Genomic DNA, 56,177 nt, shown 5'->3' with positions numbered 1-56,177 from the left:
TCGTCGACCGGAACGCGCTCGTGGCCGGGCATCGAGTCGATCTCGACCCGTTCGTCGGTCGTCGCGTCGACGAAGATCGGGGTGACAAGATCCGTCGGCGACAGCGTGGTTTCGCTGAGAAGCGGCCGAACGCCGTCCGTCCGGAGCCGCCGGGGACGATCGCGTGGTTCCATACCCGCGATTATATCCCGACTCTGATATGGGTTGTCGTCGCCGGGCGAACTGTCCTGCATCTTCAAAACGTCCCCGCCCGAAGCAGGGGTATGAACGCACAGCCGGATGCAGGTATCTACGCCAGACGATCGCCGTATCTGGAGCGTTACGTCCAGATCGGCGGCGCGAGCGGGCGGGTGCTCTCGGTGTCGTTCCCGGAGACGCCCGAGGACGACGCCGGAGACGACCACCCGCTGTTGGATCGGATCGAGGCGTACCTCGAGGGCGAGCCCGAGGACTTCGACGACGTGGACGTTGCGATGACGATGGCGACCAACCACCGGGAGGTCTTGGAGTCGGTCCGGACGATCCCCTACGGCGAGAGCGTGACGGTACGCGCGCTCGCGGGGATGGTTCCCGGGCTCGACCCCGAATCGGAGGACGACGGCATCCTCGTTCGGACCGCGCTCGACGAGAACCCGACCCCGCTCATCGTCCCGGATCACCGGATCTCGGACGGACCGAGCGCCGCGCCGCCGCCGGTCGAACAGCGGCTCCGGTCACTCGAAGGGCTCTAGTCGGTAACGACGTCGACGCCGGTGATCTCGAAGCGCGCGCCGCCGTCGACGCTTTCACACACGTCCACGTCCCACCCGTGTGCCACCGTGATCTCTCGAACGATCGAGAGGCCGAAGCCCGTCCCGTCGTCGGCCGTCGTATAGCCCGATTTGAAGACGGATTCGCGTTCGTCTTCAGGGATGCCAGGACCGTCGTCGGCGACGTAGAAGCCGCCGGGGAGCACCCCAACAGCGATCGTCACTTCGGATCCGGCATGTTCTATCGAATTTCGGATCAGGTTGCTGAACAGCTGTCGAAGGCGGTTCTCGTCTGCCATGACGCTGCCAGTGGCTTCGATCCGTATTTCGGCGTCGGCCGTGGCGGTCGTCTCCCAACACTGTGAGACGCAGGTCGCGAGATCGACCGCCTCGAGCTCGTCTATCGCCCGCCCCTGTTTCGCCAGCGCGAGCACGTCATTTATCAGTTCGTCCATCCTCTCGTGCGCGTGCGAAACGGTCTCGAAGTGTGGGCTTTCGCAGTCTTCGGCCGCCAACTCGAGATGACCCGACGCCACGCTCAGCGGATTCCGAAGGTCGTGGCTGATGACGTCCGCGAACTCCGCCAGCTGTTCGTTCTTCCGGCGGAGGCGATCTTCGGCCCGTTTTTGTTCGGTGATGTCGATGTACGCTCCGAGCGCCTCGTCGCACTCCTCGCCGGCGAGCGGCGTGGCCTCGAGCAGAAACGTCCGAGTTTCGCCGGCGGCGGTCCGGCGGATCACCTCTCGGTGGACCGAGTCTCCTCGAAGGATTCGGTCGTTGACGTCGCGTGCCGTTTCGGAGTCGGCGTCATCGACGATGTATTCGTCTAGCGACGATCCGGCCAGTGTCTGTTCGGCGAAGCCGAACTTCGCATCGAAAGCCTCGTTGGTCCGTGCGACGATCGGCGTCTCCCCGTCGAAGGACGTGAGTACGAGCGGCACAGGGACGGCATCGAGCAAACTGGCGAACCGATCCCGCTCTCGCCCGAGCCGTTCGCGATACGTCTTCAGTTCGGTGATGTCCTCGTTGACAGCGACGAACCGAGTGATCTCGCCGGACTCGTCGGTGACGGGCGAGATCGTCTGGTTGGCCACGTATTGGTCGCCGTGTTTGCGCTCGTTGATTATTTCGCCCTCCCAGACGTCGCCCATGAGGATGGTATCCCAGAGTTCTTGATAGAAGCGGTCGTCGTGAGCACCCGACTGGAGGATGTTGGCGTTGTTCCCGACCGCTTCCTCAGCGGTGTACCCCGTCTGCGCCTCGAAGGCGGGATTGACGTACTCGATGGTCCCATTGATGTCCGTCCAATATATCGAGTGACCGGCGCTCTCGACCACCTCCCGAAACGTCCCAAGATCGGCGTCAGTCCCCGATGAGGCCTCCTCGAAACCCATCGTGGGAACCGTACTCGCTGGAGAGTGTAATAATTACGCATCCTCTTGGGAACTCCCGTGGACCCACACGGCTCGGTGTTGTTTGGCGGTGGTCGCCGCACGGGGGCTATGGGTCATCGACGGAGCGTATACGAGCGCGCAAACTCACAGCGAAACGCGATTTCGCCACGGATCGGACGGCGAGCGCGGAATCGGCGGCCGCCTCACCCCTGCTGTCGCTCCAGCGGCCACTCGAGCGCCGTCTCCAGGTCGTGCGGGATGTGGCCGCCGTACTCGGCGGCGCGCTCGCGGTAGGCGTCGAGGTCCGAGCGGAAGGAGGGGTCGGCGACCTCGACGATCGCGTCGGCACGCTCGCTCGCACCGAGCCCTCGGAGGTCGGCGACGCCGTGTTCGGTCACGACGATGTCGATGTCCTGTTCAGTGTGGTCGACGTGCGGGGCCATCGGGACGATCCGCGAGATATCGCCGCCCGCAGCGGTCGAGGGCAGCGCGACCACGGTCACGAGGCCGGCGCGGTTGAAGTCGCCGCTCCCGCCGACGCCGTTGAGCACCCGCGTGCCGTTGACGTGCGTCGAGTTGGCGTGCCCGTAGATGTCGACTTCGAGCGCGCTGTTGACCGCGACGACGCCGAAGCGCCCGATAAGTTCGGGGGCGTTCGAGACGCAGACGGGCCGAAGCACGACGCTGTCGGCGTATGAGTCCATTGAGGAGAACAGCTGATCCTGCCCGTCCCGCGTCAGCGCGAGCGTCGTCGCCGACGCGGTCCGAAGCGTTCCCTCGTCGATCAGATCGAGGAGGCCGTCCTGAATCACCTCGCCGAAGTAGACCAGCTCGCGGTCGACGTCGAGGTCGCCGAGCGCGCGCATCAGCGCGTTCCCCATCGCGCCGACGCCGAACTGCAGGCGGATCGACTCCGTCATCGTCGGGTTCGTCTCGGCCTCGGCTTCGAGCCACTCGCCAAAGTTCGCGCCGATCGCGAGATCCACCTCCGTCGGCTCCCGGAAGTCGTAGGTCGAGTCGCGGCGATCGGTCTCGACGACGGCGACGAGGTCGTCGGGGTCGAAGCGAACCTTCGGGTCGCCGATCCGGCCGCCGGGCTCCGAGAGCGGAATCGGCTCGCGGTCCGGCGGCGCACCGGGCAGGTAGATGTCGTGGAGCCGTTCGAGGTCGAGCGGCTGTTTGCGGTTCACCTCGACGATGAGTTCGTCGGCGGCCGCGACGTAGGAGACGGTCGCGCCGATCGACGGCGACGGAATGAACCAGTCCTCGCCGACCGCGACGGCCTCGACGATGGCGACGTCGACACCGTCGACCGCGCCGCCGAAGCGCACCTCATCGCCGAGCTGTGAGACGTGCCGATCGTGGAACGCGACGCGGCCGTCGTTGGCCGCCTCGCGGACGGCTGGCGTGCCGAGGTACGGGAACCGTCTGACCAGATCGCCCGATTCGACGAGTGCCGTGTCGATCTCCTCGCCGACGCTCCCGCCGGTCAGGATCGTCAGGCCGCGACGTTCGCCCGCCGCGGCGATTGCCTCGGGGACGGCTTTCGGGTAGCCGACGCTCCCAAAGCCGCTCGTCGCGACCACCGCGTCCTCGGGGACGAGTTCGGCCGCCTCCTCGGCGGTCCGGATCGGCACGTCGCCGTGGAACCGTTCCTCGGTCGTCACGCGTGTCTCCCCCTCACCGCTCGTCGTCCGGCCACCGCGAACGGCGTTGTCGGAGCTGTGTCGACGTTCATACGCGATCCGACGGCAGTGGAGAACAAAAATCCCTACGGCTGGCGACCGTTGGCGGTGGCGTCGAGTAAGCGTTCGTAGACGGCCCACGAGGCGTCGCCGTCCGGCTGTCCGGCGGGGCAGCCGTCGAGCTCGACGCCCGCGCCGGTATCGACCGTTCCGACGGCCGAAACCGTTGTTCCCCTGTTTCGGAGGGCGGCGAGAACCGACTTGGTGTCGGCCGGATCGACCGCGACGACGAGCGTGCCGGAAGTCGTCGCCCGCCACGGATCCATCCCGAGCGCCTCGCAGGCGGCGTCGATGCCGGCCAGCCGCGGCACCGCCTCGGCGTCGATCGAGAGCCGAACGCCGGCTCCGTCGGCGACCTCGTGAAACGCGCCGAGGAGGCCGCCCTCCGTCGCGTCGTGCATCGCCGTCACGTTTCCAGCAGCGGCGGCGGTGAGCGCATCCCGCACCGCGCCCACGTCGTCGAGGCGCGATTGGGCCGTTTCGAGGGCGACTGGTGGGAGATCGATCGCCTCGGGAAACAGCGTCGTCAACAGCCCGACCGCCTCGACCGCCGGCCCCTTCGTCACGAGGATATCGTCGCCGGGGCGCGCGCCGTCTGGTCGCACGATCTCGTCGGGATCGCCGACTGCCATCCCGGTCGCCGCGCCGACCCACGGGAACGAACAGCCGGCGTACCGGGCGGTGTGGCCGGTCACGATCGAGATACCGAGATCGCGACACTCCTCGTGGATGGCCCCCCACACCCGGTCGAACTCGTCGTCGGTCATCTCCGGCGGGAGCGAAAACGAGATCGTCAGGTGCGTCGGCGGCAGACCGGAAACCGCCACGTCGGAGAGGACGATCCCGATCGCGAACTCCCCCGCGCGTTCGAAGCCCAACTCGGGGAGGATCGAGATCGGGTCGGTCGCCGTCACGAGGGCGCGATCGCCGACGTCGACGATCCCGAAATCGACCCCGTGTTTCGGGCCGAGCGCCACGTCGTCGCGCGGCGCGCCGAGTCGGGAGGCGATCCGAGTCTCGAAGAACGCCCGCGAGATCTTGCCGGTCGTCATTGAGCGACGGTTCGGGCGCGTCCCCGTCAATCTGCCGACGATCGGCAGGGCAGACCGGAAGAGCCAAACGCAGACGCGGGCCGCTCGCCGCGTGACAAAACACTAATCGGCATCGAACCCCCCAGTTCGGGTATGAATCACCCGAGTGAGTGCCGGTCGGTCGAGCAGTTCGTTCGAGAGCGGGAGGGGACTCCATGGTAGGAGAGTTCGAGCGCCCGCCGCAGGGCGAGTTCGAGCGGGAGATCCGGTCGTTCCCGGAGTTCTTCGATCGACTCGAACTGCAGGGTGCGCTCGACATCTGGGACGCCGTCAACTCCGAGACGGAGATCGAAGGGCTCGTCTACCACCACCGCGGGATCCAGGTGCCGAGCTACGAGGGGCGGTTCGTCTACGAACCGACCGACGGCGAGTACGACACGCAGGCGTTCAGCATCGAGTTCGGCACCGTCGGGCCGCGAAGCGTCTGGGCGGTGTTCGACGGGAGTCTCTCGTGGGACATCTACCTCCTCCTCTACGAGGAGGGGGCGGTCGTGGCGTGGATGAGCGACGCCGAGTTCGAGGCCGAAGAGGCCGGTCGGTTCCGCTCGAAGGCGGCCGCGGTCGAGGCCGGCCAGTTCACCTTCGGGACGTTCTTCCGGTTCGGCCCCGACTGGGTCGAACGCGAGGAGTGGGGACTGCGCTCGACGGCCCCGGCGATGATACAGACCGGGGACGGACAACTCCTGACGCCGGAGACGGAATCTGAGTTCTACGAGAACGCCCACGCGATCCCCGACGAGTTTCGCCCCGCCGTCGAGACGGGCGCGCCGCCGTTTTACGGCCTGCTCGACGCCGGGCTGTCGGTCGGTCCGGAGTAGAGACGGTCACTCGACACCGGACGGGTCGTACCCGATACCCTCGAGGACGGTGAACTCGACCGCGTTGACGACGTAGTGAGCGACGGCCACGACGAGCAGACTCCCCGTGAGAACGAACACCGACGCGAGAGCGACGCCGAAGACGCCCGTGGCGACGACGCCGACGCGGCCCTGTGCGCCGTGGCCGAGGGCGAAGGCGATCGAGGAGGTGATCGCCAGCAGCCACGGCGAGAGCTCGAAGCCCGTCGAAAACGCGCCGATCAGTATCGCTCGAAACAGCAGTTCCTCGAAGCCGGCGATGATTGGGAGGACGACCCCGAGGAGCACGACCCAACCGCTCGACGAGTCGGGCGCGAGCAGTTCCCGAAGGGCCGCGCTCGGGTCGGTGTCGACCACCGCGCCGAGGGCGAGATTCACGGCGGCGAGCGCGAGCCCGACGCCGATTCCGATGGCGACGGCCGCGAGCCCGGAGGGTTCACCGCCGATTCCGAGCGATGAGGCCGGCACCGCCGCCAGCCAGATTCCGGCGAGCAACACGACTGCAAAGAGCGCGTGGGAGCCGGCGACGTTCGCGAGCAGCGCCGTCGGCGGGAGCGGTGGCGCGTCCGAAACCGCCGGCTCGTCGGCGGTGAGATCGGAGATGACGCGCTCGGAGGCGCGGGCGGAAAAGAGGACGGCCGCGAGGACGGTGAGGGTGAGCGCCGCGAAGGCGACCCACCGTGTCACGCGTTACTGGAGGCTCGGGCTGCCCGGACTGACGTCGGGCTGTTGCTTTTCGAGCGCGGAGCCGGTGATGCTCTTGAGGCGGTCGATGAGCGAGTCCTTCTCGGGTTCGCCCGCGAGCGCCACGTCGAGCACCTCGGAGATGTGCGAGACCGGGACGATCTCGATCTGCTCTTTGTACTCGTCCTCGATCATCACGTCCTGCTCGTTGGCCTTCGGGATGATGACGGTCTTGAGCCCCGCCTTTGCGGCGGCCTCGATCTTGTGCGTGACGCCGCCGACCGGCAGCACGTCGCCGCGGACCGACAGCGAGCCGGTCATGGCGAGATCCTGTCGGACGGGCACGTCCTCCAGCGCCGAGATGACGGCGGTCGCGACGGTGATGGACGCCGAGTCCCCGTCGACGCCGCCTTCGCCGACCTGGACGAACTGGATGTGAATGTCCTTGCCGGCCAGCGACGTGTCGGGATACGGCGTATCGCCGTAGCGGTCCTCGTACCAGTTCGGGACCTCCGTGGAGAAGTCCTCGTCGGAGAACTTCTTGATGATCGCCGAGACGTTCTGGACGGCCTCCTTGGCCATCTCTTTGAGCTGGCCCGTGGCGATGACCTGCCCCAGTCCCTGACTCGGCGTGACCTCGGCCATGACGGGGAGGACGATACCGGAGTCCTCGCCCATGACGGCGAGCCCGTTGACGCGGCCGACCACGTCGCCTTCGCTGACCGTGAGCTCATAGTCCTTGCGCCGTTCGATGTAGTCATCTGCGAGCTGCTGTTCGATCGAGCGCGAGCGCGCCTTCGCCCGCAACACGTCGTCGCGGGTGGTGAACTCGCGGTCCTCGGCACGGGCGATGTCGCCCGACACGCGGACGAGCCCGCCGAGGCTGCGGAACTCCAGCGTCAGGTGGCCCTTCCGGCCCGCACGGCGGCGGGCCTCGAGGATGATCTCCTCGATCGCCTCGTCGGTAAAGGGCGGCAATCGGCCGTCGTTTCGGACCTCCTGAGCGACGAAGCGGGCGTACTTGCGGCGCATCTCGGGGGAGTCCTCGATGGTGTCGTCCATGTACACTTCGTAGCCGTACCCCTTGATCCGCGAGCGGAGCGCGGGGTGCATGTTCTCCATCGCGTCGAGGTTCCCGGCCGCGACCATGATGAAGTCGGTCGGGACGGGCTCGGTCTGGACCATCGCGCCCGAGGAGCGCTCGCTCTGGCCAGTGATGGCGAACTCGCCCTCCTGAATCGCGGTCATCAGCTTCTGCTGGGAGCGGATGTCGAGCGTGTTGATCTCGTCGACGAACAGCACGCCCTTGTTGGCCTTGTGGATCGCGCCGGCCTCGACGCGGTCATGGGAAGGCGTCTCCATGCCACCGGACTGGAAGGGATCGTGCCGAACGTCGCCGAGCAGCGCGCCGGCGTGCGCGCCGGTCGCGTCCTCGAAGGGGGCGACCTGCTGGTCGGCGTTGTTGACGAGCAGGTTCGGCACCATCGCGTCCGACCCGCGGCTCATGTACTTGAACGCGAGGTAGATGATACCCGCGGCGATGATCCCGAGGAGGAGCGCCTGCGCGATGAGGATCGCGTAGCCGAAGACGACGGCAATGATGATCCACATCAGGAAGCTCCGCATCTGGTTTCGCTTTCTGGCCTCCTCCTTGTGGGCCTCGACGATCTGTTCGCCCTTGCCAGCCGGCACAGTTCGGACCTTCGGCTCGTTGCCGTCGTCCGGGTTGTGATACACCAAGACGTCCTGTAGCTCCTCCTTCGGGAGGAGCTGGCTCATCGCCTTTGCGAGCATCGACTTGCCGGTTCCGGGCGAGCCGATCATCATCACGTGGCGGCGCTGTTTGGCCGCCTTCAGGATGATATCGCGGGCGTGATCCTGTCCGATGACCTGATCGACGAGCCGATCGGGGACCTGAATGTCGGCGCTGGAGTCGATCTGCAGCCCGCCGAGGAGACCGTCCTCCTTGTCCTCGTCGATCTCGGTCTCGCTGTCGACGTGGACTTCGCTGCCGAGATCGGAACCATCGAGCAGATCCTCGTCTTCGTCGAGGCGGTCGCTGGCGTCGCGTTCCTCCGATTGCTCCGATTCGTCCGAGGACGAATCGTCGGAAGCGTCGGGGTCGATCTGGGTCGTCCAGTCGCCGTGGTCGGACCCGAATTCCCCGTCGTCGGATCCATCGGGGGCGTCCGCTGGCTCCTCCTGTGGCACCCGACGCTCGTCCGCCTCGGATGCCTCATCTACGTCCTTTTCGTTGCTCATAGAAACGTTTCTGCTGTCCGTACAGAAGGGTTATCGACTGATATACTTTCTCCCCGTGACAGGCGCTACCGGTCGGGGAAACCGCAACACGAGGCTACCGCGAAGGCGATTGCGACGGATCCGAAGGGACCCGTCGAATTTATCAAACGCCCCCTCGGATCCATCACCATGACGCGGGGGTTTTACATCGGACGGTTCCAGCCGTACCACGAGGGCCACCACGCGATGGTCGATCGGATCCGTGAGGACGTCGACGAACTGGTCGTCGGCATCGGCAGCGCGGACCAATCGCACACGGTTCGGAACCCCTTCACCGCTGGCGAGCGGATCATGATGATCACGAAGGCGCTCGCGGAGTTCGAGATGACGACTTACGCGGTCCCGATCGAGGACCTCAACCGGAACTCCGTGTGGGTCAGCCACGTTCAGTCGATGAGCCCCCGATTCGAAGTCGCCTACTCGAACAATCCACTCGTCGTCCGACTGTTCGAGGAAGCGGACATCGAGGTCAGGCAGTCACCGATGTTCCACCGCGACGAGTTCGAGGGGACGGAGGTTCGCGAACGGATGGCCGTCGGCGACGACTGGGAGTCGCTCGTTCCCCCGACGGTCGCGGAAGTGCTCGCCGAGATCGAGGGGGTCGAACGCATCCAGCGGATCACCGACACCGACGCGAACGACGCCGTCGGTGACGGCGAGAACCCGAGCGAGTGACGACCGATGATCACGCTCGCCTCCGACTTCGGATCGCCGTACCCCGCCGCCATGAAGGGCGCTATCCTCAAACGCTGTGACGCCCGGTTGGTCGATATCGGTCACGAGTTCCCCCGTCAGAACGTCCGAGCGGCGGCCTTCTGGCTGTCGCAAATCCTCCCGGAGTTCCCGCCCGCCGTCCACCTCGTCGTCGTCGATCCCGGCGTCGGCACCGACCGCGCCGCGCTCGTCGTCCGGGCCGGTGACCACGTCCTCGTCGGGCCAGACAACGGCGTCTTACTCCCGCCAGCCCGCGCGCTGGCGAGCGCCGATGGCGAGTACCGCGACGACATCGACGCCTACGAGTTCGAGGTCGACGCCACGCGGAGCGCGACGTTTCACGGCCGTGACGTGTTCGCCCCGGGAGCGGCCGAGGTCCACGAGACCGGGATCGATCGGCTCCCCGAACTCGAGGGGCTCTCGCCCGCCGACGAGATCGTCGAACTGGAACTCCCCGAACCGGAGCTCACGGAAAACGAGGTGACGGGCGAGGTCATCGCGGTCGACGACTTCGGCAACGTCATCACCAACATTCCGGGCGAGGTGCTCGGGAACCGCACTGTGGTTCGCGTGAACGACGAGCCGACGCCGATCGTTCGATCCTACGGCCACGTCGAACCGGACCGAGCGATCGTGACCATCGGTAGCCACGGTAACGTCGAGTGCGCGGTCAACCGGGGGCGGGGCGACGAGGCGTTCGGCCTCGACGCGGGCGAGCCGGTCCGACTCGAGTTCGCGTAGCTGGGGGGATTTTTACGCCGGTCGGGAGAGTGGTCGGCGTATGCGAGCCGACTACGAGTTCCTCAAGGAAGCCGAGAACGCATCGCTGGAGATCCCCCACGACGTGACCGAGTCCGTCCGCGACATCGTCGACACCGTGCGCGAGAGCGGCGACGACGGCGTCCGCGAACTGACGCGGACGTTCGACGAGGTCGACCGAGAGGCGCTCCGCGTCTCCGACAAAGAGATCGAGGCGGCGGCCGAGGCGCTCACCGAGGCCGAGCGCCGGACGATCGACAACACGATCGAGAACGTCCGCGAGTTCCACGAGGAGCAGTTCGCACACCTCGACGGCTTCGAAAAGGAGTTCGAACCGGGCGTCACGCTCGGTACCCGCCTGCTCCCGGTCGAGACGGCGGGCGTCTACGTCCCCGGCGGTCGCCACCCGCTCGTCGCCGCGCCCGCGATGACGATCGTGCCCGCGAAAGTCGTCGGCGTCGAGACGGTCGTCGCGTGCGCGCCGCCGCAGCCGGACGGGTCGGTGCAGCCGGCCCAACTCTACGCGATGGATCGCGCCGGCGCGGACGAGGTGTACGTCGCCGGCGGCGCACAGGCCGTCGCGGCGATGGCGTACGGCACCGAGACGATCCCGAGCGTCGACAAAATCACGGGGCCGGGGAATATCTTCGTCATCGAGGCCAAGCGGCAGGTGTACGGCCGGGTCGGCATCGACTTCCTCGCCGGGCCAACCGAGGTGCTCGTCATCGCCGACGGCACGTCGGACCCCGAGATGGTCGCGGCGGATCTCCTCGCACAAGCCGAGCACGACCCCCGGTCGCGGCCGATCCTCGTGGTGACCGACGAGGGCGTCGCCGAGTCGACCGAGGAGGCGCTGTACGCCCAGCTCCCTGCCCTGCGAACCGAGGAGACCGCGCGCGAGTGCTGGGAGGACAACGGCGAGATCGTCCTCGCCGCCGACCTCGCGGAAGCCGCCGAAATCGCGAACGACTACGCGATCGAGCACCTGCAGGTGATGGTCGACGAGCCCCGGCGGCTGATCGACGACCTCCACGAGTACGGTTCGCTGTTCCTCGGCCACGATGCGCCGGTCGTCTTCGGCGACAAGGCGGTCGGGACGAACCACACGCTCCCGACGCTCGAAGTCGCCAAGTACAGCGGCGGAGTCAACGTCACGACGTACCTGCGCGTCCTCACCCATCAGGAACTCACGCCCGAGGGGGCCGATTCGGTCGCGCCGTGGGCGGCGAGCATCTGCAAGCTGGAGGGCACGCACGCCCACCAGGTATCCGCGGAGAAGCGGATCATCAGCGACGAGTCGCGCGAACTCGCCGAGGAGTTGGGACTGGAAGTGGAGTAGCGGTGTCAAGGCGGCGCGTCGCGGCCTACTCGCAGTAGGCGTTCTCCTCGTCGACGAGGTTCTTCAACCGGTCGCGAGCCGTGGGCTCGAACTGTCGTTGGCTGTGCGCCGAGGGCGAATCAGTCGGCGTCTCGCCGGGGGCTGCCCACGGGTCGGTGCCGCGGCGGGCGGCGATCTCCGTCGTCGGCGTGGGCGTCTGCGTGGTCTGGTGCGGTTCGGTCGTCGTCTGCGGGTTCGTGCTCATTTTGGGTCGGGGTCGGGTTCGGGGTGATCGGCGTCGGTACGGACGAGAAGAGTTAGGCTACGTGTACCCCGAGAGCGAGCGACGAATCGCGGCGAGTGGTGTCTCGCATGTACTCAGACGTATTTCATGATTGTTCATAAAGGTATCGGGATGCTCCGGAGGTGAGAAGCGGTAGTGTGTCGCACGGTTCGGGGCTCACGGCTCCCAGACGACGATCGCCGCGTCGAGGCGGCCGTAGGGAATGTCGTATCGGACCGTCGGCTCGATCGGGATGAGGTTCGGCTTCGTGGTCAGAGCGACGAGACGGCCCACGTCGCCCTCGCGGAGGCGGTCGACGAACGCGCCGTAGAGCTCTCGGAGGTCCGTCCCCGTCCGGATGCCGAACGGGAGGTTCGAGACGACGCAGTCGGCGTCGATCGACGCCTCGCGCGCGTCCGCTTCGACGATCTCGAACCCGTCCTCGACGCCCGCCGCCTCACGGTTGACGCGCGCGCAGTGTCGCCACCGCTTCCGTTTTTCGCGCGCCTCGATATCCAGCGTCGGTGACTTTTCGGTGTGGTCGTCGCGAAGTCGCCGGAACCGCTCGCCGTCGTATCCGGGAAGCGCGTCGAACGCCGGGTCGAGATCCGGTCGCGGGACCGCCTCTGTCGCCGCCAACGCGGCCTCGGTCGGGATCGTCGCCGACCCGGCCATCGGGTCGACGAGCGACTCGTCGGATGTCCACCCGGCGATCTCCAGCATCGAGTACGCGAGCGTCGCCCGGACCGGCGCATCGTGCTCGCAGATCCGATAGGGCCGTTTGTGCAGCGACTCGCCGGTCAGATCGACCGCGAGCGTGAACCGGTCGTCGTACAGGTACGCCTCCAGCCGGACGGTCGGGTCGTCGAGGTCGACCGGTAGCCGCGTTCCGGTCGCGTCGCGGTAGGCGTCGATCGTCGCTTGCCCGACGCGCTCGGCCACGTCCACGCTCGTGAACTCGTGGGAGCCGTGGCGAGTGCCGACGACGCCGAACTCCTCGTTCGGGAGCCGATCGGGGATCGACGATCGCGCCGTCAACGCGTATACGTCCTCGAGTTCGGCGACGGTGCCGTCGGCGACCACCGCCATGAGCCGATGCAGGGTTCGGCTCCGGTAGTGGAGTTCGTACACGTCCTCGACGTCGGCGTCGAACTCGAGGACGCCGCGGTGGTGCACGGAGGCGTCGCCATCGACGAGGTCGCATATCTCGGCGGCCGCGATCGATTCCAGCCCGCCGTTCGTCGTCGCGAGGAGTTTCACGGCGGCGATACGGTGGCGGCGGACAAAAACCCGGCCAGACTGGGCCGTCGGCGCGCCCCTCGTCGCCGCGACGCTCAGATCGCGAGCAGGACGACGAGCGCGACCGAGATCCACGCCACCTTCAGCACCGTGTTCACGATCACGACCTTCGTCCCGAACTCCGCGCCCCAGATGCCGTACTGGAACGGGATCGAGCGTTTGAACGTCGAGACGGTGAAGGAGACGATACCGCCGATGAGCATCGTCGCGACGGCGGTTCGGGCGGTGAACGTGCCGTCCTCGATGAACGGGACGAGCGTCAGCGCGCCGCTCGTCGTATCCAGGGCGTAGACGACGATGACGGGGACGGCGGCGCTCGGTAGCCCCGTCAGCGCCGCGAGCGGATCGGCCGCCCCGCCCGTCAGCGCCTCGAGGTCGTAGTAGGTCGTCCCGAGGACGACGAGCGTGTAGACGACCGCGAGCCGCGGAAGGATCTCCCACGTCTTCTCGAGGCCGCCGCGGCCGGCGTCGAGCAGCTTTTCGCGGCTCGTCCGGTCGTCGCCACCGTCGGTTCGAGCCTCGGGATCGACCTCGCGCATCGCGTCGGGGTTCACGTTTCGAGCCGAGAGCAGGAACGCCCCGGCGACGACGCCCGTGATCGTGATCGCGAGCGAGACGCCCGCGCGCGTGCCGACGTACAGCAGGCCGACTCTGAGCCCGAGGATCGGGATCAACACAGGCGCGTAAAAGGTGAAGATGTGCTGGACGAAGCCGAAGAACGTGTTGATCGTGACGGCGACGAGCGTCGCGCGGTCGTCGAGTAGTCCCGAGTCGCGGTACTCGGCGAGCATCCCGTAGCCCGCAGTCGTCGACGCGGCGGTCGTCAGGATAGCTCCGCCGACCTCGTCGGGGAGGTTCGCAGGGCGGGTCAGCGGCTTCGACAGCGCCGCGATGTACCGGATCGCGCCAAAGGCGACGAGGGCGTTCGCGACGGCGACGCCGCCGGCGATGGCGACCGCGATGGTCGCCACCCGCGGCAGCACCTCCTCGAGGAGCACCGAGCCGATCGACGGGTCCATTCGGGCCGAGGTACGAGAGGGCGGACCGAAACGGTTGCGCTTCGGAGCTACTCGTCGCCGGTTTTCAGCTCCGCCGACAACCCCTGCGCCAGTTCGATGTCCGGCGAGTTGTTCAGCGTCCACGCAGTCCGTTCGGTGACGGCCTCGATTATTTCGCGCGCCGACGGGTACCCGTTGCCGGACGTTTTCACCTCGCCGAACGGTAACTGGACCTCCGCGCCGATGCACGGCAGGTTGCCGTAGGTGAGGCCCACCTCCGCGTTGTCGCGGTAGTAGTTGATCTGTCGGTAGTCCTCGGAGATGATCGAGCCGGCGAGGCCGTACGGCGTCGCGTTCTGGAGTTCGACGGCGCGTTCGATCCCGTCGGCGTTACACCCCAGCGCGTGCTCGATGGCGGTGTCGGCGTCCTCGCCGACGACGAAATCGCTCGCCATTGGCGGCAGCATCCGTGCTGTCTCTCCCCTGGTTCCCCCACGGTTGACCGGGCCACACGATTTGAAAAACGGCGCGGCGAAATAAAAACGCAGCGGCGGTCGGAACCGCGAACGGCGGCCTCCCCCGCGTCGGCACTCGAAAACCGTAGTTTGTATAGCTTTCGATCCACTCGGTACGGGTAAGATGACACGAGTGAGCGTAATCGGCTGCGGAAACATGGGCGGAGCCTTTTTAAAGGGGCTCGCTCGAAGCGGCTCACACCACCTGACGGCGATCGATCTCGATCCCGACGCGCTCGAACGAGTCGCCGATCACGCGACCGAAACGACTGACGACACGGCGGCGGCCAAAGCGTCCGACGTCGTGATTCTCGCGGTGAAGCCGGACATCGCGGGCGCGGTGCTCGGCGATCTCGACCTGTCGGCGGAGCAGACGCTGGTCACGCTGGCGGCGGGCGTGCCCCGGGACTTCGTCGCCGGACAGACGGAAGCGCAGGTCGTCCGGATCATGCCCAACCTCGCCGCCGAGACCGGGAACATGGCGGCGGCGGCGACGAACGAGGGGCTCACCGACGAGGTCCGCGCGCTGCTCGACGAGGTCGGCGAGTTCGTCGAGATCGACGAGGAGCTGATGGACATCTCGACGGCGGTCAACGGCAGCGGCCCGGCGTTCGCGTTCTACCTCATCGACGCGATGAAGCAGGGCGGGATCGACGGCGGACTCGACCCCGAACAGGCCGAGACGCTCGCGGCGCAGACGTTCAAGGGGGCCGCCGAGACCGTGCTCCGCGACGACCGAAGCGTCGACGACCTCATCGACGCGGTCTGCTCGCCGAACGGGACGACGATCGAGGGGATGGACGTGCTGTGGGACAGCGACGCCGACGAGGCGGTCGTCGACGCCGTCGCGGCGGCCGAGCGGCGGTCGAAGGAGCTGGCAGAGGCGTTCGAGGACGGGGATGAGTGAGACAGCCACCATCGAGGCGGTCGATCCTCGCACTGTCTCGCAGGCGCGGGAACTGGCGGCCGAGGCCGAGCTCGTCGTCGTCAAGGCGGGCACCAACTCGCTGACCGACGAGGACTCGCGGCTGGATCGGGTGAAGCTCGACAAGCTCGTCGCGGACATCATGGACCTCCGCAATCGGGGCAAGGACGTCATCCTGATCTCCTCGGGCGCGGTCGGGGCCGGGCGCGGGCGGCTCGACCAGGAGACCGAGGTGATCGAGGAGAGCCAGGCGCTGTCGACCGTCGGGCAGAGCCACCTGATGCGCCACTACACCCAGAGCTTCGAGCGGTACGACCAGACGGTCGCGCAGATCCTCCTGACGGGGAAGGATCTGGAGACCCCGGAGCGCTTTACGAACTTCGGGAACACGGTCGAGACGCTGCTGGAGTGGGGCGTCGTCCCGATCATCAACGAGAACGACGCGGTCGCGACCGAGGAGCTCCGGATCGGCGACAACGACATGCTCTCGGCGTCGGTGGCGATCGGTCTCGATGTCGATCTGCTCGTGACGCTGACGGACGTGGACGGCGTCTACACGGGCAATCCGAAGGAGAACGGCGACGCCGAACTGATCGACGCCGTGGGCGCGAACTACGACGCGGTCCAGCGGCTAGTACAGGAGAGCACGACCGCCGGTTTCGGCGGGATCCGCACGAAAGTCGAGGGCGCGCGCGACGTCAGCGAGTACGGCATCCCGGCGATCATCGCGGGATCGGCGGAGCCGGACGTATTGGAGCGCATCGCCACCGAACAGTCGGCCGGAACCATATTCGTCCCGATAAACGGTGAGGAAGATGAGTGAGCGCGAACACGACACCGATCGACACGTAAACCGATGAGCGACAACGAACACGACACGGACGGACAGGTGACGGAAGCACAGCGCGCCGCGTTGCGCCTCGCGAACGTCGACGAAGCGGATCGGAACGCGGCGCTGCGATCGATCGCCGACGCCATCCACGAGCACGAGGAAGAGGTCCTCGCGGCCAACGCCGAGGACGTGACGGAGGCCGAGGCGATGCTCGAACGCGGCGAGTACACCCAGGCGCTCGTCGATCGGCTGAAGCTCGACGCGTCGAAGCTCGACGACATCGCCGGGATGGTCGAGTCGGTGGCCGAGCAGGACGACCCCCTCGGGGCGACGCTCTCGGCGCGCGAACTCGACGAGGGGCTGGAACTCTATCGGGTCGCGGTTCCGATCGGCGTGATCGCGACGGTGTTCGAATCCCGACCCGACGCGCTGGTGCAGATCGCCGCCCTCGCGCTGAAGTCCGGGAACGCGGTGATCCTCAAGGGTGGCAGCGAGGCCAACGAATCGAATCGGACGCTGTACCGGATCATCCGCGAGGCGACTGACGGGAGCTTCGAGACCCTGCCGGCGGGCTGGGCGCAGCTGATCGAGGCCCACGAGGAGGTCGACCGTCTGCTCGAACTGGACGACAAGGTCGACCTCGTGATGCCCCGCGGATCCTCGGAGTTCGTCTCCTACATTCAGGACAACACACAGATTCCCGTCTTGGGTCACACCGAGGGCGTCTGCCACGTCTACGTCGACGAGGAGGCTGATCTCTCGATGGCCGAGGACGTCGCCTTCGACGCGAAGGTGCAGTACCCGGCGGTCTGCAACGCCGTCGAGACGCTTTTGGTGAACGAATCGGTTGCGAGCGAGTTCCTGCCGGGACTCGTCGAGCGATACGAGGCGGCTGGCGTCGAACTCCGCGGCGACGCGGCGACGCGCGAAATCGTGGATATCGGCGAGGCGACTGAGGCGGACTGGCGGACCGAGTACGGCGACCTCGAACTGTCGATCAAGCTCGTCTCCGACGTCTACGACGCGATCGAGCACGTCAACGCGAACGGCTCGAAGCACACGGAGTCGATCCTCACGGAGAACGCCGAGACGGCCGAGGCGTTCATGACCGGGATCGACGCCGCGAGCGTCTTCCACAACGCCTCGACGCGCTTTGCGGACGGCTATCGATACGGTCTCGGCGCGGAGGTCGGCATCTCCACCGGCAAGATCCACGCCCGCGGCCCCGTCGGGCTGGAGGGGCTGACGACGTACAAGTACTATCTGGAGGGCGACGGCCACCTCGTCGCGACGTACGCGGGCGAGGACGCGCTCCCGTTCACCCACCGCGATCTCGACACTGACTGGACGCCCGGGCGACGCGCCGGGGAGTGATCAGCGCCGATCGAGCGCCGCCGCACCGACCGAGATCGCGTCTTCGGCCGCGTCGACGCGTCCGATGAAGCTGACGAACCCGTGGATCATCGACTCGTAGTGGCGATGCTCGACCGCGACGCCGTCGGCTTCGAGCGCCTCGGCGTACGCGATCCCCTCGTCGCGAAGGGGGTCGAAGCCGGCCGTCACGATCGTCGCGTCGGGCAGTTCGGAGAGATCCTCGACGAGCAGCGGCGCGAGGTACTCGTTTCGCGCGTGCGTCGGTGACTGGACGTACTGCTCGTCGAACCACGATATCGTCGATCGCTCGAGGAAGTAGCCCTCGGCGTTCTCCTCGCGGCTCCCGTAGGATTCGAACGGCGACCCGCACGCCGGGTAGTACAGCAGCTGGTGGTCGATGTCGGGGGCGTCGTCGTCGAGCGCGGCGGCGTCGCGAGCCAAGAGCGTGACGCCCGTGGCGAGGTTTCCCCCGGCGCTGTCGCCGCCGACCGCGACCGTGCCGTCGCCACCGAACGGCTCCGGGTCGTCGGCGATCGATTCGACCGCGGCGTAGGCGTCCTCGAGCGGCGTCGGAAACGGGTGTTCTGGGGCCAGCCGGTAGTCGACGGAGACGACGGTCCAACCGCTTTCGGCCGCCAGCCGCTGACAGACGTTGTCGTGGGTGTCGAGCCCGCCGATGACGAAGCCGCCGCCGTGAAAGAACGCGAGAATCGGACGGTCGCCCTCGCCGGGGCGATACACCCGCGCGTCGAGGTCGCCGTCGGCCCCGGCGACCGTCGTGTCGTACTGCTCGTGTACCTCGAACGTGGGCGAGAACGACGCCATCGCCTCGAACGCCTCGCGCGCCTCCGCGACGCCCACGTCCTCGAAATTGGGGGCGTCGGCAGTCAGCTCCAGAATGCGTGTCAGCTGGGGGTGCGGTTCGTCGGCCATGCGTTCGTCTCGCCTCCGGAGCACTTCAGCGGTCGGGAACGGTCATTCGACCGATTCGGCGAACCCGAACCGCGGCTTCACGTCGGTCACCTCGACCTCGACGGTGTCGCCCGGTTCGGCGTCGGGGACGAACAGCGTGTAGCCCTCGATCTTCCCGATCCCGTCGCCCTCGCTACCGACGGCTTCGATCTCGACGTCGACGCGGTCGCCCTCGCGGACCGGCGCAGTTAGCCGCCCCTTCGCGACCATGTACAGCTCCGAGGACGAATCGCGCGAGGCCTTCGGGTGAATCGTCCGGACGTACTCGAACTCCCGGTCGATGTTGGCTCGGAGGTCGTTCGTGTCGGGGCCCTCGAACACCTTGGCGACGAAGTCACCGCCGGGCGCGAGCAGATCGAGCGACGTCTCGAACGCCGTCCGGGCGAGATACACCGAGCGGGCGTGGTCCAACGAGTACTCGCCGGTCATGTTGGGTGCCATATCGGAGATGACGACGTCGACGCCGCCGTCGCCCTCGGCGTCCGTCTCCCCGCCGCCGACGCGGGCGACGATCTTCTCTCGCGTCTCGGCGTCAGTCATGTCGCCGCGGATCGTGTCGACGCCGTCGATCGGCTTGATTCGCTGGAGGTCGACGCCGACGACGGTGCCGCCCTCGCCCGCGAGTTCTTTGGCGACCTGGAGCCACCCGCCCGGTGCGGCTCCGAGGTCGACGACCGTGTCGCCGTCGCCAATCAGGCCCGCATCCTCGTCGAGCTGTTTGAGCTTGTAGGCCGCCCGCGATCGGTAGCCCTGCTGTTTGGCCCGGTTGTAGTAGTCGTCCTTTCGCGTCATGGATATCTCACCAAATCATTTGATGTGTTCTGCCGTGGAACTGCCGGCGAATTCGCGTTCATGTGGAGAGAGACGCGGTCGAATCGGAAAGGGACATCGGATAGTTCCGAGCTGGGATCGAGAACCCGGACGGATTGTTTGTCGCAATATTGCGAACCTTTTTATGATCAAATCGTTTTATCGCAACACATGTACACCGAGGCCGAACTCCGCGTGCTGGCGACCGCTCAAGGCGGGCCCACGATCTCCGACCTCGCCGAGAAACTGGATCGGAGCGTGAACTACGTCTCCGAACTCGTCGACGGGATGCAGGAGAAGGGCCTCGTTCACGCCGCTCGGTCGGGAAAGACCAAGCACGTCCATCGGTCGAGTGCCAGAGCGATCGAGCTGTTCGATCAGTTCGTCCAACGATACCCCCACATCCCCTTCCCGGAACTCCTCGCGGGCGCGACCCTCCGGGTACTGTACCATCTCGAGGATCCGGCGTCGCCGACCGATCTCGCGGAGCGAGCCGGCGTCCACCGTAGCACAGTCTACCGGTCACTGTCGCCGCTCCAGCATCGCGGCATCGTCTACCGCGACGACGGAGAATTCACACTTAACGACGAGTTCGAGGAGCTGGCCACGCTGGCACGCGAGTTCGCCCACCACAAAAACCGGAATCGAGTGGAAGCGCACGTCGACACCTACACCATCCTCTGGGAGTCGCTCGACGAATTCCTCGTCCAGTCCGACGAACCGATCGAGGCAGACGCGTTCCACGTGACTGGCCCGGAGCGGTTCCAAGACTACGACCTTCCGTTGCTGGCCCGCCAGCGTCGCTACTACCTGTACTCCGAGTCCAAGGACGGGGTATCGCCCGCGGAGCTGTGCTGCCACATGTTGGTGATCGGCGACGACACGAGGTCGCGGTCGTACTGCCTCCTCCTGCTCAGTACGGTGGACATCGACAGAGACGAACTACTCGCCCTTGCGGCGACGTACGACGTGGAGGACGCCGTGGCCGGCTTGCTCGAGTACCTCGACACCCACGGAGCGGAACGGACGGCGTCGTTCCCGACGTGGGAGGAGTTCCGTGACCTCGCCGACGAATACGGGGTGACAGTATGAGAGCGCGGTTCGACAGCGAGTACATCCGGTCCGAACTGGAGCGTATCGGTGACCAACTCGAAACACCGCTGACGGTCTACCTGATAGGCGGTGGATCGATGGCGTTTCGCGATCTCAAGGAGACGACGAAGGACATCGATCTCGTCGTCACCCACGGGGACGCCCTCCGTCACCTCCAGACAGTACTGCTGAAGAACGGCTACGAGGTGGTCGAGGAACCGGGAGAGGAGTACGACGACCTCGGGGCACAGCGTATCCTCGAAAACGAGGACGGCTGTCGGATCGACGTGTTCAACCAGCAGATAGTCGACAAGCTCGTTCTCTCAGAGGGGATGCGCCAGCGGAGCGTGACACATCTCGTTGCCGGTGAACTAACTGTCGCGCTGGTCAGTGCCGAAGACGTCTTCCTTTTTAAAAGCGTCGCGGGGCGCACCGACGACATCGACGACATGTTCGCACTGGTGCAGACCGCCCTCGACTTCGACATCGTCGAGGCGGAGCTGGAACGGCAGATCGACTTGCTCGGGCAGGAGCTGTTCGTCACGTACGTCAACGAGGCCTTGCTGGCACTCGCCGACCGGCACAACATCAGGACACCGCTCTCCACGACCGTGGAAGCCATCACGGAACGCGTGTATGAGGAACTCGAAGTTCTACAGGCCGTCGGAGGCTCGGTTTCTCGTTCCGATTTAGACCAACGAGTTGGGTTACCGTCAGAGGGGATCGACGCAGCCATTCGGAGTCTCGAGAGCAAGGGTGTCGTGACCGTCGAGGACGACAAGATCGTCAAAGAATCAACCACTCTGTAGTGTCGCTGTGGACCGGCAGAGAGGTGTCTGGAGAGCGTGGTTCGCATCCAGAGGGATGCGACGACCACCCCGACCGGCCGAGGGGTTTTAATGGAGAACGGCGAACGTACAGTCATGACCCGAGACGAACTCCAGAACGCGGCCGAACTACTCGAACAGGCGGCGAAAGCGGCACAGGACGACGAGGCGAGAGAGCGACTCGAAGACCAGGCGGCCGCGTTCGAAACCCTGTCGAACGCCGATCGCGGGCCGGACCACGGGAAGATCGCGCGCCACGAACACATCCTCACGGAGATCGCGGCGGGCGAGGAGGCCGCCGCCGAGCACATCGAGGCGGCGCTCGAGTCGATCCGCGCGTATCGGTCGACCGTCGAGGGCGTCTGAATACGTCAATAAGGACGGTTCACGGAGACGCTGGAGACGGGCGATTTTATCAGTAATCGCGCCGAATCCGACCGTATGCCTTCTGAGAGGGGCCGCGAACAGTGGTCGACGCGGATCGGGTTCATCCTCGCCGCGGTCGGGAGCGCCGTCGGACTCGGGAACGTCTGGCGCTTTCCGTTCGTGGCGGGCGAAGCCGGCGGCGCCGGGTTCGTCCTCATCTACCTGCTGTTCGTCGCGTTCGTCGGGCTACCGGCGATTCTCGTCGAGTTCGTCGTCGGGCGTCGAACGCGACGGAATCCGGTCGGGGCCATGCACGAGATCGGACGGGGCATCTGGAAGCACCTCGGCTGGATATTCGTCGTGACGACGTTCGTCATCATGTCGTACTACAGCGTGGTCGCGGGGTGGACGATCCGCTACGCCATCCTCGGACTGCAGGACGGGTACTCCGACACCCCGGCGGCGGCCGGTGAGCAGTTCGCCGCCCTGGCGCAGGGCGTGGACGCGGTGGGCTTCCACGCGCTGTTCTTGCTCGCCATCGTCGCCATCGTCGGTCTGGGCATCCGCCGCGGGATCGAGCTGGCAGCGAAAGTCATGGTGCCGTCGATCGTCGCCATCGTCGCCGCCCTCGCCGTGTGGGCCGCGACGCTCGACGGCGCGGGCGCAGCGTACGGCTACTACCTCTCTCCGGATCTCGGGACAATCGCGGCCGAGTGGACCACGATCCTGCCTGCGGCGGCCGGGCAGGCGTTCTTCACGCTCTCGCTCGGGTTCGGGATCATGATCACCTACGCCTCCTACCTCGGCGAGGAACGGAATCTGGCGGCCGACGGCGTGGTCATCATCGCGTTCGACACGGCCATCGCGGTCGCCATGGGGTTGATCGTCTTCCCGATCCTCTTCACCGCGGGGATCGATCCCGGCGAACCTGGCGTCGGGGCGATATTCATCACGCTCGCGGCGGCGTTCGGCGAACTCGCGGCGGGCGGGCTCATCGGGGCCATCTTCTTCGGAACCGTCGTGATCGCGGCGTTGTCCAGCGCAATCAGCCTGACGGAGGTCGTCGTCTCCTACGCCATCGACGAGCGCGGGATGAAGAGAGCACGAGCGACGGCGTTGGTCTGCGGTGCGCTGTTCGTCCTCGGTCTCGGGCCGGCCTACGACACCGTGCTGTTGGAGCTGTACGACGAGCTTGCCGACGGAATACTGCTCGTTCTCAGCGCGCTGTTGCTCACGGCGTACGTCGCATGGCAGTGGTCCGAAGAGGCGATCGAGGAACTGCGCCGCGGCATCGGGCGACTGGGGCCGCTCGGCACCTACTGGATCTGGCTGGCTCGCGGTCCGGTGCTAGTCGTGTTGTTCGTCTCGCTCGCGCTCGGCGTCGTCGAGTTCGTCGGGTTCCTCGAGGGGTCGTTCCTGCCCTGGCTGCGCGGCTCATAGCCCCTCGAGCGCGTGGGAGACGCCCCCGAGGATCGCCCCGTACACGACGTGTCCGACGGCGCTCATCGGGTTGACGTCGGGGACGGGCGGGGCCATCGGCCCCATCGCGCCGACCCACGCCGGCATCACGAACGTCGCGAGGACGATCCACAGGACGAGCCCGTAGGCGATGCCGGCTCCGAGCTGTCGCTGTACGGACGCGCCGGCGAACCCGGCACCGCCGAGGAGAGCGGCGAAGACGACGCCGAGGATCGCCGCGTGGATCATGTGGATGACCCACCCGACGCCGCCGGCCGGCCCCTCGATGCCGTACATGACGGGGATCGCCGTCTCCAGGATGTTCGGCATCATCATCGTCATCAGCATTCCGAAGACGAGGCCGCCGCCCAAGCCGCCGGCGACGCCCGCCTTCCAGTTTCCGGGGATCGTTTCCGTCGCGGTCGCGGTCGCGGTTTCGGTTTGCGTCGACATACCGAGGGAGATGGATAGCGCGACCGAAGAAGCTACCTCGATCGTGCCACTGACCCGCACGAATTCGTCACGTTTTTATTGCATAGCAGAAAATGTTGCTGGTTCAAACGACGGCAAAGGGGTTCGGATCGGCCGCACGGATCTCAAGCCGACGTCGATTCGGAACGTCGAACCGCGCCCGTGATGAGGTAGACGAGCGGCGTGTCGAGGATCGCGATGAGCAGTTTCAGGAGGTACTGCCCGACCATCAGCGAGACGACGACTGCGCCTGGGAGCTGCGGGCCGATGCCGAAGAGCGTCGGGACGGCCCAGAAGGCGACGCCGACGAAGATGACGGTGTCGAGCAGCTGGCTCGTCCCCGTCGAGACGATGTTGCGCAGCCATAGGTGATCGCCGTCGGTCCACGTTCTGATCGCGTCGAAGATGACGACGTCGTAGTTCTGGCTGACGACGTACGCGAGCAGGCTGCCCGCGACGATGTTGGTCGAAGCGCCGAGCACCGTCTCGAACGCGCCGGGGTCAATGCTCGACGGCGCGGCGGGCGCGAGGATCGTACTCCAGACCAGCGCGAGCACGAGGAAGTTCATCGCGAAGGCGGCGTTGACGAGCACCTGCGCGGCCCGTCTCCCGTAGAGTTCGGTGTAGCAGTCCGACGCGAGAAACGTCAGCGCGTACGCGAGCGCCGCGCCCGGCAGGGCCAACTCGGCGCCGGCGAGCGGGACCGCAAAGGGGAGTTCGAACGCCAACACCTTCGCCGCCGTCAACTGGGCGGTCGCGAGCGAGGCGACAAAGATCGCCGCCAGCACGATCGCGCCGGCCTGTGGGGACGGATGGGTTCGGGTGGCGGTCGCGCTACTCATCGTCCTCTGTGAGCCGGTCGTGCCGAGCGTCGATCTCGTCGAGCAGGTCGAGCGTCTTGCGGATCGACGATCTGATCGCGTCGCTTCTGTTGACGAACTTCCCGTCGTCGCCGACGTGTTCGTCCAGGTCGTCGAGCAGTTCCTTCGGGATCTCCACGCTTATTTTGGGCATACCTGAAGCATATCTCAGGAATACTCATTAATATCTCGATGTGGCTTCGTTCGCGGGTCGAGGCTGGCGCTTTCCGGTTCGCTATCCTTTTGACCGACGGCGACGACGTGCGGCTGTGTCACTGGAGGAGCCAGCGCGAATCGCCCGCGAGCTCGCGAGCCACGGCTACGCGGCCGATCGGGAGGCGATCACGCTACTGGCCGGCGCGGAAGACGTCGCCGGAGCGCTGGCGCTCGCCGTCGAGGCGACGCCGGACGACACGTTGAAGCTCACCGCGGAAGACGTTCGCGAAGCGCTCGGAAACCGTCCGCGGGCGCGTCGGGATCCGATCAGCGGGAGCGATTCGAGCGCGAGACCTGCCGATCCCCCCGCGAGTGCCGACGGTTCGCGCGAGCAAGACCCCTCTGTTTCGGGTGGAACTGAGAGCGAACGAGTGCGGGATGGTAGCGCTTCGTCTCCAGTCGAAACGGAGGGGTCTCAAGCGGATCGAGCGGGCGTCGATACCGGCGGCTCGACCGCTGCCCGAACGGCCGCTCAAACGGCCGATCGAACCGTCGAGCGATCGCTCGAGATCGGCAACGACATGACCGGCTACTCGACCGGAACCGGCGAGTACGACGATTTCGTGGCGACGTTTCGGGACCGATACGACCGCCTCGCCGGGAAGCTCAAAGGCCGGGTGAACCACCGAAACGCGACGGCGCTGCAGGCCAGTCCCGGCGGCGGGGACGCGGGGATCGTCGGGATGGTCTCGGACATTCGCTCGACGGCGTCGGGCCACTGGCTGATCGAGTTGGAGGACACGACCGGCGTCTTCCCGTGTCTGGTGATGAAGGACAAGGCGATCGCCGGGCTGGTCGAGGAGCTGTTGTTCGACGAGGTGATCGCCGTCGACGGGACGCTGTCGGACGACGGCGGGATCCTGTTCGTCGATGACCTGTACTTCCCCGACGTCCCGCGGACCTACGAACCCTCGACGGCCGACAGACACGTCAAGGCGGCACTCATAAGCGACGTCCACGTCGGCAGCCAGGAGTTCATGGCTGACGCCTGGAACCGGTTCACCTCGTGGTTGCACACCGAGGAGGCAGAGCGCATCGAGTACCTGCTCATCGCGGGCGACATGGTCGAGGGCGTCGGCGTCTATCCCGATCAGGACGAGGAGCTCGACATCGTCGACATCTTCGATCAGTACCGGCAGTTCTCGGAGTATCTCAAGGAGGTGCCGGGCGATCTCGAGATCGTGATGATCCCCGGCAACCACGACGCCGTCCGTCTGGCCGAACCGCAGCCGGGGTTCGACGACGAGCTGCGATCGATCATGACCGCCCACGACGCCCGGATCGTCTCGAACCCGGCGATGGTCACGATCGAGGGCGTGTCGGTGTTGATGTACCACGGCGTCTCCCTCGACGAGGTGATCGCCGAGCTACCCGAGGAGAAGGCCAACTACGACGAACCGCACAAGGCGATGTACCAGCTCTTAAAAAAGCGCCACGTCGCCCCGCAGTTCGGCGGGCACACGCGACTCGCCCCGGAGGAGAAGGACTATCTCGTCATGGACGAGGTGCCGGACATCTTCCACACCGGCCACGTGCACAAACTCGGCTGGGGGAAATACCGCAACGTCGTCGCCGTCAACTCCGGCTGTTGGCAGGCCCAGACGGATTTCCAAAAGAGCGTCAACATCGATCCCGACGCTGGGTTCGCGCCGGTCGTGGACCTCGACACGCTCGACATGACGGTCCACAAGTTCTCGTGAGCCGGCGGTCGATCGAATCCGCTGTTGCCCTGCTTCTTCGATCCGACGACGGTTCTCCGGATTCGCCACGCTTCATCACTCGAAACCGACGGCGTATTTATTGGGTAAAAGAGCGATCGGTGCCGATTGCGAGCGTTCCGCCGGGTATGACACCATCTCACATCGTCACCGTTATATACTCACTGTCAACTATTACCATATATGTCGCAGAACCAAGCGGCTCCGGTGACGGTCTCCGACTGTGAGGTCATGGCATCGGTCGACGAGGACGATGCGGGCGAACAGCTCGTAATCGCCGAGATTTGCCGTGACGAGGCCTATCTCACGATGCCGACGGAGACGACCGTCGCAGTCGACGACTGGCGATAGGGGACGGAGTCGCGGGGCGGACAACTTTTTGCTTCCGCGGGGTGTTGGCCCGGTATGGATTATCAGCGCGTCGAAGGCGGCCGCGAGTACGTCGATCGACTCGAACACCGTGGGATCATCGATGCGGATCCGTGGACCCTGTAGATGCGCCCCGACGACGAGCGGTACTTCGGGAAGTTGGAAGCCGGACTGGAGGACGCCCTAACGGTCGCTCGCGAGGCACGCCAGCGCGGCGGTGATCCCACCGACGACGTCGAGATCCCGATCGCGAAGGACATGGCGGACCGCGTCGAGAACATCCTCGGCATCGACGGCGTCGCGAAGCGGGTCCGCGAGATGGAGGACGATCCCGACCTCTCGCGGGAGGAGGCCGCGCTCGAACTCGCGACGGACTTCGCGGAGGGATCCGTCGGCGATTACGATACCCGCGCCGGGAAGATCGAAGGCGCGGTCCGGACCGCCGTCGCGCTGCTCACCGAGGGGGTCGTCGCCGCGCCGATCGAGGGGATCGACCGCGTCGAACTGCTCGAGAACGACGACGGGACCGAGTTCGTCAACATCTACTACGCCGGCCCGATCCGATCGGCCGGGGGGACCGCGCAGGCGCTGTCGGTGCTCGTCGCCGACTACACCCGAACCCTCTTGGGCGTCGAGAAGTACAGGGCCCGGACTGACGAGATCGAGCGCTACGCCGAGGAGCTGTCGCTGTACGACAACGAGACGGGACTGCAGTACGCGCCGAAGGACAAGGAGGCGAAGTTCATCGCGAAGCACCTCCCCGTCATGCTCGACGGCGAGGCGACGGGCGACGAGGAGGTCTCAGGGTTTCGGGACCTAGAGCGTGTCGACACCAACAACGCCCGCGGCGGCATGTGTCTCGTCCTCGGGGAGGGGATCGCCCAGAAAGCGCCGAAGATCCAGCGGTACACCTCCCAGCTCGACGAGGTCGATTGGCCGTGGCTACAGGACCTCATCGACGGGACGTACGGCGAGGGGGAGGCCGACGCGCCGACGGACCGGGACGGCGACGCTGACGGCGACGAAACGGTAGCTGACGCGGTCGAGGACGACGAAGACGATGGGAGCGACGATACCGACGGCCCGATCCGACCCGAGCCGGCGACGAAGTTCCTCAGAGACCTCATCGCCGGGCGACCGGTGTTCGGCCACCCCTCCGAAGCGGGGGGCTTTCGGCTCCGATACGGCCGATCGCGCAACCACGGCTTCGCGACGGCCGGCGTCCATCCGGCGACGATGCACCTCGTCGACGACTTTCTCGCGACCGGCACACAGATCAAGACCGAACGCCCCGGAAAGGCGGGCGGCGTCATCCCGGTCGACTCCATCGAGGGGCCGACGGTTCGGCTCGCCAACGGCGACGTTCGCCGGATCGACGACCCCGCCGAGGCGCTGGAGATCAGAAACGGCGTCGAGGCGATCCTCGATCTGGGCGAGTACCTCGTGAACTTCGGCGAGTTCGTCGAGAACAACCACCCGCTGTCCCCGGCAGGGTACGCGCCGGAGTGGTGGAAGCGGGACATGGAGGCCGCCGGCGCGGACGTGCAGGCGCTGGAGGACGCCCCGCGCGTGAACCTCGAACACCCCGACGCGGAGCAGGCGCTTCGGTGGACCGAGGAGTTCGACGCGCCGCTGCACCCCGAATACACCTACCTGTGGCACGACATCGACGTCGATCGGTTCGAAGCGCTCGCGGTGGCCGTAAGCGACGGGAACTGGGCCGAGGCCGACGGGTCGGCGCTGGACGCGCCACGATCGGACGCCGATCGAACGCTCGTCGTGCCGAACACCGACCCGGTTCGGGAAGCGCTGGAGGTGCTCCTCGTCGAACACCGACAGGGCGACGAGACGCTGACAATCCCCGACGCGGTCCCGTTCGTGAGATCGCTCGGCCTGACGGACGGCCTCGAACGGGCGTGGACGGAGCTGTCGGCAGCGGCGCGGGCGTGGGACGACGGCAACAGCGCGATCAAGGCGGTCAACGAGGTCGCCCCGTTCGAGATCAGAGAACGCGCACCGACCCGGATCGGCTGTCGGATGGGGCGACCCGAGAAGTCCGAAAAGCGCGATCTCTCGCCGGCGGTTCACACGCTGTTTCCGATCGGCGAGACGGGCGGCCCACAGCGCAACGTCGCCGACGCGGCCAAACACGCCGACACGATGCAGGACACCCCCGGCGAGTTCGAAGCGCAGGTCGGCCGCCGCCGGTGTCCCGAGTGTTCGGGTTCGACGTTCCGCGCGCGCTGTCCGGAGTGCAACGCCGTCACCGAGCCACACTACCTCTGTCACAACTGCGACATCGACATCGAACCGGACGAGTCCGGACGTGCGGTCTGTCCGAACTGCGAGCGCGAGGCCGACGCCATCCAGCGGACGACGATCGACGTGAACGCGGAGTACCGATCCGCGCTCGCGAGTGTCGGCGAGCGCGAGAACGCCTTCGACGTGCTGAAAGGCGTCCAGGGGCTCGCCTCGAAGCACAAGGTTCCCGAGCCGATCGAGAAGGGGATCCTGCGGGCGAAAAACGGGGTCTCGTCGTTCAAGGACGGCACCGTCCGCTACGACATGACGGACCTGCCGGTCACGTCGGTCGGGGCCGCCGAGTTGGACGTGTCTGTCGGCCAGCTCAAGTCGCTGGGCTACGAGACGGATATTCACGGTCAGCCGCTGACCCACGAGGAGCAGCTGGTCGAGTTGCGGGTGCAGGACGTGGTGCTCTCCGATGGGGCCGCCGAACACATGCTCCGCACGGCGGACTTCGTCGACGATCTCTTAGAGCAGTACTACGGACTCGATCGGTACTACGACCTCGACGACCGCGACGACCTGGTCGGCGAGTTGGTCTTCGGGATGGCACCGCACACTTCCGCCGCAGTTGTCGGGAGAGTGATTGGTTTTACGTCGGCCGCCGTCGGATACGCTCATCCGTACTTTCACGCCGCGAAACGTCGGAATTGCTTCCATCCAGAGACGAAACTCTGGTACGAGGACGACGACGGCTGGCATCACCGGCGGATCGAGACGCTGGTCGAATCGCGACTCGAGGATCCCGAATCGGATGATTTCGGGACGCTGATACAGGAATTGGATGGCGAGGTATCGGTTCCCTCACTGACAGAAGATGGCGAGTTAGTTCAAAAATCGGTTGCTGCGGTGTCCAAACACGCGGCCCCGGAACATATGGTCCGAGTAGAGACGCGAAGCGGGCGTGAAATAACCATAACGCCGGATCACGAGATGCAGGTTTACGACACCAGTACGGGAACAGTGGTTGGGAAGCATGCCTCGGAGTTGTCCGAAGAAGATCATTTAGTGACGCCGAGACATCTCGATGTAATCGACTCCAAACCGGCCACCTTCGATTTGTTAGAGGAGTTTCTCCAGCTCGATTCAGTACCGACTGATCGGCTGATGATTGAACGGATGTCGAAGGCAGAGCTCTACGATATATTCGAAGAAGTGCTCAGTAACGACTGGGATGGTCGATTCTATCCGTTGAAAAGCACTGCTGAGTATCTTGGAATGACAAAAAAATCGCTCAGTAACTATCTGTACAGAGAGCGGATCCCGGTCACGTTGTTACTGGAGATCTTCGATGATGTGAGTGATCTTCTGGGAACGCTTCCCGAGACTGTCTCGCTCGGCCTTCGCGGTGATTCAACTTCGATCGATCGGACCGTCGAACTAGACGAAGGAGTTGCAACGCTCTTGGGGTACTATGCCGCCGAAGGGTTTACACGGGAACAAGAAACCGCTAAAGGGACGATTCAGCAGACGACGATATGCGGGACGGAAGCGCAAGCCCGAGAGTTTTATCTCGAATCGCTCGAATCGGCGTTCGGTGTCGAACCGTACGTCGAAAACGACGCGAAGATTACCGCATCCGGTCGACTGCTACGGACCTTCTTCGACGATGTACTTAACGCAGGGACCGGTGCAGCGAATAAGCGAATTCCGGAGTGCATACTTCAAGGAGATAGTGATCTCCTGAGCGCGTATCTCAGTGGATACTTCAGCGGGGACGGCAGCGTTGAAGACGGAAGACTCGTAATTAACGCGACGACAGTCAGTCAAGAATTAAAAGAAGACCTGCTCGGAGCGCTCACGCGGTTGGGGATTAAAGCACGGGTCGATGCGCGAACCCCGATCCAACTTAAAAACAACTTCCCCGAGTACTACGACGAGGATGACGAGAGTAGATCCGCAGTCCATTACGTGTTGACGATCTCTTCAGCGGATACGGTCAAATTTTACAACGACGTTGGATTCCACCTTACTCGGAAGCAGATCGCCCTATCGACACAAGTCGAGAACATCCCGGCTCGTAGCCGACGCGTTTTCGACGGTGGTTCAGACGATGTCCTCGTTGAGAGCATTGATACGGTCGAGTACGAACAGGCAGATCTAGATGCCGTGTACTGTCTTACCGTCACCGAGACCAACGCATTAATCGCGAATGACGTGGGGACAAAGCAGTGCGATGGAGACGAAGATTGCGTGATGCTGCTCATGGACGGGATACTTAACTTTTCCAAGACGTTTCTCCCGGACCAGCGGGGCGGGAAGATGGACGCTCCGCTCGTCATGTCCTCGCGCATCGATCCGGCCGAGATCGACGACGAGGCGCACAACATGGACATCGTCTCCGAGTACCCCCGCGAATTCTACGAGGCGACCCGGCGGATGGCCGACCCGGGCGAGGTCGAAGAGCTGATCAAGCTCGGCGAGGACACACTCGGCACGGACGAGCAGTACCGCGGTTTCGAACACACCCACGACACCACGAACATCGCCGCGGGGCCGGACCTGTCGGCGTACAAGACCCTGGGCGACATGATGGAGAAGATGAACGCCCAGCTGGAGCTGTCGAGAAAGCTGCGGTCCGTCGACGAGACGGACGTGGCCGAGCGGGTGATCGAGTATCACTTCCTACCGGACATCATCGGCAACCTCCGGGCCTTCTCGCGCCAGGAGACGCGCTGTCTCGACTGCGGCGAGAAGTTCCGCCGAGTGCCGTTGACGGGCGACTGCCGGGAGTGCGGCGGCCGGGTGAACCTCACGGTACACGAGGGGTCGGTGAAAAAGTACATCGACACCGCGATTCAGGTCGCCGAGGAGTACGGCTGTCGGGAGTACACGAAACAGCGGCTCCAGATCCTCGACCGCGCCGTCGAGTCGGTGTTCGAGGACGACACCAACAAACAGAGCGGGATCGCGGACTTCATGTAGGCGGTCGCGGCGTGGTGGCGTGGCGATCGCGTACCTCATGTAGGCGGTCGCGATATTTCGGGCGGGCATCTCCGATTCCGACGAGCGATGGGATTTTGCTGCGGGGCGACGCAGGGACCGATAGATGGAGATCGAGGAGCTGGAGTCGATCCCGGGCGTTGGGGCGAAGACAGCCGAGCGGCTGGCCGAACTCGACGATCCGGCGGGCGCGCTGGCCGACGGCGACGTGGCGCAACTCGCGCGGGCACCGGGGATCAGCGAGGGACGGGCGGCGCGGATCGCGCGGGCGGCGATCCGGCATCGGCACGGGGACAGCGATGGATTTCTCGCGACCGATCGCGCCGAGGAGCTGTACGAAGCCGTGCTCGGGTTGCTCAAAGATCGGGCGGTGACCGAGTACGGCCGCAAGCGGCTGGAGACACTGTATCCAAGCGCCTCGAAGGCACGGATCGACGAGGTCCGAGCGTTCGCGGAGGACGCGGTCGAACGGGAACCGACACCGGCGCTTTTGGAGGCGTTGACCGGCGTCAAGCCGCTCGAAGCGCCGCGGGAAGTGCGCGTCAGGGATCGGTGCCTGGCCACGAGCGACGCGGAGATGTACGCCGAGGCGCAGTCTGCGGTTCCGGAGCTGAGCGTCGAGCTGATCGAGGACGCGCGCGACGTCTCGGATCTCGCCCGGGGATACTCCACGGTCGTCGTCTTGGACGAGGCGTTCGCCGGGATCGACCTCGACGGCGACGTCGACGTTCGAGTGCGGCCGGACGCGATGGACGATCCGGGGTCGATCGTCCCCGAGCGGACGATCGCGTTTTTCGCGCACAACAGGGCGCGGCTTCGGGCGGCGGTGGCAGTCAACGACGCGGCAACCGATCTCGGAGCGGGGATGGAGTGCGAGCCGTCGGCCGCCGACATCGGCGGGTTCGACGAGGGGATGGAACGGCTCGAAGCGGGGCTGTCGCGGCTCGACGACGATGGGAACGTCGCTGACGACGACCGACTTCGCGAGCTCGAAACGGCGATCGACGACATCGACGCGACCGTCTCGATGGCCGAAAACGTCGCCAACGACAGGCTCCGGACGGCGATAGAAGAGCGGGACGTGACGATCGAGGGGGCCGACCTCCTGTCGCTCGTCGAACGGGGTGCTGGGGTCGATTCGTTGCTGGAACGGGAGCTCAAAAGCGAGTTCGCGGCCGCGATCGAGGCGGCGCGCGCGCATCTCGTGGACGCACTCGGGATCGACGACTACGAGCAACTGGCTCGACAGGCGTTCGAGGAGGAACCGACGTTTCCGGTCGAACACGACGACCGGGTGATAGACCGGTTGCGCGAGGAGTTGATCGCCGACCGGGATCGGCGGGCGACGCGGCTGAAGCGCGAGGTGGCCGATGTGCTGGGCACGCTGCGCGAGCCGGCCGAGGCGCTCGTCGAGGCCGCGCTGGAACTCGACGTCGAACTCGCAGTGTCGCGGTTCGCGCGGGATTTCGACTGTTCGTTTCCGACGTTCGAGGGCGACGGTATCGCGATCGATGGCGGGCGTTCGCCCCTCCTCGACGTCGAGTTCGGGGCGGTCGAGCCGGTCGACTACGCGGTCGACGGCGTCTCGCTGTTGTCGGGGGTCAACAGCGGCGGCAAGACGTCGACGCTCGATCTGCTCGGCACGGTCGTCATCGTCGCGCAGATGGGACTGCCAGTACCCGCCGAGTCGGTCCAACTGCGACGGTTCGAAGCGTTGCACTACCAGGCGAAGACGCAAGGGACGCTGGATGCGGGAGCGTTCGAGTCGACGCTGCGCGAGTTCGGCGATCTCGTCGACGGACAGGGGGAGCGGTTGGTGTTGGTCGACGAACTGGAGTCGATCACGGAACCCGGCGCGAGCGCCGTCATCATCGCCGGGATTCTCGAAGCGCTGGCCGAGGGAGACTCGACGGCGGTGTTCGTCTCCCATCTGGCCGGCGAGATCCTCGAAGCCACCGGGACGAACGCCGAGGTGACCGTCGACGGAATCGAGGCGGTCGGGCTGGTGGACGGAGAGTTGCGGGTGAACCGATCGCCGGTGAAGGATCACCTCGCTCGATCGACGCCGGAACTCATCGTCGAGAAGTTGGCCGAAGCGGAGGGCGGTGCGTTCTACGCGGATCTCTTGGAGAAGTTCGATTCCGATTCGAACTGAGGTGACGAGATCTCTCAAGTGATCAGGTTGTGTCAGTGATCAGGTTGTGTCAGTAATCAGGTTGTGTCAGTGGTGTGGTCGTCTCAAGCCATCAGCAATGCGTCGATCCCGCCCGAAGGCTTAACATGGCGGCCAGCGTGGTGAAAGTGAAATGGCGGACGACGATATGCTCTCGTGGGATGAATCCGTCTTCCGCGACGAGCACGTCCTCGAACTCGATTACCTGCCGGACACCTTTCTCCACCGCGATGACCAGATGGAGACGCTGAAGTACGCGCTCCGACCGGCGGTTCGGGGTTCACGGCCGCTCAACGTGATGGCCCGCGGCCCACCGGGTACGGGGAAGACGACGGCGGTCCAGAAGCTCTTCGACAAACTTCGAGGCGTCAGCGACGTCGACGTCGTCCGGGTGAACTGCCAGGTTGACTCGACGCGGTACGCGGTTTTTTCGCGACTATTCGAGGGGCTGTTCGAGTACGAACCACCAGCGTCTGGGATCTCCTTCAAGAAACTCTTCGGACAGATCACGGACCGATTGGTCGAGGAGGACGAGGTGTTGGTCGTCGCGCTTGACGACGTGAACTACCTGTTTTACGAGGGTGAGGCGTCGGATACGCTGTACTCGCTTCTGCGTGCCCACGAGGCCCATTCGGGGGCGAAGATCGGTGTCGTCGTCGTCTCGTCGGACCTCGGGCTCGACGTCATCGAGGAACTCGACACCCGGGTGCAGTCGGTGTTCCGCCCCGAGGACGTGTACTTCTCGGCCTACGGTGAGCGGGAAATCGTCGACATCCTCAGCGAGCGGGTCGAACGGGGGTTCCGCGACGGGGTCGTCAGTCCGCAGGTGCTCGATCGCGTCGCGGCGTACACGGCTGACAGCGGCGGTGATCTTCGCGTCGGCATCGACCTCCTCCGGCGAGCGGGGTTGAGCGCCGAAATGCGCGGCTCGACGGACGTCGCCGTCGAGGACGTCGAATCGGCCTACGAGAAGGCGAAATACGTCCACCTCTCCAGGCATCTCCGGGGGCTGTCGGAGTCGGAGGCGGCGTTGGTTCGCGTCCTCGCGGACCACGACGGTGAGCAGGCGGGTGACGTCTACGAAGCGTTCAGCGAGGCCACCGATCTCGGATACACGAGATACTCCGAGATCGTCAACAAACTCGAACAGTTGGGGCTCATCGAGACGGAGTACGCGGACGTCGGCGGGCGGGGGCGATCTCGCGCGTTGTCGCTGTCGTACGACGCGGACGCCGTGGTGGATCGTCTGGACGGCGAGGCAGGGTGAACCGCCTCGGGGTCAAGCCCCGAGGCACTCGCCTTGAACCGCCTGTGGATCCGGCGCGGTAGGACTGCTGTTGGAGTCGAAGGTTCGTGCAGGGCGCGGGTAGTTGGATGCGGTTGTCGGACGTGATTACCGATCGTCCGGATCCTCGCCGATCCACTGTTCGGGGACTTGGATGACGTATCGACCGTTCTCCTGAAGGGCGATGATGTACTCCTCGCGGTCGTACAGCTCCATGAGATTGAGTTCGTACTGGCCGGGTTCGAGAATCTTGATCGATTCGAACTGATCGTTTAGCTGTTCGCGAAGGTCGGTGAGGTCCGGTTGGTCACCGGTTGGTTCACTGACGACGGTTCCCTCGGACGGAGCCGTCGACGCGTCAGCGAGCGCGGAGTCAGACGCCTCGTTCGCCGTAGACTGAGGGGATGAGTCCGTTCCATCGTCAGTCGACTCGACGGCGCGTTCGTCGAGTTCTTCGGGGGAGACGATATCCGACCGCGCGTTCGCCTGGGCGAGATCTTCGCTCGTGACGGCATCGGCAGCCGAATGGTTCGCGTCGGCGTCGATGATGTCGTCGTCGGAAGGGGGATCGGTGGTGCCGCGCTTGGCGCGTGGCTTCGCGGTGTCGCCGGCGGTGCTCGTACTCGATTCGATCTCAGCATCCGATTCGTTCGATCTGTGACGACTGGAACTCTGCCGACGGGCTTTTTCAGGGTCGTTACTCCAGTCGTCGGGCCATTCGGCGGTCGGGTCTGGTTCGGCAGAACCGGTTGGCTCCGTCGATCGGGATGTGTCTGCTGAGGGTGATTGGGATGTGTCTGCTGGTGGGGCCTCGGGACCGGACGAAACGAAATCTCGAACGCGCGTCGTCGCCCGGCCGACGGTTTCGGCGACTGAGGAACCGTCGGTGTTCAGCGGCTTCGGTCCATCGTCCGAGGAGGTATTGGGCGACTGGCCGCCCGATGACATCTCGGAGGATTCACCCGCGGGTCGGAACTGGAATTTGTTGCCGCCACAGTCGGGACACCCCGAGAGCATCTCTTTCGACCCGTCTTCGAACGTGTGGCCGCAGCCGGTACACTGGTGTGGCATGATGTGGGAGTGAAAGCCTCTGGTCAGGTTCGAGTTATCAGCGTACTGATGAGCGATTCGTCCTTGTGGAGCGTCTCGATTCGGTTTGCCGGGCCGATAACCGTCAGTTTGTTCGGGCTGTCGCGTCCGATGAGACGGCCGAGGAAGCCGTTTTCACCGCTCCCTTCGCCGGGGTAGCTCTCGATCTCGATACCCGTGAACCCATCGGGGTTGATTTCGGACATCGTCACCTCGATGAGTTTCGACTCCTCTTCGGGTTTCAGCCCCTGTTCGAGGATGACGATGTTCCCGTCGTGGACACCATCGAGGATGAGCCGGATCTTCTCCATCGTCCGCATACCGTCCATCCGTTCGGCGCTTATCATGTCGATCTGGATCCCGTCATCGTGGCCGGTGTCGCCGGCCTCGGGATCGCCGCAGTCGTCGTCTGTGGTTATCTCTGCCATGATGTCACCCGAAGTACTCCGCGATCTTGTCGTACACTTCGTCCATGTTCTCGCCTTCGAGCGCGGACAACGGCACGGTTTCGTGCTGTGGGAACGCGTTCGCGATCCGCTGTACGTTCGAATCATCGAGGTCGATCTTGTTCGCGAAGATGAGCACCGGCAAGTTCTGACTCTCGATGATGCCGATGAGCATCGTGTTGACCTGCGTGAACGGGTCCTCCGCGGAGTCGAGGACGTAGATCACGCCGTCGACGTCCTCTCTCAGCCAGTGCATCGCTTCGGCGACGCCCTCGGTTGCCTCGCGGGACCTCCGGACGGCGTCCTCCTTCTCGATGTCGTGTTCGAGAAACTCGTTGTAATCGACCTTGGTCGTGACACCGGGCGTGTCGACGACGTCGATCGTCACCGACTTGCCGTTGCGCTTGATCTCCACGTTCTCCTTGCGGCGAGCCCGCCGCGTTTCGTGCGGAACGTGACTCTCGGGACCGACGGCGTCGCCGGTCCAATCGCGGGCGATACGGTTGGCTAGCGTCGTCTTGCCGGCGTTCGGCGGCCCGTAGATACCGATGCGCTTGGGCTCACTCCCCGTAAAGAGACTCGACGTAGCGCGGGAAATACTCGACTTGAGGCTTGTTAACAATCCCATATCATCCTCCCGCGGCCCCGATTTCGACTCGAAATCGGAGTCGCTCTGCACGTAGTACCATACCGCATTCACTTAACTGTGTGTCAGACGAGCGTCGCACGATACCACAGCAGTCAAACGAGCGGTTAGCGGCGGTGAAACGCGAGCGGCTGCCGATGGTCGATAATGAAACGAGTCAGTGAGTGGAATAGTTGCGACAAGCGTGACGGATCACGGTTAACTGGCAGGAAATTCCCGGTAACCGGAAACCGGCGATAACCGGGGGAAAGCAGAGCGTGAGAATAAACAAGGACGAAAAGCGAGTCTCGCGAGTCTCCTACCGACGGCCGAGACGGCCGAAGATGCGATCGGAAGCCCCCCACCCCTTCATTTCGTGTGGAACGGACAAGAGGGGTACGGCGGGTGTTTTCTCCCGAGAGTCGGGAGGTCGGGATTAATAATCGAAGCTAGAGTAGAATAGTTTCTAGTTATAATTATTAGCTTTGGTTATTCTTCTAGTTTTAATACTAGTTGCTAGATACATACTCAGCTCTAATTTCCCCCAGTACGGATGCTATTCTAAGGTATATATTATAAATGTTTCTCGTTAAATACGTAAGACGCACTCAACCCCCACCCCATCTCTCTGCCTCTCCACCCGAAACAAAGGGGTGTGGGGGTAATCACCCCCGTTTCCCCTGCATCACCTGGAACCCACGTAGAATCGACAATCCACCCCTCGACCACCCCTCGTCTATCCCTCGGCCGCCTCTCGACCACCCCTTGTCCATCCCTCGGCCGCCTCTCGTCCGCCCTTCGTCTGTCTCTGAACCGTCTCTCTCCTCTCGACAACCACTTCATCCGCTTTTTATCCCCACCGCCTCTCTATCGACTCCCTACCTGTTTCCCACCCGCTTCCCGCCGATCCCGGTACAGCTCTCGCTGCGCTTTCGGATGCCACACCGGCTTCGACTCGACGTCCCGAACGAGACTTCCCCGATGGATGCGACGCGCTCCCACGGAGCGATCCACGATGCCCTGAACCGCGTCCGTGACTACCCGACCCGCAAACGGCCGCCCGAACTATGGAAAACTTTAATTGGATGTTCGACTATCGATTCGACTGCATCAAGTGGACTAGATGGATTCGTCTACGCCGATCTAATCGGGACTGAGACGCCGTAATCCATCCGTTCGCACGTCGCGTGGGACCGGCTCCACCTGAAATGAAGGGGTGCGCGCACAAATAATGGACGACGATATGGGCAAACGAACGCCGGAAGATGGCACACGTGGGGACAGTTCGGACGAGGCGTCGGAGAGCGGTTCGGATGGCGATACTTCAGATGGTGATACTTCAGATGGCGATACTTCGGATATCGATAACAATATAGACGCACGAGCAGACGCAGCCGATTCTGACACCGCCGCCGCGCTCGATCCGTCGGTCGACGGTCCCGACTCCGCCACGCAGTCGGGTGGTTCTCCACCCGAAACGAAGGGGTCTGGCGAGCCGTCGTCGTCCGTCTCCGAGGGCACACAAACGGAGTCAGATGGGGGCGGCCCCAGTCCCGAGGCCCCCGCTTCCGGCGAAGTTGGCTCGATCGACGGCTTCTCCGGGGATGTCGACCTCGAGGATCTCGATCTCGACTCCGACGCCGACGATTCCGGCGAGGCCGACGAGGCGTCGAGGGGACTCTTCGACGATCTTCTCGAAGGTGAGCCGATCTTCGAGAACAAGGAGGTCCTCCGACCGTCGTACACGCCGCACAAACTCCCGCATCGCGAGGAGCAGATCAATAACATGGCAACGATCCTCGTCACTGCCTTGCGCGGGGAGACGCCATCGAACATCCTCATCTACGGGAAGACCGGTACCGGGAAGACCGCCAGCGCGAAGTTCGTCAGCGAGGAGCTCGAGACGACCTCACAAAAGTACGAGGTTCCGTGTGAGGTCGAGTACATAAACTGCGAGGTAACGGACACGCAGTATCGCGTCCTCGCACAGCTCGCGAACAAGTTCATCGACAAGAACGGGCGATACATCGAGAATCGTCTCGAAGAACTCGGCGATCTCCGGGATCGAGCTGCGGAGGACCCGGCTGAACTCGACGACACGGACTTCGACAGCGTCGCCGCGGTCGAAAACGAGATCACGAGCCTCGAATCCGATCTGGAGGAATTCGACCCCGTCCCAATGACCGGGTGGCCGACCGACCGGGTCTACTCGACCTTTTTCGACGCCGTCGACTACCACGAGCGCGTGGTCGTGATCATGCTCGACGAAATCGACAAGCTCGTCGAGAAGTCGGGCGACGACACGCTGTACAACCTCTCGCGGATGAACTCCGAACTCGACAACTCTCGGGTGTCGATCATGGGCATCTCGAACGATCTCAAGTTCACGGACTTTCTCGATCCCCGCGTCAAATCGAGCCTCGGCGAGGAAGAGATCGTCTTTCCACCCTACGACGCGACGCAGCTCCGCGACATCCTCCAACACCGCGCAGAGATCGCGTTCAAATCCGCGACCCTCTCCGACGACGTTATCCCGCTGTGTGCCGCCTTTGCCGCACAGGAACACGGAGACGCCCGTCGCGCGCTCGACCTGCTGCGGACCGCGGGCGAGCTCGCCGAACGCGGTCGGACGGAGACGGTTGAGGAGGCCCACGTCCGGAAGGCACAAGAGAAGATCGAACTCGACCGCGTCGTCGAGGTGGTCCGGACGCTCCCGACTCAATCGAAACTCGTCCTCTACGCGACGATCCTTCTCGAAAAGAACGGCGTCCACAACATCAACACGGGCGAGGTGTTCAACATCTACAAGCGGCTCTGTCAGGAGATCGAAGCCGACGTACTCACCCAGCGCCGGGTCACCGACCTGATAAGCGAACTCGACATGCTCGGCATCGTCAACGCGATCGTCGTCTCGAAGGGGCGCTACGGCCGAACGAAGGAGATCAACCTCTCGGTCCCGCTCGACGAAACGGAGGCCGTCCTCCTCTCCGATTCGCGCGTCGGAGAGGTCGAGGACGCACAGCCGTTCGTGCAGGCGCGCTTCGACAACTGAAGTTCGCCGGAGAATTCTTCGAGAACTCCCTCGTTTCACGTGACCCCTCCATTTCACGTGGAAATACGTCTCTCTCCACGCTCTCACCGCGACGAACTGAAGTCTTTAAATCACTCGCCGCGGAACCCCGGGGTATGAGTCAGGCCACAAAAGTCGTTCTCGGAACCATCGGCGTCGCCGTCGTCCTCGGATTGGTGCTACTCGCCGGCATCGCCGCCGTCTGATGTTCGACGAACGGACGCTCTCGGGCGAACTCGACGAGCTGCGGCGCTCGCACGCGCCGTCGGCGCTCGTGTTCGATGCCCGCGGCGACTTCGAAACGCTACCGCCGTCGGTCGTGGAGAACCTCCTCGCGGTCACGGATGGGGTCGAGCCGCTCTCGTACGACGAGTCGTGGCTCCCCGAAGACGCTCCGGAGACGCTCTATCGCATCGCTGGCAATGAGTTCACGATCGGTGCGCCCGGCGACGGCGGCGTCGTGTGGACCCGTCAGACGACGCCCCCGGTCGTCCTCGTCAAGCCGCGGCTCGAAGGATCCCCCGAGGGGTTCATCGACTTTTTGATCGCCGAAGCGCTCGTCGAAATCGGCCTCGGCGGCCCGGAACACTTCCTTGGCTTCTTCGAGGACGACTACCGCGAACTCGCCGAGGCGGTGCCGCTCTCGCCGGCCGACACGTATCAGCTCGCGGCCGCCCTCTTCACTGCCTCCGTCGGCCGGTCGACGCGGCCGATCTTCGCCGGCTGGGCCGACGAACTCCCCGCGCTGCACGCCGAGTGGGTCGACGCCGGCGAACGGCTCGAACCCGGGCTCTCGGGGCTCTCGGGGGATGTCGCGCTCGGTCGAACCAGCTTCTCCGACGCCGCCGAACTCGCCTGTAGCGCCGTCAAACACGATATCGAGATCCCGACGCCGTTCGTCGCGCTGGACAGTCCAGCCTACGATCGGCACGGTGCCGCCTTTGCGGTCCGGTGGGCAGAAAAGACGTTCGAGGCGCTCGAAACGGAATAGCTCCGCCGCGTTACTGGTACGCCTGCAGTCCGGTGAGGTCCTCGCCGAGAATCAGCGTGTGGATGTCGTGGGTTCCCTCGTAGGTGTAGACGGTCTCGAGGTTCGCCATGTGTCGCATCGGCGAGTAGTCGGCAGTGATGCCGTTGCCGCCGAGCATCTCGCGGGCGATCCGTGACTGATCGCGCGCCATCCGGACGTTGTTGCGCTTGGCCATCGAGACGTGCTGGGGGCGCATCTCGCCACGCTCTTTCAGTTCGGCCAGCCGGTCGGCGAGCAGTTGCGCCAGCGTGATCTGAGTGGCCATCTCCGCAAGCTTGTCCTGTTGGAGCTGGAACCGTCCGATCGGACCGCCGAACTGCTCGCGATCGATGGCGTACTGGCGGGCGGTCTCGAAGCAGTCGCGCGCCGCGCCGATCGCGCCCCAAGCGATGCCGTAGCGCGCCTGCGTGAGACACGACAGGGGACCTTTCATCCCCGCCACCTCGGGGAGTACGTCAGACTCGTTCACGCGGACGTCGTTGAGCCCGATCTCGCCGGTGATCGACGCCCGAAGCGAGAGCTTCTCGTCGATCTTGTTCGTGCTCACGCCGTCTACGTCCGTGTCGACGAGGAAGCCGCGGACGGTGTCGTCGTCGGAGCGGTCCTTCGCCCAGACGATCGCCACGTCGGCGATCGGGGAGTTGGTGATCCACGTCTTCGCGCCATTGAGAACGTACTCGTCGCCGTCCTTCTCGGCGTGGGTCTCCATTCCGGAGGGGTTCGAGCCGTGTTCGGGTTCGGTCAGGCCGAAACACCCGACCTTCTCACCGGTGCCGAGGTCCCAGAGGTACTCCTCCTTTTGTTCGTCGGACCCGAAGGCGTGGATCGGGTACATGACGAGCGCGCCCTGCACGGAGGCCATCGACCGGAGCCCCGAATCGCCGGCCTCCAACTCCTGCATCAGGATACCGTACGCCCGCTGGGAGAGATCCGGCAGGCCGTAGCCGTCGAGGTTCGGCGCGTAAAAGCCCAATCCGCCCATCTCGGTGATGAGCTCTTTCGGGAAGGTGCCCTCGATCCAGTGCTCACCGACGTCTGGTTTGACCTTCTCGTCGACGAACTGCCGGGCGGTATCGCGGACCATGCGTTCTTCTTCCGTCAGATCCGACCCGAGATCGAAGTAATCCAACATACACGCTCATTGGTTCGAAGCGACAAAAACACTCTGAACGGCGATTCGTGCCCCGGATCTCGCACGAAGAAACTGTCGGGTTCGATGTACTTTCAGTTCAACGTCGCCCTGAAAATATTGATTACTGGGGGACTCAAACGGCTTCAACGGACTGTCATTCCTCGATGAACGAAGCGACCGAATCAGCCGACGAAACTCGGACGGCAACGGTCACGATCGGCGAGATCGAAGATTTCGGCTCGAACATATACTGCCGCGACGTTGATAAGTTTCAACACGTACTCTTGCTCGCGCAGGAGACGTTCGATAGCCTCGGGATCGAACCATACAATTACGTCTACATTCGTCCGGCAGTCGGCGACCAACGGTCGGGGGGACATCGTGACGAAGAGCCTCCGCCGGTGTACGCGCTCCCGTTCGCGGACGGGTTTTCACCCGACTCTGACGGACCGACGGCGCTGTTGAAATCGAGCCTTCAAAAAGACGTTCTCGAGGAGACGGATAGCGGACACGCGGATATCGAGGTCGCTCCACACGAAACGGCGCGGGAAGCGACGCGATCACGCGAGTACATCGCCCTCCGGCTACCCGCGTTCGTCGAAACGGATCTGTCGACCTGCTACATGAACCCGACCGACCTCGGCGAAAGCCCCTGGAGCGAAGACCAACCAATCGAGGTGTACAACCTGCAGAACGGCGCACGAATCAGACTCATTGTGAAGACGTTGGATCGGATCGATCGAAATCACATCGCGATAAGTAACGTTGTTCGGCAGATGCTCGATCGGAAATCCGTCGATCAGGTAAACCACGAGACGATCGATACGGCCCGAGTTGGCGTTCGAACTCCGGTTCAAGCTATCCTTCCAGCGCCCGCAACTCGGGGAATCGCCCGCTCCGCGTGGACGAAGATCCTCTCGAAATTTGTCGGTTTCAAGCGGATCAACGCGGAGGTGCGTCCCGGATACGACCGAGATGAGGAGCGCGGGATCGCGAGAGTCGACGAAGAGACCCAACAGCTCCTCGGCATCTCCGAGGGCGACCGACTCGTCGTCGAGTGGAACGGGCTAAAGCATCCTTTGCGGTGCCTGACACCGCCCGCTGAGTCGCCCGAAATCGTCGCTAACGCCGACTCGAACTCCAACTCCGACGCCGACTCGATTCCAGATAATAACGGCTCCCTTTCGGATCGGACGGATACCGATACCCGGGTGAACACCACGAACGAGATCTACCTTCCGACGACCGAGCGGCGGAAAACGTACGCCTGCATAAACGATGTCGTCGATATCCGACGGGATATGAGCTACACCGCGATCAATCGGATCACGCTTTCCGTCTTCGGTATCATCGGCGTCCTCGTTGGCGGGGAACCACTTTTCACCCGTCTGTACGCCTGGCTCGGAACGCTCGAGACGCCCGTCCCAGGGGGGGTATTACAGGATGGCGGTCTCGCGTTGACCGTGCTCGCCATGTCCGTGTTTATTATATAGCTTTTATTATGGCCGGAACGACAGAAAGTCACGCGGTGATAGTCGCGGCGACATCGGGCGTATCGAGCGTCACGACGGCCGCTTCGTCTTCGACCCGGGTCGTGAGCGCCCCTTTCGGGTCGATTCGACGTACGATCTCAGCGATCGGCCCGACGTGAGCCTCGTCGAGTCGAGAAAATCGTCGTAAAAATTCGATCCCCAGTAGCTCGCCCCTTTTAAACAGTTCTTCAGGTACGAGGGAACCGGACGGATCCCGTTGCTCGCAGGCGCGTTCACTGCGACGATGGGATCCGAATCCACATCGACGGTGGCTGCTTCGTCGACATACGGGGTGATACGATCGGCGTCGACCTCGCCGAACTCGTAGCCCGTCTCGCGGGTCACGTACGCCTCGTACTCCTTCGGATCAAGCCTCGGGATCAACAGCCCGTTGAACCAGCTCTCCTCGCGTTCGTGCAGGTTGAGTACCGCACGCCGCGTACCGCTTGTCTCCCGTTGCTCGGCTTCCGCATCAAAAACCCGCTCGAATCCGGACACTTTGACCCGGCTTGCCCGATTTTCGACACCGTCTAACCACTCGCGGAGTTCGAGAGGCACGAGCAAACTTCCGTACACGACCACGCCTCGCAGATTCTGTCCCATAATCGGTCTTGTTTGTCCGCTAGCTTGTGCCCGACGTGGTGTAAGTTTTCGGACGCGGGTTCGCTTCCGCTCGCGAGCTTTCGCTGTGCGAATCACACACCGGATTCGATTCGATCGACGAAGCCGTCTATCGCGTCCGTCACTGCCGACGCGTGTTCGACGTAACAGCACCGTTTCCCCTCGACGGCCTCGAACCGCCCCCGTGGCAGCTTTTCGGCCACCTCCTCGCCTGCGGCTATCGGCACAACCGGATCATCGACGCCGTGACAGACGAGCGCCGAGACGGTGAGTTCGTAGAGCGCTCCGGCTTCGAACTCGAGGGCAGCCGCCCGGTGGCCCGCCGCCGCCTCCCCGGTCGCGTCCTCGGCTCGCCGCCACGTCGCGATCTGCGCTGCGAGTCCGGATTCGGCCAGAAATCGCTCGGTGAACGCCGCAGAGAGCGACGCCTCGAATCCGACCGGATCGCCGGGGTGCAGCGCCGCCAGCGCGTCGTCGTCGATCCGGTCCCCCGAGGCCGTCACGCCGAGCAGTGACAGTGATCTTGCGCGGCCGTACTCGCGGGCGTATCGGAGCGCGACCATCCCGCCCAGCCCCGCCCCGACGACGTGTACGCGGCGGATCCCCGCGTCGGCGAGGACGGCTTCGAGATCGGCTGCGAACCGGTCGACGGTGTACGGGCCCGTCCGAGTGGAGTCGTCGGTCCCCCGGGTCGCGCACACGACGGTTCGATACCGCCCGGCGAGCGCGGGGGCCTGCCAGCCCCACACCCACGGGCCGAACCCCGCGTCCGGGACGAAGGCGATCGCGGGTCGGTTCTCCTCGCCCGACACGGCATATCGGAGCGTCGCCCCGTCGGTCGCGACCGCCTCCGCGCTCTCGTCGGCTGAACCCGTCGTCATACCGTCCCACACCATCCGAGACACATAGCATTTTCCCGTCGACGATCGAACCGCGCGTATGAACCCAGCCGAGCTTCGCGCGTCGATCCCAGTCTGCGAGTCCTGCATGTACCTAAACACCGGTGCCAGTGGGCCGGGCCCTCGTCCCGTCGTCGAGGCCGTCGTCGAGGCCCAGCGCCGCCACGAGTTCGACGCCTGCGAGACGGATCACTACACCGCCGCCGCCGGGATCCGCGACGACGCCCGCGAGGTCGTCGCCGGGCACATCGGCGCGGATCCCGAAGACGTTGCCCTCGTCGCCTCGACGGGCGACGGGATCAGTCGACTGGCGAACGCCGTCGACTGGGAGCCCGGCGATCGGGTCGTCCGCACGGACCTCGAACACCCCTCGGGCGTACTGCCGTGGCGACGCCTGGCGGAGACGGGCGTCGAGGTGACCGAACTGGCGTGTCCGGACGGTCGGCTGCCGATGGACGTCTATCGTGACGCCGTCGAGGACGCCCGACTCGTCTGTCTGAGCTCCGAGAGCTGGGTGCACGGCACTCGGCTATCGGTCGCCGAAGCGGTCGAGATAGCTCACGACGCCGGTGCCCTGGTTGTCGTCGACGCGGTTCAGACCGTCGGCCAACACCCGATCGACGTCGCCGAGTGGGGGGCGGACGCCGTCTGTGCGTCCGGGCACAAGTGGCTGCTCGGCCCGTGGGGTGCGGGGTTCCTGTACGTCGACCCCGATTCACTCGACGCGTTTCGCCCCCGCCACATCGGCTACCGGAGCGCGGTCGACCCGACCGGCGACCGCCTCGAGTACCACCCCGACGCGAGACGCTTCGAGGTCTCGACGGACGCGGTCGCGCCGTACGCCGGCCTGGTCGAGGCGATCGAGACGATCGAGTCGGTCGGGCTTGGGACGATCGAATCCCGCATCGAGCGGCTCACGGATCGACTCAAATCGAGCCTCGGTGACCGGCTCGTCTCGCCCGACGACCACGAATCCGGCCTCGTCGTCTTCGAGGTCGACGATGCAACCGGATTCGTCTCGCGCGCGGACGACGCCGGCGTCGTCGTTCGCGACCTCCCCACGGGTGCGGTCCGGGCCTCGGTCCACGCGTTCAACACGGCCGAAGAGATCGACGCGCTTGCCGACCTGTTGTGAGGCGATCGTCGGCCCTGTAGGGGGTCCTCTCCCGCCGCCGACGCGCTCGCTACCGCGTACCACACTATTATTATGTATGTCGCGCCCCAGCGTGTTTGTATGCCGGAATGTCAAAACTGCGGCGCGTTCGTGACGGCAGCGTACGCCCGGGTCTTCACGCCGAACGGCGTCGAGAATCCGCGCGTTTGCCCACAGTGTGAAGACAAGATCCGCGACGGGTCCGACGTCCGCGAGGCCCGTTCGACCCGTCGCACGTAATCCGGATTCGCCCCGCGACCGACGACTCGTTCTCCCCGTTTCACTCCCCAACGATCGCTTCTTCGACCAGCCCTTTCGCCTCGGCCAACAGCTCCTCCGCTCTCGATTCCCCGCGCGCCTCGGCCGTCAGCCGGACGAGCGGCTGGGTACCGCTCGCGCGGATCAGAAACCACCCCTCCCCGGCGTCGACTCGAACGCCGTCGAGCGTCTCGACCGACTCGTAGGCGTCGAGCACGCTCGATTCGACGCCGGTCATGATCTCCGATTTCCGATCTACCTCGATGCTTGCCCGGCAGATTGGGTGCGAGGGGATCGCCGACAGTCGATCCTCGAGCGGTTCCGCCGCGACCATCGTCGCGATTCGGATCGCGGCCAGCGGACCGTCCGGACACAGCGTCTCGTCGGGCCAGATCCACGCGCCGGAGGGTTCCCCGCCGAAGGCGACGTCAGGGGCCGTCGCGGCTTCGGCGACGTGGACGTCCCCGACCGAAGTTCGAGTCACGCCAACGTCTCGTTCGGCGAGGAAGTCCTCGACGGCGAGGCTGGTGTCGACCGGCACCGCGACCCGATCGCCCGCCTCCGCCGCGTCGGCCGCGAACAGCGCCAACAGCGCGTCGCCCGAGAGGAACGTGCCGTCACCGGCGACGGCACGCATCCGATCCGCGTCGCCGTCGTGGGCGATCCCGAGGTCGTACTCGCCCCCGGCGACGAGCGTCGAGAGCGCGGCGCAGTTCTCAGCGGTCGGCTCGGAGGGGCGGCCCGGAAACCGGCCGTCGGACTGGGCGTTGAGCGTCTCGACCCGGCTGCCGGCCTCGATCAGCGCCTCGACGCTCACCCCGCCCGCCCCGTTCCCGAGGTCAACGGCGATATCGAGGTCGAGCGCCCCCTCGCCGCCGGCCGCCTCCACGAGCGCCTCGACGTGGCGCTCGCGCCCGCCTGCCGCCGTTCGATCACCCAGGCCGTCCCACGCTCGGAGTTCGTACTGGCCCGCCTCGACTCGCCCTGCGATCCGATCCTGGCCGGCGGCGTCGTAGGCCTGCCCCGACGGCTGCCACAGCTTCAGGCCGTTGTCCTCCGGCGGATTGTGACTTGCGGTCACGGAGACGCCCGCGTCGGCGTCCAGCCAGCCGACGTTCCGGGCGATCGTCGGCGTCGCTGCCACGCCGATATCGACGACGTCCGTCCCGAGTTCCCGGAGGCCGGCCGCCAGCGCGTCGACGAGCAACTCGCCGCTCACTCGCGGGTCCCGCCCGATCACGACGCGGTCCGTCTCGGCGCCGAGCGCTCGCCCCACGTCCAGCGCCGTCTGCGCGGTTACCTCCTCGCCGACCGGACCCCTGATCCCGCTGGTTCCGAACATATCGGGTCCTCCAGCGGCACGATGAAAGTTCTACCCGTCGAATCACCGCGAGACACCACAAGTGCTTTTTCGGCTTCGGTGCGAGGCATGCACATGAAACGGCCGGGCGGGACCGACGAGCAGAAACGCCGCGCCGGCGAGAGCGCCGCCAGAGTGGTCTCCGACGGTGACGTCGCCGGCCTCGGAACCGGCTCGACGGCTGCCGCCGCCATCCGGGCGCTCGGCCGCCGGGTCGACGCCGGCCTCGACGTTCGTGGGATCCCCACGTCGTACCAGTCGCGCTCGCTCGCTCGCGAGGTCGGAATCCCGCTGACGACCCTCGACGACGCGCTCCCCGACATCGCCATCGACGGTGCCGACCAGGTCGCCGGCCTCGGCCGCGACGACTCCGCGGATCTGATAAAGGGCGGTGGGGCGGCTCACGCTCGCGAGAAACTCGTTGCCGCCGCCGCCGATCGGTTCGTCGTCGTCGCCGACCCGACGAAACTCGCCGACGCGCTCGACGCCCCGGTGCCGATCGAGGTGCTTTCGGACGCCGTCCCGGCCGTCGAGGCGGCGCTGTCGGCCCTCGGCGGGGAGCCGACGCTCCGGGCCGCCGAGCGCAAGGACGGTCCCGTCGTCACCGACAACGGCAACCTCGTCGTCGACTGCGCGTTCGGCGCGATCGACGATCCGGCCGCGCTCTCAGCGGACGTCGGCACGCTCCCGGGCGTCGTCGAGCACGGGCTGTTCGTCGGGTTGGCCGACGAGGTTCACGTCGGTGTTGCTGACGGCGTCGACGTGTATCCTCGGGAGTCTTGACCGATTTCTCGCCGCCGGCCGCGGCTGTTCGGCGTTGCGTCCGAAAAAATGTGAACGGTGTCGACCTTACAGGTCGCGCGGCTGGACCGTCTTGCGGTCGTTCTCCTCGGCGCGGCGTGCGGCGTCCTCGAGCAGCTCCTCGACTTCCGCGTCGAGTGCGTCGTAGAAGTCCGAAGCAACGTTCATGTCATCGAGCGCTTCCTTAACGGCGGCTTTGACGATCAGGTCTGCCATACAATCAGCGGTTTTGCCGGCCCCCTTATATACTTTCCCAAAATGGGGCGTTGTGGCCGCTTCTATCGCCGGTTTAGCGGGTTTGGCCGATCCCAAACTCGGGGTTGGTTCGTGGAGGCATTTAACTATTTCCCCCGTTCCGACGCTCGCACCCGTCCCGCGGCGGTTGCGAGCGGTCTCCGACGGCGACGCGCGCTCCCGTCGCCCGTTTCGAGGCGACAGGTTCGTTGCCGCCGGCGCAGAACTGCCGTTCATGCGCGACATACTCGACGCCGTCGCCGACGGCGAGCTCTCACCCACCGCCGCCGAAGCCGAACTCCGCGGGTACGCCCGGACGGACGCCGGGCGATTCGACGCCGCCCGAGCGGCCCGGACCGGGATCCCCGAGGGGATCATCGCCGCCGGAAAGACGCCAGAAGAGACCGCGTCGATGGCCGTCGCCGCGGTCGAAACGACCGAGTGCGCGCTCGTGACGCGCGTCGACGCGACGACCGTCGAGGCGTGTCGGACCCGTCTCGACGAGCGATTTCCCGACGCCGACGTCGCGTACGACGACCGGGCTCGGACCCTCGTCGTCCACGCCCCCGAGTACGAGCCACCGTCTTTGTCCGCCACCGCCGCTGTCGTCACCGCGGGCACGTCCGACGCGTTCCCAGCCGGCGAGGCCGCGGTCGTCCTCGAGGAGATTGGCGCGCGCGTCGAGCGGATCGACGACGTTGGTGTGGCCGGGATCGCCCGGCTGTTCGACCGACTGGACGCGATCCGCGAGGCCGACGTGCTCGTCGTCGCCGCCGGCCGCGAGGGCGCGCTCCCGACCGTGCTCGCCGGGCTCGTCGACGTCCCCCTGATCGCGGTGCCGGTCTCGACGGGCTACGGCCACGGCGGGTCGGGCGAGGCCGCCCTCGCCGGGATGTTGCAGTCCTGCGCGCCGCTCATGGTCGTCAACATCGACGCCGGATTCACCGCGGGCGCGCAGGCCGGCCTGATCGCCCGCTCGATCTCGGCGGCCCGAGCCGAGTGACCCATCGGTCAAACGATTTAACTCCCTCGAATCCGGCCGTTTGGTACTGTCTGCCGAGGCTATTAATGCCTCGAAGCCCTGTTGACACGTACGGACGAGGTGACCCCTCGCCGACAACAGAATGCCCAAGTGTGATCACTGTGATGCGCACGTCTCGTGCCAGTTCGCCCGCGTGTTCGCCGACGAGCGCGGACACATCCGAGCGTGTCCGAACTGCTCCGCGAACGCCGGCATCGCCGAGGTATCGAGAGACCGCGCACACGACTGACCCCGACCGTCGTACGCCCTGAGATCGCCCCGGACGGCCCCCGCCGTCCACGGAGGCCAGGTACGACGAACGAACGCGAATTCGAGCGGACGAACAGCGGCCGGCCGGCCGCCTAGCCCCTATCCATCGCTATTTTGTACGCCCGCTGCGAACCGATAGCGATGGCCTCAGAGGACGCCCACCACGTCTACATCGTCGAGTGCGCCGACGGTTCTTTATATACCGGGTACACGACGGACGTGGAGCGACGGGTCGCCGAGCACAACGCGGGCACCGGGGCGAAGTACACGCGCGGGCGGACGCCTGTCGAACTCGTTTATAAAGAGTCGTTCGCGGGTCGCTCGGCCGCAATGGGCCGCGAACACGAGATCAAGACGTTCTCCCGCGCTCGGAAGGACGAACTGGTTCGGGCGTCGGACGTGAGCGAGTGATGTCGCTCTGAGGGGTATATAAATGCTCGCTGCCGCGATGAGACGGCTTATAAATCCTACAGCCGCCCCTCGCGATCGGTATATAAATTCCAACCGGAGGGGGGCGGTTACTCCCCCGGAATCAACGAACAAACGACACGAGGGAATCTAACCGTCGCATCAGCCGTACGGTGCATCTCGGTCAGTCCGGTTGATAGGGATTGGTCGCGGTGTCGAGGCGGTAGACGTCGGCGGCGGCGTCGAAGTCGTCGTCGAACGCGTATAGATACCCGAGCCTCTCTACTTGCATGTACGCCACGATACACGCGTCGACGAACGAGAACCGCTCGTACCGTCGAAAGAGCGCTTTCGCCGTCGCGAACCCGTCCGCTGTCAGGGAGTCGATGTGGAACCGGGTGTTTTCTTCGATTCGATCGAGAAAGTCCGTCGCGGCGTCGTGACCAGCGTGCGCCGTCAGCCCGTTTAGCGTCTCTGCGAGCACGTAATCGACGATCACCGCCTCTGGAAGCGAAGCCGTGTCGATTCCCCGAACGATGGGAAGGGCGTCATCGTGCACGCTGTCGCGGCGGTACGCCGCCGCGAAAAGCACTGTCGTATCGACGAGTGCGCGCGGAAAAGCACTGTCGTATCGACGAGTGCGCGCGGCATCTATTCGAGCTCGACGCCCCACGTGTCGTGATCGCTCTCGACAGCCGTCGTCCGGTCGCCGTCGTAGCCATCGAAGTCGCTGAACGTACCGCTACGCTGCTGGACGACCTGTACGCGGAGCGTCCCACCGCCTTCGATGTGCCACCGGAGTTTGTCGCCGTCGTCGATATCGAGTTCCCGGCGGATATGGGCGGGGATGTTCGCCTGATTCCCCGATACCTTGCTCTCGGAGTCGACGCCCTCACCACTCATTGATGATGGTAGTGGATGACGATTGGTGACATCCTCCGACGACTGAAGTCGTGGGCTTCCCACGCCCGTTGGGCTGGTTTGGGAACTTCCGTTTGCGACCCGACACGCCGATGGGAGTGCCACGCCCCCGTTACTCCTATCCTGTAACAGATTCGGAGGTACCTGATTGTTTTATGTCGGTTTGGTTGTCCGAAGGCTTACGTTTTGCTGAGGCAAACACCAAGTCAACTGCCAGTTTTCGGACAATCGTCCACGATGGGGGAACCATCGCAACGACAAAACATAAATACGACGTGTGGGCACTCAAATCTGTTGATTGCGGTGTTTGAGAACCGTTCGGCGATTCATCCCACGACTGAACTCGTGGGTCCTCTCACCTAATCTTTATATAGTGTGTCCTCACACTACCGTGGCTGGCGTAGTGGATATATCCACCCTGTGGCCCCGAATTCGTCATAAAACGAGCCGCTGACAGCTGCCACAGAGGTTCTCCTCTTTGACGTCGACCTCCCGGACCGTCGGCGAGAAGTTCATCACACAGCGGGAGTTGTCGCAGTGTTCGAGCCCGAGTGTGTGGCCGATCTCGTGGACGACCTCCTTGCGGACCCGGTCGGCGAAGATGTCGCTGGCGGATCGCTCGGAGAACCCGCCGTCGGAGGACGTCTGCAGGCGGTACGTGGAGATGACCGAGCCGTTGCCGGAGAGGTACGCGAGGCCGAAGACGTAGTTTCGGCGGCGGTAGTAGAGGTCGTGGGCCGTGATCGCGATGTTCTTCTCACCCGTGCCGACCCGCCCGGCGAGTTCGATGAACTCCTCGGCGCGGTACTGCTCGCGCCCGGCGTCGTACGCGCCGTCGGGGACGGGCTGGCTCTCGTGGATCGTCACCTCGCAGTCGTAGACTGAGCGCAGCCCGCTGGATGCTTCCCGCTTTACTACCGCGGGAAGGTCGCCGACCGGCACGATATCGACGTGCATGGGAAAGCGTTAGATACCGTTGCTGATAAACATCCCGACGTGCACAGCGATCCGGAGTCGACGCTCGTCGACCAGCTGTCCCGGTACGAGACGCTCGTGGAAGTCGGCATCGGCAACCGCCCCGACGTCGCGGCCGGACTGGCCGACCGCGGCTGCCGCGTCACGGCGACCGACGTGTACAATCGATCCGTCCCCGACACCGTTCGGTTCGTCCGCGACGACGTGACCGACCCGGACTCGAGTCTCTATCGGGACGCGGACGCGGTGTACGCGCTGAACTGCCCGCCCGAACTTCAACGTCCCCTCGCCGAGGCCGCCGGGACCGCCGGTGCCGACTGCCTGTTCACCACCCTCGGCGGCGACCCGGCAGTCGTCGACGCGACTCCGGAAACGCTTTCGGGGGACACGCTCTTTCGACTCAACACATGACCACACTCTCGCGACTCAAACCATGAACGTCGACGCAGTGATTCTCGACATCGACGGCGTGCTCGTCGACGTGGCCGACTCCTATCGGCGGGCGATCGTCGAATCGGTCCGGCACGTCTACGGCGACACGATCGAGCGCGATCACATCCAGCTGTTCAAGAACGCGGGCGGGTTCAACAACGACTGGGAGCTCACCTACGCCGCCGCGCTGTACGTCCTCGCACGCCGCGAGAAACCGCAGTTGAGCATCGAGACGTACACCGGCCTGATCGCCGCCTCGGGCGGCGGACCGACCGCGGCCGAGACCGCGATCGCCGACGAACTCGATCCGGCGGACAGAGAACAGATCCTCTCCGAGTGGGATCGGCCGCGCCTCCGCGAGGTGTTCCAACAGCTGTACCTCGGCGGTGACCTCTACCGCCGACTGGAGGGCGACGAGCCCGATTCCGACCTCGACCGCGAGGGGTTCATCCACGACGAGCCGGTGTTGCTCGCCCCGGAAACGCGCGAAAAGCTCCGCGCGTGGCCGCTCGGGGTCGTGACCGGCCGCCCGGCCGCCGAGGCCGATATCGCCCTCGACCGGGTCGGCCTCGACATCCCCGACGAGTATCGCTTTACGATGGACGACTGGGAGGCGGGGAAACCGGATCCACACGCCCTGTGTACGCTCATCGAACGGCTCGACGCGGATCGGTCGGTCTTCGTCGGCGACACGCTCGACGACGTTCGAACCGTCAAGAACGCCGCCGAAGCCGACCCGACGCGGACGTACCGCAGCGTCGGCGTCCTCACCGGCGGTCTCACGGGCGACGAGGGCCGTCGAAAGTACCGGAGCACCGGCGCGGACGTGATCGTCGACTCGATCAACGACCTTCCGGACCTGCTGGAGTGATTTTCGCTCGCCCCTCGATTTCGTTCGTCTTCACCCATTCCAGGCAACTCTCTCCGATCACGCAACGGTTAACTCCGAGTCGTTCGACATACCCGCATGAGAATCGCGATTCTCGGCGGCACCGGAGATATCGGACAGGGTCTCGTGCTTCGATGGGGATTCGACACGTCCCACGAGCTCCTCGTCGGCTCGCGCGACCCCGAAAAGGCGCGCACGAAGGCCGAGGAGTACGAGACCGAACTCGACAGCCGCGGCGTCGAGACCTCGATCAAGGGGTTCGAGAACGCCATGGCGGCCGACCGCGCCGACGTCGTCGTCCTCGCGGTCCCGGCGTACCACGTCGTCGGCACCATCGAGGCCATCGAGGATCGACTCGATTCGGAGACGATCCTCGTCACGCCCGCAGTCGGGATGAAACGCGACGAGGACGGGTTCCACTACAACCGCCCCGGAGCGGGTAGCGTCGCCGCGCTCGCCGACGAGGCGAAACCAGACGACGTACCGCTCGTCGGCGCGTTCCACAACCTCCCGGCGGGCGGACTCGCGGACCTCGACGAGGAACTCGAGTGGGATACGCTCGTCTTCGGCGACGATGAAGACGCCAAGTCAATCGTCGTCGACCTCACCGCCGGGATCGAGGGGATCCGCCCGCTCGACGTCGGCGGGCTCGCCAACGCGCCCGAGGTCGAGGCGGTCACGCCGCTTTTGATCAACGTCGCGATGCAAAACAAAGGGCTGCACGACCTCGGCGTGAAATTCCAGTAGCCCCGTCGCGTTCGGCTCCGCTCTTCGTACTCTCTAGATGAGTCCCTCGGCTCGCAGCCCATCGATCAGATCGTCCACCAGCGCCTCCGGCGTCCCGTAGGGGAACTCCTGGTACGTGTAGAGGTGGGCGGCAATCGACGCGGCAGACATGGAGAACTCGCCCGCCTCGAAGCGGGTCGCCATGCCATCGGGCAGCGCCGAGACGACCCCGATCTCATTCTCGATCGGGTAGTCGGCGTCCTCGACGGCCGCGAGGAACTGCTCTCTGAGCTGGGCCTCGGTGTCGGATGTGGATTCGGTCATGTGCTTTGTTCCGTGTTCGTCGAGGCCTCGTGCGTGGTCATCTTACCGCATCTCGGGGTCGAACTCCGTCAACTCCGAGCCGAAATCCGCAGCCGTGTCGACGTCGTCGTGGCTCCGCTTGCACGCCGCCTCGTACCGCTTGAGTTTCCGATAGAGGATGTAGAAAAACACGCCCTGAAACACGACGACGAACCCGAAGAATAACACGAGAACCGGGACGCCGGGAACGATCAGGCTGACGATCCCTGGGACGATTCCG

General features: G+C 65.1%; 56 protein-coding genes and 1 pseudogene (2 of these 57 running past the window's edge). 29 read left to right on the top strand and 28 right to left on the bottom strand.

Annotated features, from left to right (window positions below; translation table 11 throughout):
• Positions 1–173, bottom strand: partial view of a porphobilinogen synthase gene (gene hemB, locus DM868_RS09715; protein WP_137276685.1) — the 5' end (the start) only. It extends 808 nt beyond the left edge of the window; 173 of the gene's 981 nt are visible here — the first part of the coding sequence; the start codon lies at positions 171–173; its stop codon lies beyond the left edge, outside the window.
• Between the two features lie 90 nt (positions 174–263).
• Between hemB and DM868_RS09710 the strand changes: the two genes are divergently transcribed.
• The gene (locus DM868_RS09710; protein WP_137276684.1) at positions 264–731 is read left to right on the top strand and encodes an MGMT family protein; all 468 of its coding nucleotides are present in this window, start codon (positions 264–266) and stop codon (positions 729–731) included.
• Here DM868_RS09710 and DM868_RS09705 read toward each other — a convergent pair.
• From DM868_RS09705 to DM868_RS09695, 3 genes are all read right to left on the bottom strand, one after another.
• Complete coding sequence (locus DM868_RS09705) at positions 728–2,143, bottom strand: PAS domain S-box protein (RefSeq protein ID WP_137276683.1); 1,416 nt, start codon at positions 2,141–2,143, stop codon at positions 728–730. The two genes, DM868_RS09710 and DM868_RS09705, sit on opposite strands and share 4 nt — an antisense overlap.
• A gap of 203 nt (positions 2,144–2,346) precedes the next feature.
• Entirely contained in the window at positions 2,347–3,810 is a 1,464-nt protein-coding gene (locus tag DM868_RS09700; RefSeq protein WP_137276682.1) for an acetyl-CoA hydrolase/transferase C-terminal domain-containing protein, read from the bottom strand.
• A gap of 104 nt (positions 3,811–3,914) precedes the next feature.
• Entirely contained in the window at positions 3,915–4,940 is a 1,026-nt protein-coding gene (locus DM868_RS09695; protein ID WP_137276681.1) for an AIR synthase family protein, read from the bottom strand.
• Between the two features lie 194 nt (positions 4,941–5,134).
• Here DM868_RS09695 and DM868_RS09690 point away from each other — a divergent pair, with 194 nt between their 5' ends.
• Positions 5,135–5,797 carry a hypothetical protein gene (locus DM868_RS09690; RefSeq protein ID WP_137276680.1) on the top strand — a complete coding sequence of 221 codons (663 nt, stop codon included), beginning with the start codon at positions 5,135–5,137 and terminating at the stop codon, positions 5,795–5,797.
• 6 nt (positions 5,798–5,803) lie between these two features.
• Here DM868_RS09690 and DM868_RS09685 read toward each other — a convergent pair whose 3' ends face one another.
• Together DM868_RS09685 and lonB are read right to left on the bottom strand one after the other, a co-directional pair.
• On the bottom strand, positions 5,804–6,523 hold the full coding sequence (locus tag DM868_RS09685) for a CPBP family intramembrane glutamic endopeptidase (RefSeq protein WP_137276679.1): 720 nt from the start codon (positions 6,521–6,523) through the stop codon (positions 5,804–5,806).
• A 3-nt stretch (positions 6,524–6,526) separates the two neighbouring features.
• Positions 6,527–8,782, bottom strand: a complete 2,256-nt coding sequence (gene lonB, locus DM868_RS09680) for an ATP-dependent protease LonB (protein WP_137276678.1) — start codon at positions 8,780–8,782, stop codon at positions 6,527–6,529.
• Positions 8,783–8,950: 168 nt separating this feature from the next.
• Here lonB and DM868_RS09675 point away from each other — a divergent pair, with 168 nt between their 5' ends.
• The 3 genes from DM868_RS09675 to hisD are packed head-to-tail and all read left to right on the top strand — an operon-like array spanning position 8,951 to position 11,633.
• Positions 8,951–9,496 carry a nicotinamide-nucleotide adenylyltransferase gene (locus DM868_RS09675; RefSeq protein WP_137276677.1) on the top strand — a complete coding sequence of 182 codons (546 nt, stop codon included), beginning with the start codon at positions 8,951–8,953 and terminating at the stop codon, positions 9,494–9,496.
• Positions 9,497–9,502: 6 nt separating this feature from the next.
• The gene (locus DM868_RS09670; RefSeq protein WP_137276676.1) at positions 9,503–10,276 is read left to right on the top strand and encodes an SAM hydrolase/SAM-dependent halogenase family protein; all 774 of its coding nucleotides are present in this window, start codon (positions 9,503–9,505) and stop codon (positions 10,274–10,276) included.
• A gap of 40 nt (positions 10,277–10,316) precedes the next feature.
• A complete protein-coding gene (hisD, locus tag DM868_RS09665) occupies positions 10,317–11,633 on the top strand; it encodes a histidinol dehydrogenase (RefSeq protein ID WP_137276675.1) in 1,317 nt (438 codons plus the stop codon).
• A gap of 25 nt (positions 11,634–11,658) precedes the next feature.
• On the opposite strand, the gene DM868_RS09660 is transcribed toward hisD, so the two are convergent.
• From DM868_RS09660 to DM868_RS09645, 4 genes and pseudogenes are all read right to left on the bottom strand, one after another.
• A complete protein-coding gene (locus DM868_RS09660) occupies positions 11,659–11,877 on the bottom strand; it encodes a hypothetical protein (protein WP_137276674.1) in 219 nt (72 codons plus the stop codon).
• 195 nt (positions 11,878–12,072) lie between these two features.
• A complete protein-coding gene (locus DM868_RS09655) occupies positions 12,073–13,155 on the bottom strand; it encodes a THUMP domain-containing class I SAM-dependent RNA methyltransferase (RefSeq protein ID WP_170964473.1) in 1,083 nt (360 codons plus the stop codon).
• 74 nt (positions 13,156–13,229) lie between these two features.
• A complete protein-coding gene (locus DM868_RS09650; RefSeq protein WP_137276672.1) occupies positions 13,230–14,213 on the bottom strand; it encodes a nucleoside recognition protein in 984 nt (327 codons plus the stop codon).
• A 47-nt stretch (positions 14,214–14,260) separates the two neighbouring features.
• Positions 14,261–14,572 (bottom strand): annotated as a pseudogene (locus DM868_RS09645) (aldehyde dehydrogenase family protein); the annotation flags it as partial.
• A 259-nt stretch (positions 14,573–14,831) separates the two neighbouring features.
• Between DM868_RS09645 and proC the strand changes: the two are divergent.
• The 3 genes from proC to DM868_RS09630 are packed head-to-tail and all read left to right on the top strand — an operon-like array spanning position 14,832 to position 17,838.
• Positions 14,832–15,614 (top strand): pyrroline-5-carboxylate reductase, encoded by a 783-nt coding sequence (gene proC, locus DM868_RS09640; protein WP_137276671.1) that lies wholly within the window; start codon positions 14,832–14,834, stop codon positions 15,612–15,614.
• Positions 15,607–16,455 carry a glutamate 5-kinase gene (gene proB / locus DM868_RS09635; RefSeq protein ID WP_137276670.1) on the top strand — a complete coding sequence of 283 codons (849 nt, stop codon included), beginning with the start codon at positions 15,607–15,609 and terminating at the stop codon, positions 16,453–16,455. The genes proC and proB overlap by 8 nt, the downstream gene beginning before the upstream one ends.
• A 33-nt stretch (positions 16,456–16,488) precedes the next feature.
• The gene (locus DM868_RS09630; protein WP_137276669.1) at positions 16,489–17,838 is read left to right on the top strand and encodes a glutamate-5-semialdehyde dehydrogenase; all 1,350 of its coding nucleotides are present in this window, start codon (positions 16,489–16,491) and stop codon (positions 17,836–17,838) included.
• Here the strand turns inward: DM868_RS09630 and DM868_RS09625 are convergent, their stop codons facing one another.
• A complete protein-coding gene (locus tag DM868_RS09625) occupies positions 17,839–18,771 on the bottom strand; it encodes an alpha/beta hydrolase (RefSeq protein WP_137276668.1) in 933 nt (310 codons plus the stop codon). It lies immediately after the preceding gene.
• Between the two features lie 42 nt (positions 18,772–18,813).
• Complete coding sequence (locus tag DM868_RS09620) at positions 18,814–19,602, bottom strand: 23S rRNA (uridine(2552)-2'-O)-methyltransferase (RefSeq protein WP_137276667.1); 789 nt, start codon at positions 19,600–19,602, stop codon at positions 18,814–18,816.
• A 189-nt stretch (positions 19,603–19,791) separates the two neighbouring features.
• Here DM868_RS09620 and DM868_RS09615 point away from each other — a divergent pair, with 189 nt between their 5' ends.
• The 4 genes from DM868_RS09615 (at position 19,792) to DM868_RS09600 (ending at position 23,345) form a co-directional block, all read left to right on the top strand.
• Entirely contained in the window at positions 19,792–20,712 is a 921-nt protein-coding gene (locus tag DM868_RS09615; RefSeq protein ID WP_137276666.1) for a helix-turn-helix domain-containing protein, read from the top strand.
• Complete coding sequence (locus tag DM868_RS09610) at positions 20,709–21,521, top strand: DUF6036 family nucleotidyltransferase (RefSeq protein ID WP_137276665.1); 813 nt, start codon at positions 20,709–20,711, stop codon at positions 21,519–21,521. The genes DM868_RS09615 and DM868_RS09610 overlap by 4 nt, the downstream gene beginning before the upstream one ends.
• Before the next feature lie 114 nt (positions 21,522–21,635).
• A complete protein-coding gene (locus DM868_RS09605; protein ID WP_137276664.1) occupies positions 21,636–21,905 on the top strand; it encodes a DUF7553 family protein in 270 nt (89 codons plus the stop codon).
• Positions 21,906–21,980: 75 nt separating this feature from the next.
• Positions 21,981–23,345, top strand: coding sequence for a sodium-dependent transporter (locus DM868_RS09600; protein WP_137276663.1), 1,365 nt, complete (start codon positions 21,981–21,983; stop codon positions 23,343–23,345).
• Here the strand turns inward: DM868_RS09600 and DM868_RS09595 are convergent.
• The 3 genes from DM868_RS09595 to DM868_RS09585 all read right to left on the bottom strand — a co-directional run bounded on the left by DM868_RS09595 (position 23,340) and on the right by DM868_RS09585 (position 24,848).
• A complete protein-coding gene (locus DM868_RS09595) occupies positions 23,340–23,816 on the bottom strand; it encodes a histidine kinase (RefSeq protein ID WP_137276662.1) in 477 nt (158 codons plus the stop codon). The two genes, DM868_RS09600 and DM868_RS09595, sit on opposite strands and share 6 nt — an antisense overlap.
• Before the next feature lie 143 nt (positions 23,817–23,959).
• Positions 23,960–24,676 (bottom strand): queuosine precursor transporter, encoded by a 717-nt coding sequence (locus DM868_RS09590; protein ID WP_137276661.1) that lies wholly within the window; start codon positions 24,674–24,676, stop codon positions 23,960–23,962.
• Positions 24,669–24,848 carry a ribbon-helix-helix domain-containing protein gene (locus DM868_RS09585; RefSeq protein ID WP_137276660.1) on the bottom strand — a complete coding sequence of 60 codons (180 nt, stop codon included), beginning with the start codon at positions 24,846–24,848 and terminating at the stop codon, positions 24,669–24,671. Before DM868_RS09585 ends, DM868_RS09590 begins: the two co-directional genes overlap by 8 nt.
• A gap of 115 nt (positions 24,849–24,963) precedes the next feature.
• Between DM868_RS09585 and DM868_RS09580 the strand changes: the two genes are divergently transcribed.
• The 5 genes from DM868_RS09580 (at position 24,964) to DM868_RS09565 (ending at position 35,684) form a co-directional block, all read left to right on the top strand.
• On the top strand, positions 24,964–26,610 hold the full coding sequence (locus DM868_RS09580; protein WP_137276659.1) for a DNA-directed DNA polymerase II small subunit: 1,647 nt from the start codon (positions 24,964–24,966) through the stop codon (positions 26,608–26,610).
• Between the two features lie 201 nt (positions 26,611–26,811).
• Complete coding sequence (locus DM868_RS15125; protein WP_170964472.1) at positions 26,812–26,979, top strand: DUF7556 family protein; 168 nt, start codon at positions 26,812–26,814, stop codon at positions 26,977–26,979.
• Between the two features lie 144 nt (positions 26,980–27,123).
• Positions 27,124–32,226 carry a DNA polymerase II large subunit gene (gene polC, locus DM868_RS09575; RefSeq protein ID WP_137276658.1) on the top strand — a complete coding sequence of 1,701 codons (5,103 nt, stop codon included), beginning with the start codon at positions 27,124–27,126 and terminating at the stop codon, positions 32,224–32,226.
• Between the two features lie 124 nt (positions 32,227–32,350).
• Entirely contained in the window at positions 32,351–34,399 is a 2,049-nt protein-coding gene (locus DM868_RS09570) for a helix-hairpin-helix domain-containing protein (RefSeq protein WP_137276657.1), read from the top strand.
• Positions 34,400–34,550: 151 nt separating this feature from the next.
• Positions 34,551–35,684, top strand: a complete 1,134-nt coding sequence (locus tag DM868_RS09565) for an ORC1-type DNA replication protein (RefSeq protein WP_137276656.1) — start codon at positions 34,551–34,553, stop codon at positions 35,682–35,684.
• Between the two features lie 126 nt (positions 35,685–35,810).
• Here the strand turns inward: DM868_RS09565 and DM868_RS09560 are convergent, their stop codons facing one another.
• From DM868_RS09560 to DM868_RS09550, 3 genes are read right to left on the bottom strand one after another with little or no spacing between them, the layout of a single operon-like run.
• Positions 35,811–36,773: an OapC/ArvC family zinc-ribbon domain-containing protein gene (locus DM868_RS09560; RefSeq protein ID WP_137276655.1), complete on the bottom strand. Its 963-nt coding sequence runs from the start codon at positions 36,771–36,773 to the stop codon at positions 35,811–35,813.
• Between the two features lie 23 nt (positions 36,774–36,796).
• On the bottom strand, positions 36,797–37,219 hold the full coding sequence (locus tag DM868_RS09555) for a DUF2073 domain-containing protein (RefSeq protein WP_137276654.1): 423 nt from the start codon (positions 37,217–37,219) through the stop codon (positions 36,797–36,799).
• 4 nt (positions 37,220–37,223) lie between these two features.
• Positions 37,224–37,865 (bottom strand): Era-like GTP-binding protein, encoded by a 642-nt coding sequence (locus DM868_RS09550; RefSeq protein ID WP_137276653.1) that lies wholly within the window; start codon positions 37,863–37,865, stop codon positions 37,224–37,226.
• Between the two features lie 1,228 nt (positions 37,866–39,093).
• Between DM868_RS09550 and DM868_RS09545 the strand changes: the two genes are divergently transcribed.
• The gene (locus DM868_RS09545; RefSeq protein ID WP_246049051.1) at positions 39,094–40,914 is read left to right on the top strand and encodes a Cdc6/Cdc18 family protein; all 1,821 of its coding nucleotides are present in this window, start codon (positions 39,094–39,096) and stop codon (positions 40,912–40,914) included.
• A gap of 223 nt (positions 40,915–41,137) precedes the next feature.
• On the top strand, positions 41,138–41,923 hold the full coding sequence (locus DM868_RS09540; RefSeq protein ID WP_137276652.1) for a DUF7089 family protein: 786 nt from the start codon (positions 41,138–41,140) through the stop codon (positions 41,921–41,923).
• Positions 41,924–41,933: 10 nt separating this feature from the next.
• On the opposite strand, the gene DM868_RS09535 is transcribed toward DM868_RS09540, so the two are convergent.
• Positions 41,934–43,094 carry an acyl-CoA dehydrogenase family protein gene (locus DM868_RS09535; protein ID WP_137276651.1) on the bottom strand — a complete coding sequence of 387 codons (1,161 nt, stop codon included), beginning with the start codon at positions 43,092–43,094 and terminating at the stop codon, positions 41,934–41,936.
• Between the two features lie 164 nt (positions 43,095–43,258).
• Here DM868_RS09535 and DM868_RS09530 point away from each other — a divergent pair, with 164 nt between their 5' ends.
• Positions 43,259–44,587: a hypothetical protein gene (locus DM868_RS09530; protein ID WP_137276650.1), complete on the top strand. Its 1,329-nt coding sequence runs from the start codon at positions 43,259–43,261 to the stop codon at positions 44,585–44,587.
• A 69-nt stretch (positions 44,588–44,656) separates the two neighbouring features.
• Here the strand turns inward: DM868_RS09530 and DM868_RS09525 are convergent, their stop codons facing one another.
• Complete coding sequence (locus DM868_RS09525) at positions 44,657–45,184, bottom strand: hypothetical protein (RefSeq protein ID WP_170964471.1); 528 nt, start codon at positions 45,182–45,184, stop codon at positions 44,657–44,659.
• Between the two features lie 137 nt (positions 45,185–45,321).
• Complete coding sequence (locus DM868_RS09520; RefSeq protein WP_137276648.1) at positions 45,322–46,128, bottom strand: alpha/beta fold hydrolase; 807 nt, start codon at positions 46,126–46,128, stop codon at positions 45,322–45,324.
• Positions 46,129–46,186: 58 nt separating this feature from the next.
• On the opposite strand from DM868_RS09520, the gene DM868_RS09515 reads away from it, so the two are divergent.
• Both DM868_RS09515 and DM868_RS15120 read left to right on the top strand, forming a co-directional pair.
• On the top strand, positions 46,187–47,281 hold the full coding sequence (locus DM868_RS09515; RefSeq protein WP_137276647.1) for an aminotransferase class V-fold PLP-dependent enzyme: 1,095 nt from the start codon (positions 46,187–46,189) through the stop codon (positions 47,279–47,281).
• Between the two features lie 99 nt (positions 47,282–47,380).
• On the top strand, positions 47,381–47,539 hold the full coding sequence (locus tag DM868_RS15120; RefSeq protein WP_011322121.1) for a DUF7563 family protein: 159 nt from the start codon (positions 47,381–47,383) through the stop codon (positions 47,537–47,539).
• 40 nt (positions 47,540–47,579) lie between these two features.
• On the opposite strand, the gene glmM is transcribed toward DM868_RS15120, so the two are convergent.
• On the bottom strand, positions 47,580–48,899 hold the full coding sequence (glmM, locus tag DM868_RS09510; RefSeq protein WP_137276646.1) for a phosphoglucosamine mutase: 1,320 nt from the start codon (positions 48,897–48,899) through the stop codon (positions 47,580–47,582).
• 93 nt (positions 48,900–48,992) lie between these two features.
• Here glmM and rpiA point away from each other — a divergent pair, with 93 nt between their 5' ends.
• The gene (gene rpiA, locus DM868_RS09505; protein ID WP_137276645.1) at positions 48,993–49,700 is read left to right on the top strand and encodes a ribose-5-phosphate isomerase RpiA; all 708 of its coding nucleotides are present in this window, start codon (positions 48,993–48,995) and stop codon (positions 49,698–49,700) included.
• Positions 49,701–49,766: 66 nt separating this feature from the next.
• On the opposite strand, the gene DM868_RS09500 is transcribed toward rpiA, so the two are convergent.
• Positions 49,767–49,934, bottom strand: coding sequence for a DUF1931 domain-containing protein (locus tag DM868_RS09500; RefSeq protein WP_137276644.1), 168 nt, complete (start codon positions 49,932–49,934; stop codon positions 49,767–49,769).
• A gap of 253 nt (positions 49,935–50,187) precedes the next feature.
• Here DM868_RS09500 and larB point away from each other — a divergent pair, with 253 nt between their 5' ends.
• The 3 genes from larB (at position 50,188) to DM868_RS09490 (ending at position 51,654) form a co-directional block, all read left to right on the top strand.
• Positions 50,188–50,955: a nickel pincer cofactor biosynthesis protein LarB gene (gene larB / locus DM868_RS09495; RefSeq protein WP_137276643.1), complete on the top strand. Its 768-nt coding sequence runs from the start codon at positions 50,188–50,190 to the stop codon at positions 50,953–50,955.
• 121 nt (positions 50,956–51,076) lie between these two features.
• A complete protein-coding gene (locus DM868_RS15115) occupies positions 51,077–51,223 on the top strand; it encodes a DUF7563 family protein (protein ID WP_170964470.1) in 147 nt (48 codons plus the stop codon).
• 161 nt (positions 51,224–51,384) lie between these two features.
• Positions 51,385–51,654, top strand: coding sequence for a GIY-YIG nuclease family protein (locus tag DM868_RS09490; protein WP_137276642.1), 270 nt, complete (start codon positions 51,385–51,387; stop codon positions 51,652–51,654).
• 181 nt (positions 51,655–51,835) lie between these two features.
• On the opposite strand, the gene DM868_RS09485 is transcribed toward DM868_RS09490, so the two are convergent.
• The 3 genes from DM868_RS09485 to DM868_RS09475 form a co-directional block, all read right to left on the bottom strand.
• Entirely contained in the window at positions 51,836–52,306 is a 471-nt protein-coding gene (locus DM868_RS09485; RefSeq protein ID WP_137276817.1) for a type II toxin-antitoxin system VapC family toxin, read from the bottom strand.
• Positions 52,303–52,554 (bottom strand): AbrB/MazE/SpoVT family DNA-binding domain-containing protein, encoded by a 252-nt coding sequence (locus tag DM868_RS09480; RefSeq protein WP_137276641.1) that lies wholly within the window; start codon positions 52,552–52,554, stop codon positions 52,303–52,305. Before DM868_RS09480 ends, DM868_RS09485 begins: the two co-directional genes overlap by 4 nt.
• 453 nt (positions 52,555–53,007) lie before the next feature.
• The gene (locus tag DM868_RS09475; RefSeq protein ID WP_137276640.1) at positions 53,008–53,529 is read right to left on the bottom strand and encodes an archaemetzincin family Zn-dependent metalloprotease; all 522 of its coding nucleotides are present in this window, start codon (positions 53,527–53,529) and stop codon (positions 53,008–53,010) included.
• 39 nt (positions 53,530–53,568) lie between these two features.
• Between DM868_RS09475 and DM868_RS09470 the strand changes: the two genes are divergently transcribed.
• From DM868_RS09470 to npdG, 3 genes are all read left to right on the top strand, one after another.
• Complete coding sequence (locus DM868_RS09470; protein WP_137276639.1) at positions 53,569–53,958, top strand: UPF0146 family protein; 390 nt, start codon at positions 53,569–53,571, stop codon at positions 53,956–53,958.
• 22 nt (positions 53,959–53,980) lie between these two features.
• Positions 53,981–54,850 (top strand): TIGR01548 family HAD-type hydrolase, encoded by an 870-nt coding sequence (locus DM868_RS09465; protein WP_137276638.1) that lies wholly within the window; start codon positions 53,981–53,983, stop codon positions 54,848–54,850.
• Positions 54,851–54,946: 96 nt separating this feature from the next.
• On the top strand, positions 54,947–55,615 hold the full coding sequence (gene npdG / locus DM868_RS09460; RefSeq protein ID WP_137276637.1) for an NADPH-dependent F420 reductase: 669 nt from the start codon (positions 54,947–54,949) through the stop codon (positions 55,613–55,615).
• Positions 55,616–55,648: 33 nt separating this feature from the next.
• On the opposite strand, the gene DM868_RS09455 is transcribed toward npdG, so the two are convergent.
• Positions 55,649–55,918 (bottom strand): MTH865 family protein, encoded by a 270-nt coding sequence (locus DM868_RS09455; protein WP_137276636.1) that lies wholly within the window; start codon positions 55,916–55,918, stop codon positions 55,649–55,651.
• Positions 55,919–55,960: 42 nt separating this feature from the next.
• Positions 55,961–56,177, bottom strand: the end of a protein-coding gene (locus DM868_RS09450; RefSeq protein ID WP_137276635.1) for a PrsW family intramembrane metalloprotease. Its footprint extends 833 nt past the window's final position; the window shows 217 of its 1,050 coding nt (coding positions 834–1,050); the start codon falls outside the window, past its right edge; it ends in the stop codon at positions 55,961–55,963.

This window comes from Natronomonas salsuginis, assembly GCF_005239135.1.
GTDB classification, from domain to species: Archaea; Halobacteriota; Halobacteria; order Halobacteriales; family Haloarculaceae; genus Natronomonas; species Natronomonas salsuginis.
This window is presented reverse-complemented; position numbering and strand designations above follow the sequence as displayed.

Excerpts from the sequence above, each read along its gene's own strand:
- DM868_RS09710 (WP_137276684.1), top strand. The coding sequence starts at position 264 with ATGAACGCACAGCCGGATGCAGGTATCTACGCCAGACGATCGCCGTAT.
- DM868_RS09705 (WP_137276683.1), bottom strand. The coding sequence starts at position 2,143 with ATGGGTTTCGAGGAGGCCTCATCGGGGACTGACGCCGATCTTGGGACG.
- DM868_RS09695 (WP_137276681.1), bottom strand. The coding sequence starts at position 4,940 with ATGACGACCGGCAAGATCTCGCGGGCGTTCTTCGAGACTCGGATCGCC.
- DM868_RS09690 (WP_137276680.1), top strand. The coding sequence starts at position 5,135 with ATGGTAGGAGAGTTCGAGCGCCCGCCGCAGGGCGAGTTCGAGCGGGAG.
- lonB (WP_137276678.1), bottom strand. The coding sequence starts at position 8,782 with ATGAGCAACGAAAAGGACGTAGATGAGGCATCCGAGGCGGACGAGCGT.
- DM868_RS09675 (WP_137276677.1), top strand. The coding sequence starts at position 8,951 with ATGACGCGGGGGTTTTACATCGGACGGTTCCAGCCGTACCACGAGGGC.
- DM868_RS09670 (WP_137276676.1), top strand. The coding sequence starts at position 9,503 with ATGATCACGCTCGCCTCCGACTTCGGATCGCCGTACCCCGCCGCCATG.
- hisD (WP_137276675.1), top strand. The coding sequence starts at position 10,317 with ATGCGAGCCGACTACGAGTTCCTCAAGGAAGCCGAGAACGCATCGCTG.
- DM868_RS09660 (WP_137276674.1), bottom strand. The coding sequence starts at position 11,877 with ATGAGCACGAACCCGCAGACGACGACCGAACCGCACCAGACCACGCAG.
- DM868_RS09650 (WP_137276672.1), bottom strand. The coding sequence starts at position 14,213 with ATGGACCCGTCGATCGGCTCGGTGCTCCTCGAGGAGGTGCTGCCGCGG.
- proC (WP_137276671.1), top strand. The coding sequence starts at position 14,832 with ATGACACGAGTGAGCGTAATCGGCTGCGGAAACATGGGCGGAGCCTTT.
- proB (WP_137276670.1), top strand. The coding sequence starts at position 15,607 with ATGAGTGAGACAGCCACCATCGAGGCGGTCGATCCTCGCACTGTCTCG.
- DM868_RS09630 (WP_137276669.1), top strand. The coding sequence starts at position 16,489 with ATGAGCGACAACGAACACGACACGGACGGACAGGTGACGGAAGCACAG.
- DM868_RS09625 (WP_137276668.1), bottom strand. The coding sequence starts at position 18,771 with ATGGCCGACGAACCGCACCCCCAGCTGACACGCATTCTGGAGCTGACT.
- DM868_RS09620 (WP_137276667.1), bottom strand. The coding sequence starts at position 19,602 with ATGACGCGAAAGGACGACTACTACAACCGGGCCAAACAGCAGGGCTAC.
- DM868_RS09615 (WP_137276666.1), top strand. The coding sequence starts at position 19,792 with ATGTACACCGAGGCCGAACTCCGCGTGCTGGCGACCGCTCAAGGCGGG.
- DM868_RS09610 (WP_137276665.1), top strand. The coding sequence starts at position 20,709 with ATGAGAGCGCGGTTCGACAGCGAGTACATCCGGTCCGAACTGGAGCGT.
- DM868_RS09605 (WP_137276664.1), top strand. The coding sequence starts at position 21,636 with ATGACCCGAGACGAACTCCAGAACGCGGCCGAACTACTCGAACAGGCG.
- DM868_RS09600 (WP_137276663.1), top strand. The coding sequence starts at position 21,981 with ATGCCTTCTGAGAGGGGCCGCGAACAGTGGTCGACGCGGATCGGGTTC.
- DM868_RS09595 (WP_137276662.1), bottom strand. The coding sequence starts at position 23,816 with ATGTCGACGCAAACCGAAACCGCGACCGCGACCGCGACGGAAACGATC.
- DM868_RS09590 (WP_137276661.1), bottom strand. The coding sequence starts at position 24,676 with ATGAGTAGCGCGACCGCCACCCGAACCCATCCGTCCCCACAGGCCGGC.
- DM868_RS09585 (WP_137276660.1), bottom strand. The coding sequence starts at position 24,848 with ATGCCCAAAATAAGCGTGGAGATCCCGAAGGAACTGCTCGACGACCTG.
- DM868_RS15125 (WP_170964472.1), top strand. The coding sequence starts at position 26,812 with ATGTCGCAGAACCAAGCGGCTCCGGTGACGGTCTCCGACTGTGAGGTC.
- polC (WP_137276658.1), top strand. The coding sequence starts at position 27,124 with ATGCGCCCCGACGACGAGCGGTACTTCGGGAAGTTGGAAGCCGGACTG.
- DM868_RS09570 (WP_137276657.1), top strand. The coding sequence starts at position 32,351 with ATGGAGATCGAGGAGCTGGAGTCGATCCCGGGCGTTGGGGCGAAGACA.
- DM868_RS09565 (WP_137276656.1), top strand. The coding sequence starts at position 34,551 with ATGGCGGACGACGATATGCTCTCGTGGGATGAATCCGTCTTCCGCGAC.
- DM868_RS09560 (WP_137276655.1), bottom strand. The coding sequence starts at position 36,773 with ATGCCACACCAGTGTACCGGCTGCGGCCACACGTTCGAAGACGGGTCG.
- DM868_RS09555 (WP_137276654.1), bottom strand. The coding sequence starts at position 37,219 with ATGGCAGAGATAACCACAGACGACGACTGCGGCGATCCCGAGGCCGGC.
- DM868_RS09550 (WP_137276653.1), bottom strand. The coding sequence starts at position 37,865 with ATGGGATTGTTAACAAGCCTCAAGTCGAGTATTTCCCGCGCTACGTCG.
- DM868_RS09545 (WP_246049051.1), top strand. The coding sequence starts at position 39,094 with ATGGACGACGATATGGGCAAACGAACGCCGGAAGATGGCACACGTGGG.
- DM868_RS09540 (WP_137276652.1), top strand. The coding sequence starts at position 41,138 with ATGTTCGACGAACGGACGCTCTCGGGCGAACTCGACGAGCTGCGGCGC.
- DM868_RS09535 (WP_137276651.1), bottom strand. The coding sequence starts at position 43,094 with ATGTTGGATTACTTCGATCTCGGGTCGGATCTGACGGAAGAAGAACGC.
- DM868_RS09530 (WP_137276650.1), top strand. The coding sequence starts at position 43,259 with ATGAACGAAGCGACCGAATCAGCCGACGAAACTCGGACGGCAACGGTC.
- DM868_RS09520 (WP_137276648.1), bottom strand. The coding sequence starts at position 46,128 with ATGACGACGGGTTCAGCCGACGAGAGCGCGGAGGCGGTCGCGACCGAC.
- DM868_RS09515 (WP_137276647.1), top strand. The coding sequence starts at position 46,187 with ATGAACCCAGCCGAGCTTCGCGCGTCGATCCCAGTCTGCGAGTCCTGC.
- DM868_RS15120 (WP_011322121.1), top strand. The coding sequence starts at position 47,381 with ATGCCGGAATGTCAAAACTGCGGCGCGTTCGTGACGGCAGCGTACGCC.
- glmM (WP_137276646.1), bottom strand. The coding sequence starts at position 48,899 with ATGTTCGGAACCAGCGGGATCAGGGGTCCGGTCGGCGAGGAGGTAACC.
- rpiA (WP_137276645.1), top strand. The coding sequence starts at position 48,993 with ATGAAACGGCCGGGCGGGACCGACGAGCAGAAACGCCGCGCCGGCGAG.
- DM868_RS09500 (WP_137276644.1), bottom strand. The coding sequence starts at position 49,934 with ATGGCAGACCTGATCGTCAAAGCCGCCGTTAAGGAAGCGCTCGATGAC.
- larB (WP_137276643.1), top strand. The coding sequence starts at position 50,188 with ATGCGCGACATACTCGACGCCGTCGCCGACGGCGAGCTCTCACCCACC.
- DM868_RS15115 (WP_170964470.1), top strand. The coding sequence starts at position 51,077 with ATGCCCAAGTGTGATCACTGTGATGCGCACGTCTCGTGCCAGTTCGCC.
- DM868_RS09490 (WP_137276642.1), top strand. The coding sequence starts at position 51,385 with ATGGCCTCAGAGGACGCCCACCACGTCTACATCGTCGAGTGCGCCGAC.
- DM868_RS09480 (WP_137276641.1), bottom strand. The coding sequence starts at position 52,554 with ATGAGTGGTGAGGGCGTCGACTCCGAGAGCAAGGTATCGGGGAATCAG.
- DM868_RS09475 (WP_137276640.1), bottom strand. The coding sequence starts at position 53,529 with ATGCACGTCGATATCGTGCCGGTCGGCGACCTTCCCGCGGTAGTAAAG.
- DM868_RS09465 (WP_137276638.1), top strand. The coding sequence starts at position 53,981 with ATGAACGTCGACGCAGTGATTCTCGACATCGACGGCGTGCTCGTCGAC.
- npdG (WP_137276637.1), top strand. The coding sequence starts at position 54,947 with ATGAGAATCGCGATTCTCGGCGGCACCGGAGATATCGGACAGGGTCTC.
- DM868_RS09455 (WP_137276636.1), bottom strand. The coding sequence starts at position 55,918 with ATGACCGAATCCACATCCGACACCGAGGCCCAGCTCAGAGAGCAGTTC.